Origin of the sequence: Pseudoramibacter alactolyticus ATCC 23263 (genome assembly GCF_000185505.1) — a bacterium.
GTDB classification, from domain to species: domain Bacteria; phylum Bacillota; class Clostridia; order Eubacteriales; family Eubacteriaceae; genus Pseudoramibacter; species Pseudoramibacter alactolyticus.
The window spans coordinates 1768713-1818380 of sequence record NZ_GL622359.1; the positions used below are offsets into that span (position 1 = coordinate 1768713).

Genomic DNA, 49668 nt, shown 5'->3' on the forward strand with positions numbered 1-49668 from the left:
GTGGAAGATCTGATCAAAGAAGAAGAAGTGGTGGTCACGATGACCCATGTGGGTTATGTGAAGCGCATCGCGGCCGATACCTACCGCGCTCAGAATCGCGGCGGCAAGGGTATTTCGGCCCTGTCCACCCGGGAGAACGACTTTATTGAGCACATTTTCACCACATCGACCCACGACGATCTGCTCTTCTTCACCAACAAAGGCAAATATTACCGGCTCAAGGCGTATGAAATTCCTGTAGGCGGGCGCACCTCCCGCGGCACAGCCATTGTGAATATTTTGCAGCTGGATCCGGATGAAAGCATTACGACGATGATTCAGGTCAAGACCTTTGAAGCGGATAAGTATTTTGTGATGGCGACCCGTCACGGGCTGATCAAGAAGACGGCGATGACCGATTATGAATCATCCCGGAAAAACGGAATCAACGGCATTAACCTGCGGGACGGCGACGAACTGATCAAGGTGCAGATTTCCGACGATACCGAGGATGTGGTGATGGGCACCCATTTGGGTTACGCCATTCGCTTTAAAGTCAGGGATGTGAATGCCACCGGACGGATGTCCATGGGGGTTCGCGGCATCGGCCTGCGGGCGGATGATCATGTCGTCGGCATGGATTTGCTCATCGCGGATAACAATGTGCTTTGTGTGGCTGAAAAGGGCTACGGCAAGCGCACATCCGCCGATCAATATCGGGTGCAAAAGCGCGGCGGCAAGGGCATTCAAACCTATAAATGCACCAAGAAAACCGGCAATCTCGTAGGCTTTTCGGTGCTGGAAGACGGCGGCGAAATCATGATGATTAACAACGACGGCATTGTCATTAAGCTCAAGGGCGACGATATTTCCCAGATTGGCCGGAGCACCCAGGGTGTGCGCCTGATGAAGCTCAAGGGCGACGAGCGCATTGCGACGATCTGCAAGGTGCAAAATGAAGAGCCTCTCGACGATGTGGACATCGAAGATGATCAGCTGTCGATGATGAACGATTGATGTGAGGATTGCCCGGGAAATAAAAATTCCCAGCTTGCTAAAGGAGAAAACCATGGATAAGCTCATTTCGATTTCGATGCTCAGCGCCGATTTTTCGCGCCTGGGTGAACATCTTAAACAGGCAGAAGCAGCCGGCGCCGACTGGCTGCACGTGGATATTATGGACGGGCATTTTGTGCCTAATATTACCATGGGGCCGGACCAGGTGGCCCAGCTGCGCGGCGCCGTGGCCATCCCCTTTGATGTGCATCTGATGATCACCCATCCCCTGGCTTATATCGAGCGCTTCGCCAAAGCCGGCGCTGATACCATTACTGTGCACGTGGAGTGCGACGATGACACAGATGCCTGTCTCGATTTGATCGAAAAATGTGGCGTGAAACCCGCCGTGGTGATCTCGCCGGAAACGCCGGCCTCGGCGGTGGCGCCCTATCTCGATCGGGTGCGCATGGTGCTGGTGATGGGTGTGCATCCCGGCTTCGGCGGCCAGTCCTATATTCCGGAAACGACGGCCAAGCTTGCAAAGCTGCACGAGATGATCGGCGGCCGGCCGGTGCGCCTCGAGATTGACGGCGGTGTTAATTTCGACACCCTGCCGGAAATCCTCACCACCGGGGCAGATACCATTGTCTCCGGATCCTGCCTGTTTAAAGGGGATATTGCGGCCAACATTGGGCGCTTTAAAACTTTATTCGAGCAATAAAAAAGCGCGTTCTTCTTGACTTGAGTCGGGATGAACGCGTTTTTTAACGGAAAAACAAAAATGCCGGTTAAAAGTGGGGTCTGATAGGGATTTCGTAGCTTTCTTCTGTGCTTCTGCACTTCGGCGGCTTGAATTCTTCGATGCAGTTCCAGATGATCTTGATCTTTTGAGTGCGCCTTCCGGCCGGTGACTCCTCGGCTTTGTAAATATAGATCTTCTCGACAAACTCCTGGATGATCTCGGTATTGTCGTGGGCAAATCCGCATAAGTTTCAGGGGTATTAATCCGATCAGCGTTTTTCAGAAAACCATTCCTTCATGGTACTCAAGACCTTAACCAGTTCCTTTTCTTTGATCACATAAGGCACCATCGCATACATATAATTCAGGAACGGGCGGGCTGAATACGCCGTGCTCATAGGCAAACTGCGGATAGCCCTTGATGGTGTCACTGTCGTATACTTCGATACAGACGCAGGCACCCATGATGCGTACCTCCTTGACTCTGGGATCGGAGAATCCGTTCATTTCTCTGCGGGTGATTTCTTCGATTCTGTGAATTTTGGACATATAATCCTGAATTTCAAACAGCTCAATGGATTTCAGTGTCACACTACAAGCCAGTGCATTTCCCATGAAGGTGGGACCGTGCATCAGCGCATGGGTGAAATTGTCATCATAAAAGCCTTCGTATACCTTACAATTGGCAACCGTGGCGGCGTGACCGATATAACCGCCGGTCAAAGCCTTGCCGAGAACCAGAATATCCGGCAGCACCAAATCGGCAACAAAGCGGTTGCCGGTGCGTCCAAAACCGGTAGCAATCTCGTCAAAAACAAGCAGCACGTCATACTGATCGCACAGCTCTCTGGCTCGTTTCAAGAAAGAGATGTCGTACATCCGCATACCCCCGGCCCCCTGAAGAAGTGGCTCCACAATAAAGCAGTTCAGTCGGTCGTGGTATTTGGCAAATGCCTGCTCCAACGCATCAATATGAGTAGGAATATGGATTACCCTTTTGTTTTCTCCGGATGCCTTCAGGATAAAATGGTATTCCTCATCATCGCCTACCTCCATGGTCTTGAAGGTGTCTCCGTGATAGGCGTGTTCCAGCGCCAGCACCATGGTACGCTGGGTTTCTTCCCGGTTCATGTAGTACTATAATGCCATTTTGAGGGCAACTTCCACCGCAACACTGCCGGAGTCGGAGAAAAAGCAATAGTTCAGATCACCGGGAAGAAAGCTTGCCAGCTTGTCGGAGAGCCTTTGAACCGGCTCATGGGTCAGACCGCCCAGCATCACATGGGCAAATTTTTCAAGCTGTGTTTCGATGGCCCGATTCAGTTCCGGGTAGTTTATAGCCGTGAATGACGCTCCACCAGGAGGAGATCGAATCAATCAGTTTCTGGCCTTCGGTATAGAGATAAACGCCCTCTGCATTGACAATTTTATAGGGTGCTTTCATGGTTTTCATTTGTTCGTATGGATACCAGATCATTTTCTTACCTCGCTTTTATTGATACAGTGATTCCAGCAGTTCAAACGGAATATCCAAATCGGTATCTCCGTCTTTGACGCAGGCCAGTACTTTTAATCCAGTCATGTACTCGCACATATCTTTGTTGTCCTCATGTAAACGGCTGCCGGGTTCATAGTGATTGAAAATAATGCCTTTGACATTCATGCTATGAGCTTTCATGTATTCTGCCGTCAGCACCACCGCATTGATGGTGCCTAAACCTGCGTCGGCAATAATCAGGCAAGGCAGATTTCGGGCTTTGATAAAGTCCTCCAATTGAATTTTTTGATTATCAAAGCGCAAAGGACAGAGAATTCCGCTGGAACCTTCCACGGTGACATAGTCGTAATGCCCGCAGACCTCATCAAAGCTCTGCAACACCTGCTCCATCTCCACGGGATTTCCCTCTATTTTAGAAGCCAGGTGGGGCGAAACAGCAATTTTATAAATATAGGGACACATTTCATCAAGGGGTTGTTCAATACCCGACATAGTTTTCACCTGCAAGGCATCGCCGGGAATCAGGCTGCCGTCTGTGCGGCGGTCGTTCCCGCTCATTGCCGCCTTGTAATATGCCGCTTTTTGATCGCTTTCCCGAAGTTTCTTTACAATTAATCCGGTTACATAGGTCTTGCCCACATCGGTATCAGTACCGGTAACAAAAATATTTTTACTCATTGCAGATTTTCACCTCGTATCCAAGTTCATTCAGAAGTTCCATATCGGTTTTCGTTGTTATTCCTGCCGTAGTCAGCATATAGCCGGAAATAGCGGCGTTCGCACCGGAGGTAAAGCAGCCTCTTCCCTTGTCGGGAAGCAGCCCTCTGCCGCCTGCAAGACGGATGGAAGCCGCGGGCAGAATAAAACGATATACCGCAACAATCCGGCGCATATCGTTGTCGGTAAGCCGTACATTATTTCCAAAAGGTGTGCCGGGAATGGGGTTCAGCATGTTGACAGGAACGCTTTCGACGCCCAATTCCCGAAGGGTCAAAGCCATATCAATTCTGTCCTCAACCGTTTCACCGAGGCCCATAATGCCGCCGCTGCAAACCGAAAGTCCCGCCGCCTGTGCTGCTTTTATCGCCTGCACTTTATCGTCAAAAATATGCGTGGTGCAGATATTGGGGAAGTTTCTTCGAGAGGTTTCTAAGTTGTTATGTACTCTTGTGACCCCGGCTTCTTTCAGCTTTCGAAACTGCTGCTCATTCAGCAGGCCAAAGGACACGCAGACGGAAATGCCGACTTTCTCCTTGATCTCCCGTACCGTTTCGCACATCTGATCCACTTCCGCATCGGACAAGCGCTTGCCTGAGGTAACGATGGAGTAGCGAAGAACGCCCTGGTCATGATTGGTTTGGGCCTGTTTCAGAATTTCTTCCGTTGGAAGCAGCGGGTACTGGGCAGCGCAGGCGTGATTGTGAGCGGACTGAGCGCAAAACTTACAGTTTTCCGAACAGTTTCCGCTTTTAGCATTGATAATCGTGCAAATGTCAAACTGATCGGCACAAAAATGCTGACGGATTGTATCGGCACTTTCGCACAGTTCGGAAAGCGGCTGCCCATACAGAAACAGCGCTTCTTCTCTGGTAATTTGATTTTCGCTCAACACTTTGTCAGTTATTGATGGTATATTCATAATCAAAATCTCACATTCCGACTTTTTTCATTATGGGGATCAGCCTTTTTCCAAGGAATGCTCCCAAAGTACACAGCATGATGTCCCCCGGCACCGCCAAAATAAAGCAGTACAGGAACAACGGCCATAAACCGATTGGATTTTTGAGATAGAAGTTACTCATCAGGTAGTAATAAACCATTCCGAATAAATAGACAATGCCAAGACCGATAAAGTTGGCAGCAAACAAACGCTTATAGCTGGGATTGGCAACCTCATTGGCGATGACACCAGTTATATAGGAAGCAACAACAAATCCGATAATATAGCCGAAGCTCGGTTTCAGCACATATGCTATTCCGCCGCCTTCTGCGAAGATGGGCAGTCCCAACAAGCCTGCTGCAATATATGCACTAACGGATATTGCTCCCAGCTTTCCGCCGAGCAACAATCCGGCCATCATTGTAAAGAGCAGCTGCAATGTAAACGGAACGACTGGAATTGGGATGCGAATAAAGGCACCAACGGCGATGAGCGCCACAAAAAGGGCGCAAAGAATCATGTCCCTTGTTTTCTGTGTTTTCATAAAATTCTCCTGTTTAGACGCGCACACTGATTTCGCCGGATGAGTAACATCCTTCTGTGCCGTCAGCGTATTTAACCAACAGGCGACAATGATCGTCTATGCCAAGCACAACGGCGTTTTTTGTTTCATTTGATGATAGCAAAGAAACTTCCTTGCCAATCACAAAACTGCGTTTGCGGTATTCTTCTATATATTTCGTCAGGCTGGGCGCAGTATAATACCCGTAAAACCGATTCAGAAATTCTGACACCAGGCGGTTCTTTGCATCGTTTGTATGCTCCTGAAAAACAGCTCCGGCTATGGATTCCAGTTCTTTGGGAAATCCATTATAGGGCTCATAAACATTGATGCCAACTCCCAGCACAGCAAAATCAAGCAGTCCACTTTCAAGGTCAAAAGACCCTTCTGTCAAAATACCGCAGACCTTTTTACCTCGGACAAAAATATCGTTTACCCATTTGATTTCTGCTTTTTCGCCGGATATTTCTTCGATGGCCACACATACGGCCGCCGCCGCCATTGTGGTGATCCGAACCGCCTGCTCCGACGAATAATTTTTCGGCCGAAGTAAAAGACTCAGATAGACGCCTGTATTTTTGGGTGAGAAAAAGCTGCGTCCGATCCGACCTCTGCCAGCAGTCTGCTCATTGGCAAGAATCATGTAACCTTCCGATGCACCGCTGTTTGCTTTTTCCTTCACCAGTGTGTTGGTAGAAACCGCAGATGGCAGGACAGAAATTTCCATATCCGCTATCTCGGAACGCGAGAATTTCAGGATTCCCGGCGCAGATACGATATCCGTTTGAGCAGAGAGGCTGTATCCCTTGTTGGTTACAGCATTGATCGCGTAGCCTTCGCTTTGCAGAGATTTCACCGCTTTCCAAACTGCAGCACGGGAAATGGACAGCTTCCGCGCAATATCCTCACCCGAAAAATAGGTGTCTCTATTGGCTTCAAACAATTCAAGTATTTTCTCCTTGGTAATCATTAAACATCCCCCTTTTTGAACACCGATAATTATACTATTGAAGTTTTAAATTGTCAACCTATTTTTAGTTATAGGTTTACGATAAAAGCGAACTTATTTTTAGATATATCAATTCCGTTAAAGAAGGTGAAAATCAGTCGGCTACCACTAAGAACGGCGACTTTCTCGACCGTCCATGTTCGGAATCTGTCTCCTTCCGTGCATAGAAAAACGGCCAGACATGAGGCTTTTTCACATCTGACCGTTTTTCTTTTTGCGCCGCTTAGAGGCTGTTCTTAAAAACCTTGTTTTCAATTCCTAAGTTCAACCATCTAAAACCGGCGTTTTTTGCGTTTGCGCTGACTGCGATAAATACTGATCAGGGTGGTGCTGCCCAGAATGATGGCGGCGAAAAAACCGATGAACCCCAGCAGCGGAATTCCCATAAACGTGGGCTTCATCCGGGTGGTGGCGATGAAGCTGGAGCCGATAAGCAGTGCCGCGGTGATGATGGCGGTGACCAATCGGTTGACCATGCGCTCCACTTTTTTGAGGGGTTCCTCACTGCCGATGAGCTCCAGGTTGACCTTGGACTGGCCCTTGAGGGTGGATTTGAGCAGATCTGCCAGATACACGGGGATGTCCAATACACTCTTGCCGGCCGCCGCCGAATTGTGGAGCAGATGCCGGGTGATCTGGCGGTAATCCACGTTCAGCGGGGATTTCTGGGCAACGTGTCGGGCCATCACCTCGATGATGCTGATGTCTGGATCGAGCATGGCGATCACACCTTCCATCGTCATTACCGAGCGGGCCAGCATCGTCACGCTGCGGGGCATCGCGATATGATGATAGGCGGCGATCTGCAGGGCTTTTTGCATCAGCTCGGACAGATTCATTTCCCCGATGTTGATGTTGCCGTATTCATCCATTAAGTCGGCCAGATCGGCGTAAAGCCGCGAATGGTTGATGGGCTGGCTGTGTTCGCCCAGATTGAGCAACATGGTTTTGAAGCCGTCCACATCCTTGGTGCCGACGGCGGCAATGGCGTCGCGGAACAAGTCGCAGTCCCGCCGGGACAAGGTGCCCATCATGCCCAGATCGATCCAGATGATCTTGCCTTCGTGAATGCGGATGTTCCCCGGATGGGGATCCGCGTGGAAAAAGGCGTCGTCGATCACCTGCTTGATGTAATTTTCGGCCAGTTTCTCAGCGATCTCTTTCAAGTCGTAGCCCTGCTCGGTCAGGGCGGCAATATCGTTGATGGCGATTCCTTTGACATCGCTCATCATCAGTACCTTGGAGGTGGTGAAATGGTGAAAAATCTTTGGGCTGCCGACATAAGCAATGCCGGCGTTATCGGCGGCGAAGTGCTCGGCGTTTTGGGCTTCAATCAAGAAATCCATTTCCTGTTTGGCCGCGTTCCAGATTTCGGCAAGCACCGCCTTGAAATCGATGACGTCGCCGGTGGGGGAAAACCGCTGAATCAGCCCGGTGAGGCGCTCCAGAATGGCCATATCGATCGCCATGGTTTCATAGGCGTCGGGGCGCTGCACCTTGATGGCCACTTCGGTGCCGTCGCGCATGACGGCGCGGTGCACCTGGGCGATGGAGGCGGAACCCAGCGGGGTGTGATCGATGGACGCAAAAAGAACCTTCGCCCGTTCCCCATAGGCATGCTCAATTTCCGAAACAATGGTGGCAAAAGGCAAAGGTTTCACATCGGTTCTGAGTTTTTCTAATTCGTCGCAATAGCCTTTGGGCAAAATATCTTGGCGCATGGACAGAATTTGCCCGAGTTTAACAAAGGTAGGCCCGAGATCTTCAATGATCGCCCGCAATTTGACCGGTGTGATCCCTTTGGTGATCTCATGACGGGAGAGAATGGCCATGATTTCCCGCAGACGCCGGTGCCGGTAGCTACGCTGACGGCGGCCGGATACCTGCGGGACGACCGATTCTTTATTTGGCATCGCTGTCTGTGTTGGCAGCAGCCGCGTCCCCGGGGACTTCGCTGGCTGCAATTTTATCCTTTAATGCCTGGAGATCTTCCGGTGATAGGTTATCCACAGACTTCATCAAATCGTTGAGACTGACCTTGCCTTGGAAGCGATCCTTGGTGGCCTGAACCTTTTCCTTGGCGGTCTGCATGCCGTCTTTCACATTTCGCCTGAGCTCTTCGTTCATCACCTTGCCCTGTTCGACGGTGATTTCTCCTTTTTCAACACAGTAATTGATGAGCTGTTCGGCCTTTTCGGCGGTGACAGCTGCGGCACCGACACCGGCGAGCACGATTTTTTTCAGTTCTTCTCCGAAATTAATGTTAGCCATGATTTTTCCTCCTTAAATGGATGCTGTTTCTGTTGACTGGAAGCGTCAATCCAATCCAAGCATTAAAAGTTGCGCAAATTTTTTCGTTCAAGATCCAATAAATCTTTTTTGATCTCAACGCCGCCGGCATAGCCAGTGAGCAGGCCACTGGTGGCGATCACCCGGTGGCAGGGAATGATAATCTGCAGCGGATTTTTGTTGTTGGCACGCCCGACTGCCCGCGGCGCCGTCGGATTGTCGATGGCGTTGGCAATATCCTGATACGTTTGAATTTCACCGTACGGGATGGTTCTGAGGACCTTCCACACCTTTTTTTGAAATGCCGTTCCCAAGGCGTTGATCGACAGATTGAATGTTTGGCGCTTGCCGTCAAAATATTCTGCCAGCTGACTTTTGGCTTCTTCCAAAATAGGACGGGTCTCCGTCTCCGGCTTTGTTTTGTCTTCTACCCATTTGCAACGAAGCAGCACATCCTCTGTGGATTCCAGCAGCAAAAGACCAAAAGGTGCTTCGTAATAGGCAATGTAGCGATCGGCCATTTCCCCATAACCTCCTTAGTTCTGATCAAGACGTTTCCATATTTATTGTAATTGTTCTGGTAAAAAATAGCAAGCGGTTGCATTAGAATAACAATATAAATTTGATTTGCAGGGTAAAAAGATCGAAAAAGGCGGATTAAAAAACTGAATTTAAAATGAAAAAGACAAAAAATAAAACAGACACCGGATCTCGGTGCCTGGTTCACACCCGACTGGGCGTTGCGATTGAAATGGCGGGGGTAGCAGGATTCGAACCTGCGCATGATGGAGTCAGAGTCCATTGCCTTACCGCTTGGCGATACCCCTGCGAAGAACAGATATTATTTTACCTGTCTCCCGGGCCTTTGTCAAGGCCATCTTGATGAAAAATGCTCCCTTCGGATCAAGTTTTTACGAAACTTTTTTTGGGGATTTAAAGATCACGCGGGCGTATTTCTTGAGCGCAAAATATAAAATTAATCCGAGCATCCCGCAGGAGAGCGCTTCCCCAATGCCTACGGTGAGCATCATGAGCGGAATGGGCAGCGGTGTGCCGTAAGCGTATTTAAGGACCGGCGGCACGACGATCATATTGGCAAGAATTGGCGGCAGCGGCCCGAGAATCGGCTTGTGCCTGCGCAGCCGGTAGGTGCCGACGGCGCCGATCAGTGTGGCCAGGCTGCCGAAGAGGATGTCCGGCAGCATCGCGCCGCCTAAAATATTGCCGATCAGACAGCCGACGAAAAGGCCGGGTACCGCCGCCGGGGTGAACAGTGGCAGAATGGTCAGCGCTTCGGAAACGCGCACCTGGATTTCCCCGAAGGATACGGCCTGAAAGATTAGGGTCAGGGCGACATAAATCGCAGCGATCATTGCCGCCTGCACGAGAAGGGACAGTTTTTGGGTTTGCATATTTTTTTGTCTCCTTTAGTTTTGTTTTATGTGAGGAAGGTCTCGAACTCACAACGCACCTCATTATAGCAAGACATTATTCACAACGCAAGCTTTTGTACATAAGCTTTGTGGCGGATCTCCTTTCTTTTAAAAGGATTCAAAATAAATTGGGTTTCTCATTTTCAAAGATTTATGGGTGTGATAGAATGAGGCTGAATTTTTTGAAATTTTAAAAAGGAGTTTTAAATGAAGAAAACAAAAGGCTTTTTCTCGGAGTTCAAAGAATTTTTATCCCGCGGCAATGTGATGGATCTGGCCATTGGTTTGATCATCGGTTCGGCTTTTACGGCCATTGTGACCTCTTTAAATAACGATATCATCTCCCCTCTCCTCGGGTTGTTTGGCGGCGTGGATTTCTCTAATTTGATGGTGAAGATCGGGGGGAATGCCAATTCTCCGGTCATCAAATACGGCAATTTCATCACGGCGGTGATTAATTTTCTCATCACCGGCCTTGTGCTGTTCGTCATCATTAAAATTGTCAGCCATGCGGCCAATAAGCTGCCCCTCATCGGCGATGACGAAGTGGCAGAACCCACCACTAAAACCTGTCCCTATTGTAAAAGCGAAATTGATGTCACGGCGACCCGTTGTCCCCACTGCACCTCTCAGCTGGGGGAACACACAGCAGCGTAAAATAAAAAGCTTCGCCTGAAGAGAATCTCTTCGAGCGAAGCTTTTTTGCGTTTTAACGAGTTAAAAGACATTTAATTGGCGTCTGAATTTTCTATTTTTTCTCTGAGATAGCGGCTGTAGAGAGCCATCGCCGGACGATAGGCCAAAACAGCTGCGATTAAAATGATCGTAAACCAGAAATAGCCCCCGAAGACCCACCAGTCAGCGGCCAAAATAAGAGCCAGTGCCAGCGCATATTCCCGGCGGAAGAAAACCGTGCGGCGGCGCAGGGCCTTTGCGGCCGGATCGTAACGCTTTTCTTCCAGTAAAGTTTTAAAAGCGGCGTGGATGACTGTCACCTCGGTGATCAGTCCCGCGCCGACGGCCAAACCACCGACGATGACAAGGGTGATGAGATCGAACTGCGACAGCAGGATGGTGAACCATCCGTTTAGATGGCCGCTTATGGCGAGGATTAAAAAGGCCGCGGCGCAGATCACGACGCCGGCGGTCAGTTTGGCGTTGCGTCCCGGCAGTCCCTGCTGCTGGCGTTCTTTGACCATGCCGGCGACGCCATAGGCCGGCTCGATGGGCTGCCGGAGCAGGTGATCATAATTTTTTAGGTTCAAATGGGCGATGACGAACAGCCCGATGGCCCAGGCCACGCAGATCACAATCCCGAGGTTAAAAGCAGGGCTGATCGAGCTGAGAGAACCGAAAATAAAGGCGGCGATCAGCAGGCCGACGCCCCAGGCATGCTGGCGGGCGCGGCGCTGACTGAGGGATAAAAAGGCATTGGCCTCCTCCATACTGACGACGTGTGCCGGTTCCCCCTGCTGCACGCTTTCAGCCGGGACGGGCTTCACGAGATTCGGATCTTCGATTTCCTCCCGCAGCAGAAAATCGGTGGAGACGGCGAAAACCTCGGCGAGTTTGATAATTTTGTCGAGACTGGGCACCATCTGCATGCTTTCCCATTTGGAGATGGACTGACGCGACACGCCGAGTTGTTCGGCCAGCTCATCCTGGGATCAGCCCTTCTGTTTGCGCAGGGCGATGATTTTATCGGCAAGTAACATGGCTTTTCTCCTAAAGTTGTTTTTGATCATCGATCGATACCTTTATTCTAAAAGGTGCATTGAAACGAAGCCGGATAGCACACGCGTCAATTTGACAACTTAGGGTTGCAATCGGCGGTTGCGGCGTTGTTTTGGACCGATTGCCGCTTTTTAATCAGGCGGATATCGTCTCCCCAGAAGGGAACGATCTGAAAGTAGCCGCTGATACGGGAGGCAAGGCGCTTGCTGTATTGCTGCTGGATGGCCTTTACCCCCAGATTGGAGGAAATGATCATTTTCTGGCCGGCGAGCATCCGCCCGTTGATGATCTCGAACAATTGATCGTCGCTGAAGGCCGTGCGGTACTCGGCGCCGAGATCGTCGATGATGAGCAAATCGCAGTCGAAAAGGCCGTCATAAATGCGGGAGATCCCGCCTTGCTCCGATTTTAAATTCTCCCGGACCAAATCGATGAGGTGCTGGGCCGTGGTGTAAATAACCCGATAACCCTTGGCGATGAGTGCGCCGGCCACACAATTGGACAAAAAGGTTTTGCCGAGCCCCGGTGCGCCGGTGAATAAAAGGCTTTGATGGATCACATCGAAGCGCGTACAGTAATTCTTGATGATTTGATAAACGACGGCCATGTTTTCCCGGGGGCTGGGTCGGTCACCGACGCGCGCGTCGGGATAAAAATCGAGGCGGAAGGTGTCGAAGTTTTCAGACAGGGCCCGGGGCGTTAAATCATAGCGGGAAAAGGCGGCGGCTGTGAGTGCTTTTCGCAGACAGGCGCAGGGCTTTCCCCCGACATAGCCAGTGTCGCGGCAGCGCTCGCACAGATAATGGACGGCAAGGTCCCGCGGGTCGATGGCGTTGGCGGCGAGAAAAGCATCGCGTTCTTCGGCGATGGCCGCCAGGGCCTCGGCGTAATGGGCGTCGGCTTCGGGATTTTGTTCAAGGCGCTCGCGCACCAGACGGGTGCCGGCCGCGCTTTGCGCCCGTTTAAAATCGGCCAGAGCGGGATAGCGGGCCTCAAGCCCTGCGATGCGCTGATGCTCTTCAAAAAGATGGCGGGCCCGATGGTTCAGAAAATCCTGGATCAGGCTGTCAATGCGCCGGTTTGGTGTCGTTTTGGTTGTCATTGTAGAGCCTCCTCAAGTTTTCGATATCGTGTTCGGTGATTTCATCCATCAGGGCTTCTCGGCGCTTGGTATCGGCGGCCTCCTCGGGAGCCATCGGCACCGGCTGGCGCCGTTTATGATGATGGGCGGCCGCCTCGGCTTCAACCGCTTCGAGGGTGGTGATCTGCTGTTCGTGCCAGCGTTTTAAAATCCCGTCGATGTATTTCAGATTGGGGGTGTTGGTGCGGTCCATGGCGGCCTGGACCAGCTCGATGCCGTTGCCGTAATCGTCAAACCATTTGTCGATCATCTTTTTCTCCCATTGCATAGGTCCGCGGTGAATGCCCAGGTACTTCAGCACATCGTAGTAGCGCTTTTGCCGGTCGCTGGATTCGCGTTTGACGCGTTCGGCGTCCTCGAAGGTGATGACCCCGGCGCGGTGCCAGTTGTCGGCGACGGCATCCATGTAGTGAAACATTTGTTTCTGAGAGAAGGGAGTGTCCTTGCTGGCGATGATGGTGAGGGTGTATTCGGCCAGAACCACCACGGCTTCGGGATCAAAATGGTAATCCTTCACGTAGGTGCTTAAGGTCATTGTGCCGGAACGGGACAAGGGCTCGCTGCCCAACATGGCCTGCACCTTGGCGTACATATCGGCGATGCGGGCCTCGTCCGGATTCTTGGGCGCCGGGTCTGCCGGCCAGTCGGCCATTGAGAGCTGGCCCTTGGGCACGGCGCCTTTCACCGCTTGTTTTTTGGCGGGCCTCGGCTTCGGCCCGTTGAGGATCAGCGCCGGAATATTAAAGAATTGCACGTCGGCCTGGCCGTCGGCGCCGTAGGTCACAGAGAGGATGCCCTGCTCCTGCCAGTAGGCCCAGGCCTTGCGCACATCGCCTTCTGTCATGTGCAGCTCCTGGGAGAGGGAGCTGTCGTCCACCGGGATAGCGCTTTGGCCAAAGCAAAGCTTAAGTCCGTACAGATAAACCTTGACGTAATCGCCGTGGGCCTGGGGCATATAAAGATTGATGAAGGCATTCTCCACCGGGGTGATGCCGAGATTGTCATTGCCGCTTTCAAAACTGAAGCGCGTGGCTTTGGTATGGTTCGATTGCATGGTGTTTCCTCGTCGTGTGTCGCGTTTTCGTCCTCCGCGCGGCGAAGGTCTGATTCAAAAAAGACCGCCGCGGATTCTTTTCGTATTATATCATAGCCGACCGGCCTTCGGCAGCGCATTCGAAAAAAGCGCCGCGATCAGGGAATCTTTAACTTTGTAACGAACTCGTAAAACCTGAAGGCAAAGCGGCCGGATTCTTGCCATCGGTCAATCTTGTGATATAATAATCCAAATTGAGCCCGGATCGAAAGGCGCATCAACCGGCTCGCAAAATCAATCAAAAACCAATCTGAAAAGCAGGCGGCCCGGATGCTGCCATGATCATGAAGAGAAGATAAATCGAGAGGATACGATGGATAAATTAATCATCAACGGGGGCGTTCCCCTTCAGGGCGAAGTGAAGATTACCGGTGCGAAAAATGCCGTGCTGGGACTCATTCCGGCGGCGATCCTCAGCCGCAACGTCATCGTGATGGACAATGTGCCCCAGATCAACGACGTCCAGAAAATGGTCAATATCTTAAGAAAGCTCGGTGTGCGCATCGACAGCGAAGGCGATGTGCTCACCATTGACGCCAGGGAAAAAATCTCCCATGACTGCTCTCCCTATCAGGACCAGACCGGCAGGATGCGCGCGTCCTATTATTTGCTCGGCGCACTGCTCGGGCGCTATCATGAAGCGATCGTTCCCCTGCCCGGCGGCTGCAACATCGGCGACCGCCCCATCGACCAGCACATCAAGGGGTTCGAAGCCCTGGGCGCCAAGGTCGTGATTGAGCACGGCCAGGTGAAAATGAAAGCCGACCGTCTGGTGGGCACGGATATTTATCTGGACGTGGTTTCCGTCGGGGCGACCATCAATATCATGCTGGCGGCGGTGCTGGCCGAGGGCAAAACGGTGATTGAAAACGTGGCGAAGGAGCCCCACATTGTGGACGTGGCCAACTTTCTCAACAAAATGGGCGCCAATATCAAAGGTGCCGGCACAGATACCATCCGCATCCGCGGCGTTGAAAAGCTGGGCAGCTGCTCCTATTCGGTGGTACCGGATCAGATTACGGCAGGTACCTACATGATGGCCGCGGCGGCCACCGGCGGGAATGTGCTGGTTTCCGGCGTTATTCCCAAACACATGGAATCGGTCACGGCCAAATTAAGGGAAATGGGTGCCGAAGTCACGGTGGAGGGCGACGGCCTGCGGGTGAAAAACAACAAGGAACGGCTCAAGGCCTGCCGCATTAAAACCCTGCCCTATCCCGGCTTTCCCACGGATCTGCAGCAACCGATGGCCGTGCTGATGGCCATCGCCGAGGGCAACAGCATGATTCAGGAAAGCATCTTCGAAAATCGCTTTAAATACGTGGATGAGCTGCGCAAGATGGGCGCGAACATCACCATCAGCGGGCGCATTGCGAATATCACCGGCGTGCCGAAGCTTTCCGGCACCAAAATCGTATCGACCGATCTGCGGGCCGGGGCGGCCATGGTGATTGCCGCGTTGGTGGCGGAGGGCGAATCCGAGGTGACCGGCCTCCAATACATCGACCGTGGCTACGAAAATCTCGAGGGGAATTTCCGAGATCTCGGTGCCCGCATTCGCCGGGTGCCCATGGATCTTGCGGAATTGGATATTTAAACCATGGCTATTTTAAGAAACATCGGGCGGTTGTGGGTGTCCCTTTTGTTTGCCGGAATCCTGATATTTGGCACGACAGCACCAGTTTCGGCGGCAGACACCCAGTCGCTCACCAATCAGATTACGGACATTCAAAAGCAGATCGACGCGCAGGCCAAGCGCCTTGATGCCCTTAAAGCTCAGACTGCAAACAAAAATGCGGAGCTGGCCAAACAAAAGCAGGCCCTTTCCCAGGCCCGACAGGGAATGAGCGAACGGGTGCGCGCTTTTTATATGTTTGGCAGCGACGGCGTTTTGCAGTACTTGTTTACGTCCGACAGCATTTCGGAATTTTTGGCCAAGGCGGACCAAATGCGCACCGTGATGAACGCAGATAACGTCCGGGTGGCTAAGGTGGAACGCCTGCAGCGCCGGGTTGTCCGGGAAAAAGCGGCGTTGGAGCAGGAGCAACGAAAGGCCGAGCAATCTCAGAAGCAGCTGAACGCTCAGCTTAAAACCGTGCAGCAAAAGCTGATGGCCTATGAAAAAGAGCACCCAGACACATCCGACAACAGCAGCACCAGCGGGGTTAGCCCCACCACCGGCCACCGCACGGAAACCAGCAATCAGATGGATTTTATCTGCGCGGTCGTGGCGCAGGAATGCAATTCTGATTATCAGGGATCGCTGGCGGTCATCAGCTGTGTGATGAATCGCGGAGATACCGGCCGATGGGGCGGCCGCAATTGCGTCGCGGTATTAAAAGCACCGGGACAATTTGAGGCCTATTTGTCGGGAGCCTATAAAAAATACCTGCACGGCAGGTATCCGGCTCACGTTAAGCAGGCGGTGGAAGACTGCATGCTCAAAGGCATCCGCAATCACAGCTATCAAAGTTTCCACGCCGGTTCGTCTCTGCCTTCCTTCGGCGGCAATCATTATTATTGATGGCAGGTTGGCACGGCAGACCATAGAAAAGGGTTTTGACTTTATGCAATTTTGTTCTTTATACAGCGGTTCGTCGGGCAACTGTCTGTACGTGGCCCATGGACGCACCAGGCTCTTGGTGGATGCGGGGCTGTCCGGCAGGAAAATCGAGCAGGGGCTCGTTTCGGCGGATGTGCTGCCGACAGAGCTTGACGGCATCCTGATCACCCACGAGCACCGGGACCATATCCACGGGGCCGGAGTGCTCTCCCGGCGTTATCATTTGCCGATTTATGCCAATGCGGCGACCTGGGAAGCCATGGCGCCGGAGCTCGGCAAAATCGACGGGGCCAACGTTCGGTTTTTTGTGACCGGGGTGCCTTTTGACATCGGGGATCTGCAGATTGATAGTTTCCCCATCTCCCACGACGCGGCGGAGCCGGTGGGATTTGCCATCGACAGCGGCAATCACTCCCTGGGCATCGCAACGGATACCGGCGTGATGACGGATACCATCCTCGGATCGCTCAAAGGCCGGGAGCTGGTGGTGCTCGAGAGCAATCACGACGCGGCCATGCTGGAGACCGGGCCCTATCCCTATCCGCTCAAGCGGCGCATCGCCGGCGAGCACGGCCATCTCTCCAACGATACGGCGGGCGATACCGCGGTAACTTTGGCGGAGAGCGGTGTGAAGCAGATCGTCCTCGCCCATCTGAGCCACGAGAACAACCTGCCGATTCTTGCTTATCAAACGAGCAAGGGCTTTTTTGAGGCGTCGGGCATCAGCGAAAGGGACACGCGCCTCGCGGTGGCGCGCCGCCACGAGCGCTCGTCGATTTTCGACGTTTGTTAGATCATCCATGAAGCAGTGAACGGCCTTCGGGCCGTTTTTTAATTGCAGCAGAAAACCGCCCCTTGCGGAGCGGCTGAAAGTTTATGGTGGATTTGGAGGTTGATCCGAGCATTAAGAAAAACGACGCCGTTTGACGATACGCGAACGATCAATGTGCCTTGAATCATGGCTCTTTAAAATATTCTTTATCAATGAAAATTAATTTTTTACTTTTGAGATTTTATAATATTACTTATATATAGCTAATTGCAAAAGGCGGTGTTTTTTGGTAGAATTTAGTATTATTTGTTTGACGATAAAGGTCGAAATAGGATTCAAAAACGCTGGCTAAATCATTATCCTGGCGCGCACTCCTTAGCCTTTAAACAGCAGAAGGCTATCTGTTTTGGGAACATGGCACATACACTGCCGTCAATGCGAACGGAAAAATGCCCTTATTCTTGAGAGCAAAGGCGAGACGGCAAAGAAAGAAAAAGCCATGGGTATGTGAGGTATCTTTATGAAATTCAAAAGACGGCTTTTTTTGTTAAGCATTGTTTTGTGTGTTCTGATTTGTCTTCTGTCCATGGTCTTTGGTTACGCGTTAAAGCCATCAATGGCATACGGAGTATTTCTCGGCATCAATCGGCAACAAATGTATCGTCTGCAGGATTACCGCTTTGTGATTATTGAACCGTCAGAATTTCAAGCAAAACAGATCCGGGAGCTTCACGCGGCGGGAAAGACGGTCTACGGTTATTTGAATATTGGCGCCATTGAGCAATATCGTCCTTATTATGAGCGCTTCAGGAAGGCAACGCTCGGCGTCTATGGGGATTGGCCAAATGAGCGCTGGATCGACGTTTCAAATCCCCGGTGGCAGGCCTTTGTTGTTAAGATTCTTGGAAAGCAGTATGCCGATATGGGCTTGGATGGCTTCTTTTTGGATAATGCAGACGTCTATTATCACTATCCGACAGAAGAGACCTTCCAAGGTCTCTGTGCGATCCTGAAAGGACTGAAGGCCTACGGTGTCCCGCTTTTGATAAACGGCGGCGATGATTTTGTCACAAGATGTATGAATGAAGGGATCGCATCTTCCCTGTTTGATGGGATCAATCAGGAAACGGTCTTTACGACCATCTATTTTAAAAGCAAAAATTACGGAAGACAGCGAAAAATAGAAACGTTATACTTTAAGGCCTACCTTGCAAGAGCAAAAAACTGTGGCTTAGCCGTTTATCTTTTAGAATACGGTGCAGATCCGGCGCTTTCAAGAAAAATCGACAGCTATTGCAGAGAAAATGGCTTTCTTTGGTACAATGCGAAGAGTTTGGAGCTTCGATAAAAGCGGTGGCAAGTCTGCATTGTGCAAGAATTTAGTCTGATTACCCATCTGAGCCATGAGAACAATCTGCCGATTCTTGCCTATCAAACGAGCAAGGGTTTTTTTGAGGCGTCGGGCATCAGCGAAAGGGACACGCGCCTCGCGGTGGCGCGCCGCCACGAGCGTTCGTCGATTTTCGATGTTTGTTAGATCATCCATGGAGCAGTGAACGGCCTTCAGGCCGTTTTTTGATTGCAGCAGAAAACCGCCCTGAAGGGCGGTCCATGTGGAGGCTGCAGCCGATTAATCTTTCTGCATATCGTCGGAAATGGCGTCGGCCAGACGGTCGAGGTCGATCGCCTGGGTGTTGTCCAGGGCGGAGGCCAGGGAGACCCGGTCTTCGAGGACGGTTATGTTCTTCATTTCGTCGTTCAAGAAGGCCTCGATCAGATCGCCGGAGCGCACGGCCCAGGAGCCGTTTTCAATCAGGCCGACGGTGCGGTTCTGCACGTTCAGCGCCTTCATGTCCTCGAGGAAGTTGAGCATCTTCGGGTAAATGCCGAGGTTATAAGTTACCGAAGCGAGCACGAGATGGCTCAGGCGGAAGGTTTCGGCGATCAGCTGGGACACGTCGGTGGTGGAAACGTCGTAAACCGCGACATTGGTGACGCCGCGCTCACAGAGCTTTGCGGCCAGCGCCTGGGCGGCGCCTTCCGTGTTGCCGTACATCGAGGCGTAGGCGATCATCACGCCCGATTCTTCCGGGGCGTAGCGGCTCCAGGTGTCGTATTTGCCGATGAAATACATCAGATCCCTGCGCCAGACCGGCCCGTGAAGCGGACAGATGAATTGGATCTGATCGAGAATCGTGCCGGCTTTTTTGAGGATGGCCTGGATGTGCGGGCCGTATTTGCCCACGATATTGGCCAGATAGCGGCGGGCGTCGTCGAGCCAGTCGCGGTCGAAATCGACCTCGTCGGCGAAGAGCTTGCCATCCAGCGCCCCGAAGGTGCCGAAGGCGTCGGCGGAGAAGAGGGCGCCGCTTGTCGTGTCGAAGGTCACCATCACCTCCGGCCAGTGCACCATCGGCGCAAAGACAAAAGTCACCGCATGGGTCCCGAAGGAGAAGGTGTCCCCTTCCGCCACTTCGATGCATTCGTGGTCGTCCACGGTGAAGTGAAACTGGCGCATCAGCATGAAGGCCTTTTTGTTGGAGATGATTTTCACGTCCGGATAGCGGATGAGCACCTCCTCGATGGAGCCGGCGTGATCCGGCTCCAAATGGTTGATCACCAGATAATCCAATGGGCGGCCTGCCAGCAGATGGTCGAGGTTTTCGAGGAGCTGGCGGCAGCCCGACCAGTCCACCGTGTCGAAGAGCACGGTTTTTTCGTCCAGGAGCAGATACGCGTTGTAGGAGACGCCCCGGGGGATGGGATAGGCGTTTTCAAACAGGGCGAGGCGATGGTCGTTGGCCCCGACCCAATACAGGTCGTCGGTTACTTTTCGGGTAATATGCATGGTTTTCCTCTCAGTCTTGGTGTGCAGCGGGGCACTACATTTCGATAAAGCCGGCTTTTTCTTCGGCGCATTCCGGACAGACCCAGTCGCCGGGCAGATCGGCAAATTGGGTGCCGGGCAGCACATCCGCTTCCTCGTCGCCGATCTCCGGCACGTATTCGTAACCGCAGCCGTTGCAGACATAGCGCGGGCCGACGGGTTCCGGTTTGGGGATGCGCGGCCGTTTGATTTTGATCATCGGGGGCGCCGGTTGTTTTTCGCCGGTATCCAGGGCCTGGGTGAGCAGCGGCAGAATGACGTTGACGTCGCCGACGATGCCGTAATCGCAGTTTTTAAAGATCGGGGCGTTGGGGTTTTTGTTGATGGCGACGATGATGGACGCTGTCTTGATGCCTTTCAGGTGCTGCTTCGCGCCGGAAATGCCGCAGGCGATATAAAGATTGCCGACGAATTTTTGGCCGGACATGCCGACATAACGATCCAAGGGAACGTATTTTAAGGTCTCCGCCACGGGACGGGAGGAGCCGATGGCCGCGCCGGCGGCGCGGGCCAGGTCTTCGATGAGGCGCATGTTTTCTTTGGGGCCGATGCCCTTGCCGGCGGCAACAACTCGTTCGGCTTGGGCGATGGGCGTGTCGGCGGGAATGCCGACGCTGAAGTCGATTTGTTTTTTTAGCTTGCCGACCAGCGCGTTCACCTGATCGGCCGGTTCCCCTTCGCTGAAGATCTGCTGCTTGCGCAGGCCGGTGATGGGCGCGGCCTTTTGGGCGCCTCCGCTTTTTTTGCCGCCCTTCTCCCGGCGGCCGCGGGGCATCTTGCCGAGGAGCTTGGACGAGATCACCACCCGCATGATTTCGTTGGTGCCTTCGTAAATCGTCGTGATCTTGGCGTCCCGGTACATTCGCTCGATGTCCATGCCCTTCAGGTAGCCGGTGCCGCCGAAGATCTGCAGCGCGTCGTTGACCACTTCCAGGGCCATGTCGGAGGCGTAGCCCTTGGCCATAGCCGCTTCGACGCTGTAGGGCTCGTGGTGGGTCTTGAGCTCGGCTGCGGAATAAACGAGGAAGCGGGCCATGCGCAGCTTGGTGGCCATGTCGGCGATCTTGAAGGAAATGGACTGTTGGAAGCCGATGGGCTTGCCAAACTGCACCCGTTCCCTGGCGTAGGCCAGGGCGGCTTCGTAAGCGCCCTGCGCGATGCCCAGCGCCTGGGAGGCGATGCCGATGCGGCCGCCGTCGAGGGTCATCATCGCGATTTTAAAGCCGTCGCCCTCCTGGCCCAGCAGGTTTTCCTTGGGGACCTTCACATTGTTGAAGATCAGCTCCGCCGTGGAAGACGAGCGGATCCCCAGCTTGTCGTAGTGGTCGCCGAAGTCGAAGCCGGCCCAGCCCTTTTCAACGATAAAGGCCGAGATGCCGTGGGTGCCGATATCCGGCGTGGTCACGGCGAAGACCACATAGGTATCGGCCTTCGGAGCGTTGGTGATAAAGACTTTGCCTCCGTTGAGCAGATAATGATCGCCCTTGTCCACCGCGGTGGTTTCGGTGCCGCCGGCATCGGAGCCGGCGTTGGGCTCCGTCAGGCCGAAGGCACCGAGTTTTTTGCCGTTTAGCAGATCGGGCAGGTATTTTTCCTTTTGCGCCTGGCTGCCGAAGGCCGCGATGGGATAGGTCCCCAGAGAAGTGTGCGCCGAGAGGATGACCCCGGTGCCCCCGTCCACCCGGGAGAGTTCTTCCACGGCGATGGCGTAGCTGATAACATCCAGGCCAGCGCCGCCGTATTTGGCGTCGTAGGGGATGCCCATCCAGCCGTTCTCGCCCATTTTGCGGACGATTTCCGTGGGAAAGGCATTTTGCTGGTCGAGGCTGAAGGCAATGGGCTTGACTTCCTTCTCCGCGAAGGTGCGGATTTGCTGGCGCAGGGCTTCATGGGCTTCGGTGATTTGAAATAACATGTTTTCTCCTTCTTTTTATAAAATTAGTGAATGGTTTGCACGAAAAAGGGCGGATGGCTCCGCTGACCGATTATGGGGCTTCTCGCGGCGCAGGGACGCGCATCGGCGGATCGTCGTGATCAGGCGGATCAAAGATGACCGCCTGAAGCGTGTGCGCTGCCAGTTCTGCTTCAAGACGCCGCTGAATCTGGGACATGTGCTGATGCGCGCAGCAGGCCATCCGATGGTGTTCGCACCAGTCGCAATGGTAAGGCGCCCGGGTGCAGGCGGTCACCGTGGGATAATCGTCCAGAGCGCGCAGCAGGTCCAGCAGGGTGAATGCCGCCAGCGGGCGATTGAGGGAAGTCCCGCCGGCTGCGCCGCGGCCCACGGCGACGATGCCTGCTTGCTGCAGTTTTTTTGTAATCTTATAGGCAAAGGGCCGGGGGACCTGTTCATTTTCCGCAAGGACAGGGATCTTTTTTTTTCCGCCGTCGGCGATGCCGCGAAGCAGCCGGATGGCATAGTCTGTTTTTCTTGTGATGAGCAACCGATTTCATCCTCCTTTTCGTTTAGTGTATCAGTTTGGATTAAAAAAGTCCAGTATAATTTAAAATAATTATAAATTAAAATCTTACATAGATTGAAATGATTGTAAATAAATTAAAAAGCGCATAAAAAAATCTCCGGGGATCGGCGAGGATCTCTGGAGATGACGGGCGAGGAACGATTCAGCAAAAATCGGCAACCACGTCTTTGACGGTACGAATGCCTTGCAGACCAGCGATTTGGCTGCCGCAGAAGAAAAGCCCGGCGTCGCGGTTGCCGCGGGCGGCCTGAATGAGCGCCTCGGTGATGCAATAGGGCACCTTGGCAGGGTCGCAGGATTTAATGCAGTGGGAGCATCGGCGCGGCGGGATCCGACCGATATCATCCAAATGTTGCATCAGCGGGGTGTTCAGCGCCCGGCCCGGCATGCCCACCGGGCTTTGGACGATGCGAATGTCCTCGGGATCTGCATCGATGAGCACTTGTTTGTAATCCTGGCTGGCATCGCATTCCTTCGTGGCGATAAAAGGGGTAGCGACCTGGACGCCGGCGGCGCCCAGGGCCATCATCGCGTTCAGGTCGGACCGGCTGCGGATCCCCCCGGCGGCAAAGATGGGGATGTCCCGGCCGGCGAGATCGCGATAGGGCGCCAGGGCGTCGATCACTTCGGGAATTAAAGCGCTCAGCGGGGCACAGGTGCCGGTGAGCAGGGCCCTTTTTTTAAAGCCGAGGTGACCGCCGGCTTCGCAGCCCTCAAGCACGACAAAATCCGGCAGTCGATGGTAGCGTTGATGCCAGGTTTTGCAGATGAGGGCGGCGGCTCTCCCGCTGGAGACGATGGGCGCGATCATCGCAGGGCCGTCCTCGGCGTATTCCGGTAGCGATAGGGGTATCCCCGCTCCGGAGACCACCGCGTCCACCCCGGCGTCCACCGCGGCGCGAACAGCGTCAGCATATTGAGTAGAAGCGACCATGGCGTTGACAGCGATGAGGCCGTTCCCTCGGGACAGCGCGAAGGCCCTGTGAATCTCTTCGCGCAGAGCCCGCAGGTTGGCCGCATCGGGACGCTGATAAAAATCAGGCTCCCGATAGCCGCAGTCGGCGGTGCTGAGGGTGCCCATGCAGCCTTCCCGGGCGACGGCGCCGGCCAGTCTACCCAGAGAGATGCCGACCCCCATCCCGCCTTGCAGCAGCGGAAAAGTGAGACGGCGGCCGTCGGGAGTTGTTAAATTCTGATAGGACATAGATTTCTCCTGATAAGAAGCACTGAATGGCGAAGGACCGTTTCGTTCAGTAGCTTAAGATAGGTCAAACTATATAAGTTTTAAATATTCTTGTCAAGCGTTTTTTAAAACCCTGTATAAATTTTAAGTTAGTCATTAAAACGGCGAAGGTTGCACTTTCCTAACAATTAGGGATGACTGAATGCTTAACCAAAACGCGAAAAGCAAAAGTTTGAATTGATTTCGATGATGTAATTTGATATCATTACAAAGTAATTTACAGAACACCTGTGAATGACTGAATTTAAATGCACAATTAAGAGGAGGAAAACATCATGGCAGATTTTTTGAAATGCAGAGCTGAAGCTTTAAAAGGAACTAAGACCGAAAAGAATTTACAGGATGCTTTTGCCGGCGAATCCCAGGCCCGCAATAAATATACCTATTTTGCAGCGAAAGCGAAAAAAGACGGCTTTGTTCAGATTGCCAATATCTTTGAAGAAACAGCGAATAACGAAAAAGAACACGCCAAAATGTGGTATAAGATTCTTTATGGGATCGACGAAACCGTCGAAAACCTGAAGACAGCTGCCGGCGGCGAAGCCTATGAATGGCAGGAAATGTATCCGCAGATGGCCAAAGACGCCGAAGAAGAAGGCTTTGACGATATCGCCCGCCTTTTCCGCGCCGTGGCCGACATCGAACAGGAACACGAAGCCCGCTATAAAAAGCTGGTGAAAAACATCGAAGACGGCGTTGTCTTCTCCAGGGACGGGGATCGCATTTGGCAGTGCTCGAACTGCGGCCACATTGTCGTCGGTCCGAAGGCGCCGAATGTCTGTCCGGTATGCGCCCATCCTCAGGCTTATTTTGAAATCAAGAAAGAAAACTATTAATCCCATCCCATCCACACATCGGAAAACCGTCTGCTTCGGCAGGCGGTTTTTTAGTATCATCAAGGTGTGGTGGATAGAGAAGAATCTCTATTGGTTGCGCACTTATTTGATGGCAGAAAACTTAAGAATTAAAAGCTTTTTTTCTTAATGTATAGTGTTATTTGTCAGGCGAAAAAGCGGCCGCGGCGCTCTTAGCTATAAGACGTCTGTCGGGTTGGAGAGGGAGTCTTGTCAACCTAAGCTTTCTCTTGGTCAATACCGGGTGGAAGAGAAAAGTTCGTTTTTTATGTTCAAGGTATTGCTATAGATTTGTTTTAGAGCACTGGCAGCATATTATATAGGCGCAGAAGCTTTATATCCTCCTTGGATATTTTTAAATCATTGATAATATCTTCTTTTCCTCTGAGCCTATTTTTGGTAAAGAGCATTTTTGTTGCGATCGGCATCAGCGGCCTGGAGGACAGACCGTTCCATAGTCCCCATTTCATGTCGGAATCCAGATAGGAAGCCAAAATCTGGGCACTGGCTTTCTCCATGGGGGAGTGCTGGTTGGTCAGCATAATATTGGTTACAGCGTCATAGTGCTCGATATAACCGATGTAAGTTGTTTCGCAGTCTTGATAATGATCATAGGTTTTATAATTCATATACATCATGATCTTGAACTGATTTTTGTCCGTCTCGGAGAGAATATCGAAAACGGAAGGGAGAAGTTGATGGCTTCGTCCATCAAAAACATAACTGTAAAATCGGGATACGCCGTTGAAAAAAGAAGGCTGTGCGTCGGATGTGGTAATCTTCGTATTCGATTTCCTTACATACAGCAGTTGCTCCACATGAATATGTAGTGCCTCTGCCAGTTCATAAAGTGTTTCGATATCGATGGATATGTCCCCGTTTTCATATTTAGAAAGCGCTGATTTACTCTTAAAGACAAGGTCTGACAGCGCATCCAGCGTCAAGCCGTTTTTTTTTCGATAGATACGGATATTGTGTCCAATTCCAACCGTAATTTCCGACATGTGCTTCCTCCTGCAGTTTCCTTCAAATACATAATTTCGTGAATGGAGATGATATTTCATCATTTTAACTCAATTTTAGCACAGGAATGCTCAAAATTACATTTTTACGAAACTTTTGCGCAATATAATCTATTTTGGCGACACAAGTGCTCCTTTGAAGACAATCCAAAATGCCTTCATAATTATTTTATCAAAAGGAAATAATCCTCAGTAAGAAAGGAGCGCACACAGCAATGTATAATTTTGATGAAATGATCGACAGAAAAAATACGAACGCATTAAACACAGACGGCTTTCGCGGCTATATCTTCCACGCAGGGCCGGAGAAGGTTTTCCCCTATAAGGACGAGGAGTTTGTCCGCATGTGGGTGGCAGATATGGAATTCGGGATTGCACCAGAGATTCTGGATGCGCTGCGCGCCAGAATTGACCGTCAGATCTTCGGCTACACTGGTATCTTTGACAGCAGCTACTATGAATCGGTTGCCAAATGGTGCAAAGACCATTATAGATGGGTTTTTCCGCAGGAGGAACTCTGCTGTTCTCCTGGCATCATTCCCGCGTTGTATCAGCTGGCCGAAACACTCTGCACACAAGAAGAAAAGGTTTTGATAAATACGCCGGCCTACGGTTACTTTCTCCACGCGGCGGAGTATTCGAATCTTGGCGTTTTGAAATCGCCCCTCCTAAAGAATGAAAAGGGAGAATTCTTTATCGACTACGATCATTTTGAAAAACAATGCGCCGATCCTCATTGCAAGCTGGTGTTCTGGTGCAATCCGCAAAATCCGACCGGTCGCGTGTGGAAAGAAGATGAGTTGAAGAGGATTGCGGAAGTTGTAGAGAAATATAATCTCTGGATCATCTCGGATGAAATTCATTGCGATCTGATTAGACAAGGGCAGGTGCACACGCCCATGGCAAAGATTATGCCGGATTATCCTAAATTGATTACCTGCATGGCGCCGACCAAAACTTTCAATATGGCGGGGCTCTCTTTTTCCAATATCATCATCCGCGATCCCGAGCTGCGGGAGACCTTTCGGAAACGCGATAAACTATTTGGCATGGTTAATACGATGTCGCTCACCGCGGCCAAAGCGGCTTATGATTTCGGCGATCCCTGGCTGCAGGAATTGCGCGTTTATTTGGACGAGAACTTCGCGTTTGTCAAAGCGTTTCTCACCGAACACATGCCGGAGGCGGTGATGAACATCTCTGAAGCAACCTACCTGTCCTGGGTCGATCTGTCTAAGGTGCTTCCAGATGTGGCAGATCTGCCGGGTTTCTTTGCTAATCGCGCAGGCGTCCTGCTCGAGGGCGGCAATGCGCTGTTTGTCGGTAACGCGGAAGGTTATATTAGACTGAATCTGGCGATGCCGAGAGCCGTCATTAAGACAGGACTCGAGCGCATGCGGAACGCCATCAATGCGCATAAAGCGCAAAGAGACAATCACTGAGCACAACAAAGATCGGGAGTTGTCGACTGGTGCACCGTCGCACTTGTGATGCGAGTAAGGGAGACGAAGATGGATAAAAAAGCGTTTTTAAAGGCATATTTGGCAGATCGTCACGGGACAGATTGTTTGAAATGGGATGGCCTCGAGGAAAAATTTGGATCTCGTGATCTGATTGGTATGTGGATTGCGGATATGGAGTTTAAAACCAGCCGGTATATTCGTGAGGCATTGGTTCAGCGCGCGGAGCATGGGATTTTTGGTTACACCAAGGCGCCGGAAGCATACTATCAGGCGTTGTCGGATTGGATGGCATCCCGCTATGGAATAAAGATCGAAAAGGAATGGGTCCGCTTCACGACAGGTTGCGTCACGGGCCTGGCCTATGCGATCAATTGTTACACTGAGCCGGGAGACGCCTGCCTGATCATGACGCCGGTCTATTATCCATTCTTCAATGTGGTCACGAACAACCACAGAAAATTGGTCAGTGTCGATCTCGATTATGCGAATGGAAACTGGTCCATGAACACTGCGGCGATCGAAGACGCTATTGTGCAGCATAATGTGAAGCTGATTCTGTTGTGTTCTCCGCATAATCCCGTCGGGGCCATTTGGAGCGAGGCAGAACTGGCACGCCTGTTTGAGCTTTGCCGAAAACACGATGTGTTGGTGGCGAGTGATGAGATTCATCAGGATCTCGTGATCAACTCGGAGAAGACGTTTGTCCCGGCCCTGACGGTCAGCGGCGGGAAATATTCGGATCGCCTGATCACGATCAATTCTGCGTCCAAGACATTTAACCTGGCAACGCTGCTCCATGCCCACATGATTATTAAGGATGAAAAGCTCCGGGCAAAATATGATGATTACGCGTCCGGGAACAATAGGACAGAGATCAGCGTTATGGGGATGTATGCTACGATGGCTGGCTATCAGCATGGCGGCGAATGGCTGGACCATGTGTTGGAAATTATCCGGGACAATTATACTTATTTAAAAACGGAACTGATTTCGCGGCTACCCCAGGCGGTGGTTTGTTGTTTGGACGCAACCTATCTGGTCATGGTTGATTTGCGTAAAATCTGCGATCCGGAACAGTGTCAGGCGTTTGTGCAGGAGAAGGCTCGATTAGGTGTGGACTACGGGGAATGGTTCGGAGATCAATACAAAGGATTTATTCGGATGAATCTCGCAACGGATCCTGCCCTGATCCGCCAGGCGGTGGACAATCTCGTGCGGGCAGCGGCGGATATAACATGAAGGCGTTGAGACTTGGTGGGAGAATCATTGAAGCGATCTCGCTTTTACAGCTACGATAATGTATGAGAGGGGAGACTCACACATGGAAGAAAAAAGAAGTGAAAGGGACTATGGCGCGCTGGCGTTGATCCCGTTTATTGTGTTCTTGGGGTTGTATGTCGGATGCGGCATGGTTTTGATGCTGATGGGCGTCAAGGATGCTTTTTATCAAATGCCCAGATATGTGGCAGCGATGGTTGCAATCTTAATCGGCATTTATTGTTTTGACCGCAAGAAAAAGATCGGTGACAAAATCAATGTTTACTGCGCCGGTGCCGGTCGGTCGGGTGTCATGCAGATGGGGCTGATTCTTCTTTTGGCCGGCGGATTTGCGAATGCCGTGGCGGAGATCGGCGGGAAAACATCCATGGTGAACCTGGGGATTTCCATTATTCCCTCTCATCTGCTGATCCCGGGTATTTTCCTGATCTGCTGCATCATATCCACCTGTATCGGGACGTCTATGGGGACACAGGTCACGATGATCCCGGTTGCAATCGCTTTGGCAAAGGGCGCCGGTCTAAATACGGGCATGGCAGGAGCGGCAGCCATTGCCGGAGCCTATTTCGGAGACAATCTTTCGATGATTTCCGATACGACCATTGCGGCGACTAAGGGTGTCGATGCAGAGATGAAGGATAAATTCCGGATGAATTTTCTCATTGCGCTGCCAGGCGCGATTGTCACGATGGTGATTTATGCCGTCTTGGGTCACGCTTCCGGTGGCGGTGGTCAGGTACAAACCAGAAACTACATTCTGCCAACGGTGATTCCTTATTTTGCCGTTTTGATTCTTGCGGTGGCCGGGATGGATGTTACGGTCGTCCTTGTGATCGGAACCGTTTTGGCAGGCGTCATCGGGATGGCTTGCGGGACAATCTCGTTCTTTGGCTGGACGAAAGCCATCGGTGCCGGCATGGAGGATATGTTCTGGCTTGCCGTTTTCGCGATGATGATTTCCGGTATGGTGGAGCTTGTTCGCTATTATGGCGGCATTGCGTATTTGCTGAAGGTTTCGATGAAAAAGATTAGGAACAGAAAGAGCTGTGAATACATCATCGGGTTTGTGTCTATGATCATCTCCGGCATCACCCTCAACAACACCGTAGCGATTATGATCAGCGCGCCGTTTGCCAAGGATCTGGGCGACAAGTATAAGATCGCACCCAAGCGTTTGGCATCCCTTCTGGATATTTTCGGAGCGGCGGCCCTGATGCTGGTGCCCCACGACAGCGGCGTGCTTCTGGTGCAGACCTATGCGAAAGGCGTCAACTATCTGGATATTGTCCGTTATCAGTTTTATCCGATCCTGCTGCTTTTGTTCACTTGTTTGACGGTGCAATTTGGTCTCATGCGCACCAAAGAGGAAAAGGAAGCCGCGTGATCGTTGATGCCAGCGATTGGTTAAAGTCGGCAGATATTTCAATGAGTTCACATCAATGGTTTCAATGAATTCAATCATTTTTTATAAGGAGATAACGATGAAGAAAATTCAATCTTCTGGCGCCCCCGACGCCATCGGCCCCTATTCTCAGGGCTTTGTGACAAATGGACTGATCTTTACATCCGGACAACTTCCGGTGAATTCTGAAACAGGTGAGATCCCGGAAGGAATTGCGGCACAAACCGAGCAGAGCTGCAAAAATGTCCTTGCCATTTTGGAAGCTGCGGGATCTGGCGCGGAGAAAGTCGTTAAGACAACGTGCTTTTTGGCTGAAATCACAGACTTCAGCGCTTTTAATGAGGTGTACGCAAAGTACTTTGTATCAAAGCCAGCCAGAAGCTGCTTCGCCGTGAAGGCTCTGCCTAAAGAAGCATTGTGCGAAATCGAGTGTGTCGCAAAAGCATGATGTGAGTAAATCGATGATGGATCGGGGGAAGCCCCCGTTCAGTCTTCACAGGGCTGTTTGTTCGGGGTGCCGCAAACAGCCTGCCGTAAAGAGCGTTCTGGAATGGAGATTATTATGAATAAAAATGTAAAAAATATTCTTAAAAAAGCATGTGGGATCTGGCAACCTGCGCTGACGGCGAACTCAATGTGGTTCCCGTCGCTTTCAAGGATGTTACGGATGACGGTAAACTGATCGTGGGCGGGGTGGCAGCGTATGTGACCGAAGGAGCTGTCGTGGAAAGCTTCAAGGCGATGGTGGAAAAGATGTTTGATGGTGATGTGACGGCTAAGGGAGCGCTGATCATAACGGCGGAAAAGATTATTGTCACCACGCCCGGTGCGGAGAGTAAGAAAGTCCTTTAATGCGTCTCCGTCGATTTTGAAAAAAGCATGGGCTGCAGCGGCCAGACCAATTGTTCTGCGGCAAGCACCTTCCCGCAAAGTGCGTGCTGCGTGCTTTTTTAGCAGCAACATTGCAGGCGGCCCCCAAAAGAGCTTTAGCCGAAGGAAGATCAGCCAATTTTAACGAATGAATTATGAGCACGTAAAAAGCCGCCGGCCGTTTAAAACGGCCGGCGGCTTTAGTGTGTGGGTTCAGCGCTTAAAGCGGCTTAATGTCGAGCACCGGGGTGCCGTCCATCATATCTGCACCGCGAAAGGCAATTTGCGTATCGGTGATGCTTTCGACGGTGATGGCGGTCAGGCCGATGGGATTCGGACGATTGGGCGCCCGGGTGGAGAAGAGTCCCGTCATCGGGCCGTCGCCGTGGATCGGGACGGTTTGGGCAAAACCCTTCGCGCGGTCGAAGTAGAAAAGCACCAGATAGCGCTCGCCGGGGTGCATGTCAGCCATGGCCTCGCGATATTGGGGATCCATTTGGATCACGCCGCAGGCATTTTGGGCGGCGACGCCCCGCGGCGTGTTTTCCCGGGATGTGAAGGCGGTGCGGATAATGCCGATGGGCTGGCAGGTGATGGTTGTCATGATGCGGCTCCTTTGATTTTAAAGATTGAAATGATAAAAATGCCTGTAAAGCGTTATTTCGCTCGGCTGTTTAAGGCTGGACTGAAAGAGGACGCCGCCGGGGGTGGCCGCGCGGGTGAGCAGCTGTTTTTGGGTGAGCACATTTTTAAGTTCGCCCGCGGTGCCTGCGCCGCCGTCATAAAGGGTGACATGACTGCCGAGAACGCCGCGGATTTGATCGCTGACAAAGGGATAATGGGTGCAGCCCAGAACCACGCTGTCCACCCGGCCGCGATAGCAGCCGATGAGCTTTTCAATCAGGGCGGTGAGATCCGGTGCGTCCAGCCGGCCGCGCTCGATGCGCTTGGCCAGCCCCGGACAGGAGCAGGAGACGCACTCGGCATAGCCGGCGTAGCGATCCCAAAGATCGCGGTATTTTTGAAGGCTCAGGGTGACCGGAGTCGCCATCACGAGAACGCGGTGCCGGCCGGAGGCGGTGGCTGCGGGCTTAAGCGCCGGTTCCACGCCGATGATCGGCAGCTCAAAGGCGCAGCGCAGTTCTTTTGCCGCGGCGCTGGTGGCGGTATTGCAGGCGATGACGATGGCCTTCACGCCGTCTTCGACCATCCGTCGGACGATGTCGAAAGCAAGGGCGCGCACCTGTTCAACCGATTTCTCGCCATAGGGCGCGTTGGCAGAGTCGCCGTAAAACAGAAAATTTTCGTTGGGCAGCTGCTCGGTGAGATGTTTAAGCACCGAGATGCCCCCGACGCCGGAATCAAAGACGCCGATGTAATCATTAAAGGCTTTTCGCATGGTTATTCCTCGACAATGCTTCTCGATCTGCCGACGCAGACCGGACGCCGGACCGCGTTCGGCGCGCTTTCATTATAAACGAAGACCGCCCGGAATAAAAGCGTCAATCTTGCAGCATGCTTTAAAACTTTGAATCAAAGGCTTTCACCGGTCAGACCGCTGTGTTATAATGAAAAACAATCTAATTTGGGAGGTTTGCGATGGAGATACGAAAGCAGTGGCTGGCATGGGTCGGATTTTTGGGCATCATTGGCGTGGCAGCATGGCTGCTTTGGGCGGCGTCTCCCAGGGTTTTGGCGGCGGGCCATTGGGAAGCCTTTGCCAAGGCTTCGGGCCTCCTGTCGGATTCGCTGACAGCTGGCGAAATCCTGCAGGACAGCCGGGATTTTCATCTGCGGCCCAGCGATTTGCCGGGGAGAATGCGGATGTCCAAGGAGAAGGTGCTTTATCTCACATTTGATGATGGTCCATCCAAAAATACCCAGCCGATTCTCGATATTCTCAATCGCTACCATGCTAAGGCCACTTTCTTTGTAACCAATCAGCAGCCAAAGTATCGCCACATGATCGGCAAGGCTTACCGAGAAGGCCACACCATCGGCCTGCACACCAGCACCCATGCCTACAGCATTTATCGCTCGCCTCATGCTTATTTTGCCGATCTGGATGCCATTGCAAAAACGGTGAAATCTGAAATCGGCTATGTGCCCTGCTTCGTGCGTTTTCCCGGCGGATCTTCCAATACGATTTCCCGGAATTATAGCCATGGCATCATGCATGTGCTTACGATGGAACTGAATAAAAAAGGCTATCAATATTACGATTGGAACGGTGACAGCACCGATGCCACGATGATCAACGGCGATCCCAACAAGATTGCCGCGATGGCGAAGCGCAGCAACGATTCCAATATCGTTATGCTCTGCCACGACACGGATACCAAGTCAACGACCGTGAAGGCGCTGCCTAAAATCATCGAGTATTACCAGGCCAAGGGCTATGCTTTAAAGGCGATCGACCGCAAGAGTTTCGCCCCGCATCACGCCATCAATAATTAAAATAAAAATGACCGCAGCGGTTGAAAAAGCGGCGGACCGGCGGTATAATAGCATTAATAAAAGAATTAAGCAGAGTAGATGTCGAAGCGTTAAGTGTCTGACGAACGGGGAGTTGTCGCCAGAACGAAAAGCAAAGCTTACGGTTTCGACCATCGCATCCCGCTGCTACTTTTGAGGATATCCTCCTTTGTAGCGAAAGGAAACTGCAAAGGAGGTTTTTATATGTCTATTTTTAATAAGACCAAGACGTTGACTTTGGCAGCGCTCTTCGTGGCGATTGCAGTGGTTTTAAGCTTTTTCAAGGTTCCCCTGACTCCCTTGATCGAGCTGCGATTCGGCGCTTTGCCCATTGCGGCCGCTGGGGCCCTGTTGGGACCGGTGGTGGGACCGGTGGTTGGCGCTGTCTCGGATATTCTGGGGTATATGGTTCGGCCGACGGGGCCTTTCTTCCCGGGGTTTACCCTCAGCGCGGCCCTTTCCGGCTTGCTCTACGGCCTGATGCTGCACCGGGAGACGACCCTCAAACGCGTGGTGGCCGCCCAGGCAATCAAGACGGTCATTGTGAATTTTTTGCTCAACAGCCTGTGGCTGTCGATGCTTTACGGCAACGCCTTTACGGCGGTTATTGCCGCCAGGACCGTGAAGGAATTGGTGATGTTTCCTATCAATACCATGCTTTTGGTGCTGGTGCTGCGGGCGGTTACGGCAGTGCGGCTGACCGGCGGAGAACAGCGCGCGCGTTGATCGGCGTTCATCAAAAAAGACCTTCTTAATGAAGGTCTTTTTTTAATGGGGAATGTTGGGCCGGTGTTTGCATCATGCCCCGGGCAGCCACTCCAATGGCATCGGCGGCCATATCGGCCAAGCGGCTGCCGCGGTCGTCGATGCACCACATAACCTCGACACCGATGAGGGTCGACAGCAGGAGACTGACGTAATGGGCGGTGGATACCTGGGCCGAGAGGCGGTTTTGCAGCTTGCCCTTGGTCACAATGTGGGTCAGGCACTTGAGCAGATCGCGGTCTTCCCCGTAAAAATTATTGTCCGGGAAGGTGAAATAATTGGCAACGATGGCCTTGATGATGCCCTTGCCGCGCTTTTCGTATTCGGTGTAGGAAATTTTGACGAAGCGGGTAACCATGGGCAGAAAATCTTCGTCCTGCACCTGGGCAAAGGCCTGGGCATAAACCGCGTCGGACTGTCGGAAAGTGTCGAACAGCAGGTCTTCCTTGGATGTAAAATAGGTATAAAAGCTGCCTTTGGCCACGTTGGCCCGGGTAGTGATGTCTTCGATGCTGACATTGCCGAAGCCTTTCTCGTTGATCACTTGGACAGCGGCGTCGTAAATCTTCTTTTTGGTTTCGATGGCCTGCAGCTGGCGCTTGGTGAGACGGGTGTTGTTTTTATTGATTGGACGCATGCAGGTACCTCATGACTGCGCTGATTTCAGCGCGGGAATATCAGCGGATGCAGATTGCTCGGAACGGGTATAGCACTTCATGATATAAGAATCCAGGTGATAAAAATCTTTGATGTGGTCAAAGATCAGTGCGGAGGCTTCGTCCAGATCGGCGTTGCGGATGCTTTGGATCAGCGGCAGATGGTGGTGGATCTGCACGAGACTGGTTTTGATGTCCTTGTATTTGGAAATTTGCACCAAGTGCACCTGCTGATAAAGGGCGTATTGTTGGCGGTACAAATAGGCGTTGCCGGAAATTTTGGCAATGGCCAGATGAAAATCGTTGTCGGCCTTGATGCGCAGATAAATGTCTCCCCGGGCGGCGGCTTCCTCGCAGGCCTCAGCCAGCTGCCGGAGCCATTCGAAGTCGGCGGCGCTGCCATAATAAGAAGCAAGGTTGGCACAGAGAATATCCTGGGACAAACGCACTGTGCCGATTTCTTTAATCTCTTTATCCGAGAGATCGTTCACAGAAGCACCGCGGTTGCGCCCGATGGTGACGAGGCCTTCGGCCGCAAGCCGGCGCAGCGCATCGTGAACCGGGGTGCGGCTGATGTCGAGCTTGGCCGAGATCTGCGGCTCGGAAATCTTGCTGCCCGGCAGCAGTTCCATGTGAAAAATCATTTCCTTTATTTTTTGATAGGCTGTCATCGATTGAGAACCCATAGATAATACCTCCTGCAAAAGAGATGACGCCGCTGATTGTGCAGCCGCCATCAAATTTCTTAATATTTAACAGTATATAACAACCAAATGTGCGATTCAAATGTTTTTAGTGCAATTCATCATTTATAAAAACAATAAAAAGTTTTATCATTCATTATTGACAAAGGATTTCAATCGTAGTATTCTGTGTGTATATTAAAAATATGCATGCATTCTTACGGTAATGCATGGCAGAATGTTGCGGAGAGGATGAGCGAATCGTTATTCGCGACGTGAGAAGGAGGTAAAGAATCGTGTCCAAAAAAATCGCATTAATGGACGGAAATGAAGCGGCGGCTTATATTTCGTATGCCTTTACGGAAGTGGCGGGGATTTTTCCAATCACGCCGTCTTCGCCCATGGCGGAACATGTGGACGAATGGGCAGCGAACGGCAAGAAGAATCTCTTTGGCCAGCCGGTTGAAGTGGTTGAAATGCAGTCGGAAGGCGGAGCGGCCGGGACGGTTCACGGCTCGCTGCAATGCGGGGCACTGACGACAACTTACACCGCGTCCCAAGGACTTTTACTGATGATCCCGAACATGTATAAAATCGCCGGAGAAATGCTGCCGGGGGTCTTTCATGTGTCGGCCAGAACGTTGTCGGCCCACGCGCTGTCCATCTTTGGCGACCATTCCGACGTGATGGGCGTCCGCAGCACAGGCTTTGGCATGATCGCGTCTTCCTCTCCGCAGGAAGTCATGGATCTGGGGGCTGTGTCGCACTTAGCGGCGATTCATTGCCGGATGCCGATCCTGCACTTCTTCGACGGCTTCCGCACTTCCCACGAAATTCAGAAGATCGACGCGCTGGATTATGAAGATCTGCGTCCGCTGGTCGATATGGATGCAATCAAGGCGTTCAGAAAGCATGCGCTGAATCCGGAACACCCGGCGACCCGCGGAACCACGGTCAATCCGGATATCTTCTTCCAGTGCCGCGAAGCCTTGAATACCAACTTTGACAAATTGCCCGACGCGGTCGAGCACTATATGCAGGAAATCAACAGGCTGACCGGCCGCGATTATCATCTGTTCAATTATTATGGCGCGGAAGATGCCGAATGCGTGATCGTGCTGATGGGCTCTGGTGCGGAAACCACCCGCGAAGCCATCGATTATCTGGTGGCCAAAGGCGAAAAGGTCGGGATGATTAACGTTCATCTGTATCGCCCCTTTGCGGCGGATTATTTCCTGAATGCGATTCCGAAGACGGTCACCAAGATGGCCGTGCTCGACCGCACCAAGGAGCCAGGGGCCATGGGCGAACCGCTCTATCAAGACATCTGCGCGGTCTATAAAGAGCGGGAATGGCCGATGACCATCGTCGGCGGCCGCTACGGCCTGAGCTCCAAGGACACCACGCCGGCGCAGATCGTCGCCGTGTTCGACAGCCTGAAGGCCGACAAACCGAAAAACAACTTCACCATCGGGATTGTCGACGATGTGACGCACACCTCACTGCCGGTCGGCGGGGAAATCAATACCACGCCGGAAGGCGAAACCAGTGCCGAATTCTGGGGGATGGGCTCAGACGGCACCGTCGGCGCCAACAAGAACTCCATCAAGATCATCGGGAACGCCACCGACCTTTACTGCCAGGCTTACTTCGTGTACGACTCAAAGAAATCCGGCGGGCTGACCCAGTCTCACCTGCGTTTTGGGAAGAATCCGATCCATTCGCCTTATCTGATCCAGGCGGCGGATTTCGTAGCCTGCCACAATCCTTCTTATGTTCACCACTACGACATGGTGAAAAACCTGAAGGCCGGCGGCACCTTCCTGCTCAATTGCCAGTGGGATATGGACGGGCTTGAAGCCCATCTGCCGGGGAGCATGAAACGCCAGCTGGCCGAAAAGAATGCCCAATTCTACACCATCGACGCCATCGACATCGCCCGCGAGCTGGGACTCGGCGGCCGAACCAATACCATTTTGCAGTCGGCCTTCTTCAAACTTTCCGGCGTGATTCCCATCGAGCAGGCCGTGCGGGAAATGAAGGACGCCAACTATCAATCCTATTTCAAGAAAAAGGGCCAGAAGGTGGTCGATATGAACAACGCGGCCGTTGAAAAGGGCGTCGATGCCTTTGTGAAGATCGACATTCCCGAAAGCTGGCGGACTGCGGAAGATCCCATCGCCGAAAAAGACGTGCCGGACTTTATCAAAGAAGTGGTGGCGCCGATGAACCGCCAGGAAGGCGACGCGCTGACGGTGGCCCAGATGACCAAATATGGTCTCGAGGACGGGACCTGGCCGGCCGGGACCACCAAATACGAAAAACGCGGTGCGGCTGTGGAAGTGCCGGAATGGGACCTCACCAAGTGCATCCAGTGCAATCACTGCTCGCTGGTCTGCCCCCACGCGGCCATTCGGCCGATTTTGCTCGACGAGGCCGAAGCCGAAGCGGCACCGGCCGGCTTTGAAACGAAGAAGGCCACCGGCAAGAACATGAGCAGTTATCAATTCCGCATTCAGGTTTCTCCCTACGACTGCACCGGCTGCGGCAGCTGTGTCAACGTCTGCCCGTCGAAGGAGAAATCGCTGGCCATGAAGCCCTTCGCCTCTCAGGTGAAGGAAGCCGACAATTGGACCTTCGGCGTCGAAAAGGTGGCCATTAAGACGGCGGTTGCCAACAGCAAGACCATCAAGAACTCCCAGTTTGCAAAACCCTATTTTGAATTTTCCGGTGCCTGTGCCGGCTGCGGTGAAACCCCCTATATCAAGCTCATCACCCAGCTCTTCGGCGACCGGATGTACATCACCAACGCCTCCGGCTGCTCTTCGGCCTACGGCGGCTCCACACCGGCCTCGCCCTATTGCACCGACCAAAAAGGGTATGGCCCTACCTGGGCCATGTCCCTCTTTGAAGATAACGCGGAATACGCCTACGGCTATGTGCTCGGCCAGGATGCCGTCAAGCGGCAGCTGAAAGATAAAGTGCAACAGCTCAAAGAAGCGGGAATTGCCGAAGCGGCCTGCACCGATTATCTCGAAAGAGGCAATGATGCCGCGGTCTCTCGTGAAGTGAGCGATGCCCTGCTGGCTGCCATAGCAGAAGACACCAGCGAGGCGGCTGAATTTATCCGCGGCAACAAAGAGTATTTGTCTAAGAAGAGCGTTTGGGCCTTCGGCGGCGACGGCTGGGCTTATGACATCGGCTATGGCGGTCTCGACCATGTGCTCGCGTCCGGCAGGGACATCAACGTGCTTGTGCTCGATACCGAAGTGTATTCCAACACCGGCGGCCAAGCGTCCAAATCGACGGTGACCTCGGCCATTGCGAAATTTGCCGCCAGCGGGAAAAATACCAGGAAGAAAGACCTCGGCATGATGGCTATGAGCTATGGCTATGTCTATGTGGCGCAGGTGGCTCTGGGTTCGGATTATAACCAGACCCTCAAAGCCATTCGGGAAGCCGAAGCTTATGACGGCCCGTCGCTGATCATCTGCTATTGCCCCTGCATTGAGCATCACATGAAGAAAGCCATGGGTCAGTCCATCACCGAGGAAAAGAACGCGGTGGAAGCCGGCTACTGGCACCTGTATCGCTACAATCCGGATCTGAAGAAGGCAGGCAAGAATCCCTTCACTCTTGATTCCAAAGAGCCCAAGGGCGACTTTCAGGCATTCCTCATGGGCGAAAACCGCTACGCGTCGCTCAAACTTTCCTTTCCCGAAAAGGCCCAGGAACTTTACGACAAGGCTGAACGGGACGCCGAAGAGAGATATCAGAGCTATCTGACGTTGGCCAACAGAGAACAATAAAACCATAACGCAAAGTTTGTTTGGAAATAAAACCGGCTCGGCGGGGGGACTTGCCGAGATTCGGTTTTCAGATTGAAAAAAGAAGGAGAAAACCATGGCTTTAATGACAGGCGACCAATACGTTGAAAGTTTGCGCAAATTAAAAACGCGGGTGTATATTTTCGGTGAGCGCGTCGAAAACTGGGTGGATCATCCCATCGTTCGTCCCTCCATTAACAGCATTAAAATGACCTACGACCTCGCCCAGGATCCGGCCTATCAGGATCTGATGACGGCGACCTCCAACCTAACCGGCGAAACCGTCAACCGCTTCAATCACCTGCACCAGTCCGCCGATGATCTGGTGCGAAAGGTTAAAATGCAGCGGCTGCTCGGCCAGAAAACGGCGTCCTGCTTCCAGCGCTGTGTGGGAATGGATTCCTTCAACGCGGTGTATTCCACCACCTATGAATGCGATCAGGCCCACGGAACCCATTATCACGACAACTTCAAGAACTTTCTGAAAATGGTGCAGGAAAACGACTATGTGGTCGACGGTGCGATGACCGACCCGAAGGGCGACCGCGGTCTCGCCCCCCACGCCCAGCCGGATCCGGATATGTTTGTCCACGTGGTGGCACGGCGGGATGACGGGATTGTCGTCCGCGGGGCTAAAGTCCACCAGACCGGCTCCATCAACTCTCACTGGCATTTGATGATGCCGACCATTGCCATGCGCGAAGAAGACAAGGATTACGCGGTGTCTTTTGCCTGCCCCAGCGATGCGGAAGGGGTCTATATGGTTTATGGCCGCCAGTCCTGCGACACCCGCAAGCTGGAGGGCAGCGACATCGATGTCGGGAATCCGAAGTTCGGCGGCCAGGAAGCCCTGGTGGTGCTGGACGATGTTTTTATTCCCAACGCATATATCTTTATGAACGGTGAATACGACTTCTCCGGCATGATGGTCGAACGCTTTGCCGGTTATCATCGCCAAAGCTACGGCGGCTGCAAAGTCGGCGTGGGCGATGTGGTTATCGGGGCGGCAGCCCTCGCGGCGGAATGCAACGGCGTCGAACGCGCGTCCCACATTAAGGATAAGCTCATCGAAATGACTCACCTGAACGAAACGCTTTATTCCTGCGGGATCGCCTGCTCCGCCGAAGGGCATGCGACCCCAGCCGGCAATTATCAGATCAATCTTCTGCTCGCCAATGTGTGCAAGCAAAACATCACTCGCTTCCCATATGAAATCGTTCGTTTGGCGGAAGACATCGCCGGCGGCCTGATGGTTACCCTGCCGGCCGACAAGGATTTTAAGTCGGCGACGGTGGCGGGCCGAAACGGCGAAACCATTGGCGATATCTGCACCAAATACTTCGCTGCCCACGAAGACATTCCGACGGAGGACCGTGTGAAGGTCATGCGCTTCCTCGAAAACATCTGCCTCGGGACCGCGGCCGTCGGTTATCGGACCGAATCCATGCATGGGGCCGGTTCTCCTCAGGCACAGCGCATCATGATTGCGCGCCAGGGCAATATCGATGGCAAAAAGCAGCTGGTTAAGGATATTGTCGGCATTGAAAAATAATTTAAACGGCGCGATAAAAGGCGTCGCCATCATCAAACCCCATATGCGCATATGGGGTTTTAGTGGACTATGGGGACTGCGGCCCTCGGCCGTTCAGGAGAATAAAAAGGTTGGCAGAAGAGCGGTCCGAAAGAAATAAATGCAGTTGTTGTTCTGAATCGGGAACTATGATATGTTTATGAAAAATTGAAGATTCGCGCAGACGGACATCCTGGGTGAGCAAGGTTTAAGTGAAGGAGTGAGGGGAGAAATGAAGTGTGCGGATTTATTGACGGTCCTTTCCGAATGCGGCTGGGGGGCGGCTATGGTGGGAAAGGATCATTGCATTTGGCAGATTAACGAGACCGGAGTCAGATTGCTCCACGGCGGCGGCTCCATGCGGGGCCTGCCCTTTCCCGATCAGGCCGATGCGCTCCTGGACCCCGATGCCAAGGAGCCGTTTATTTGCCTGCGGTTCGGCGAATATCTCACCCGCTGTGACGGGCCGGAACCGGAGGATTTGCCGCCGGATGCCCGTTGGGTGATCTTTCGCGACGCTACGGATGATTATTTTCTGGCGATGATGCGCAGCGTCGTTGAGCACATTAAGGAAGGGGTGGTGATGTGCGACGGGGAAAGCCGGCTGAATTTCTTTAACGGGCCGGCGATTAAGCAGGATTCGCTGGTGGCTAAGGATGTGCTCGGCGAAAATGTCAACGATGTGTATCGGATGAACGACGGAAAAAACTGCCTGCTGCCGGAAACGGTCAAATCCCGCAAGCCGACGCTGAACGAGCGCCACCGTTACACCACGCGTTTCGGCAAGTCGGTGGACACCATGGCCAACACCTACCCGGTGTTGAAAAGCGGTCAGGTGCTGGGTGCCTTTAACATTGTGGAGGACTGGAGCACCGTCTCGGACCTGCACAGGCAGATTATTGATCTGCAGGAACGGCTGGTGGCCAGCCGGGGATCGGAAAAAGCCAAACGGCCTAAGGCGCTCGGCGCGCGCTTTACCTTTGACGATATTGTTTATAACAGCGCGGCGATGCGCCGGGTGGTGAGCCAGAGCCGGCAGATCGCCCGCACCGATGCCGCGGTGATGATCTACGGCGAAACGGGAACGGGCAAGGAACTCATCGCTCAGAGCATTCACAACGCGAGCCTGCGGGCCGAGGGGCCCTTTCTCGCCATCAACTGCGCGGCGCTGCCGGAAAATCTGTTGGAAAGTCTGCTCTTCGGCAGCGTGAAAGGGGCCTATACCGGGGCGGAAAACCGGCCCGGCCTCTTCGAGCAGGCCAATCACGGCACCCTGCTTTTGGATGAGATTAATTCCATGGACATTTCCCTTCAGGCCAAGCTTTTGCGCGTGCTGCAGGACGGTGTGCTGCGGCGGGTCGGCAGCGAAACCGAAACCCACATCGATGTGCGGGTGCTGACCTGCATCAACGTGCCGCCGCTTCAGGCCATTGCGGAAAACAGATTGCGGCGGGATCTATTTTACCGCCTCGGGGTGGTGAATATCGAACTGCCGCCGCTGCGCGATCGGGAGGACGATATCGCCCTGCTGACCCAGTACTTCATCCTGCGGTTTAATGCCAAAAATCATCGGGAGATCCGCGGACTCGACACGGCGACGGCGGAAATCTTCAACCAATACGACTGGCCGGGCAATGTGCGGGAGCTGCAGCATGCCATCGAGCAGGCGATGATCCTCCTGCCCCAGGACCAGATGATGATTACCGTGGATTATATCTCGCCGCACATCCTGTCAGACAGTCGTCCGCACCCCGAGGCGGCGCCGCGGCCGGCGGCGGTGACGGCGGAATCTCTTTCCGACAGGCTCAAGGATATCGAGCGGGACACCCTGGTGCGGGTGCTGACCGAAAACCGCGGTAATATCACCCGGGCGGCCAAGGCGCTCGACATGAGCCGGCAGAATCTGCAGTACCGCATCAAGCGCTACCAGATTGACATCCGATCCTTGAGAAGCAAACGGTCGTCAGAAAGATGAGTTTTGGCAAAGAAAGTGAGACAAACAGCAAAAACTTTTTGCATCCGCGGTTTTATAATAAAGGTATCCACATGGTATTGAAATTTCAGGAGGGTAATCATGGATAATTTTCAATTTTATAGTCCGACATTCTTTGAATTCGGCAAAGGCGCGGAAGCCAAAACCGGGGAATTGGTCAAGCGCTTCGGCGGCCATAAAGCGCTCGTTCACTATGGCGGCGGTTCCGTCAAACGTTCCGGTCTTTTGGACCGCGTGATCAAATCTTTGGACGAAGCCGGCGTCGCACACGTTGAACTCGGCGGCGTGCAGTCCAACCCGTTCAGCGATCTGGTTTACGAAGGCATCGAACTGGCCAAAAAAGAAAAGGTCGACTTTGTGCTGCCGGTCGGCGGCGGTTCGGCCATCGATTCGGGCAAAGGGATTGCCCTAGGCGTGGTTTACGACGGCGATTTCTGGGATTTCTACGACGGCACCTGCCCGGTCGTCACCAAGGCGTTGCCGGTTGGCGTCGTGCTGACCAGCGCGGCCACCGGCTCCGAAGCATCCACCGACTCGGTGGTCACCCGCAAGGAAACCAACCTGAAACGCTGCGCGGAAGGCGACATCCTGCGCCCGGTCTTCTCCGTAATGAATCCGGAAGTCACGATGACCCTGCCGCCGTATCAGACCTACAGCGGCATCATCGACATGTTTTCTCACTGCATGGAACGTTACTTCACCACCACCAAGGAAGTCGCGCTCACCGATCGGCTGCTCGAAGCGCTGATGATCGTGATCTACCGCGAATCCAAGCGCATCAAAGCGGATCCGAATAACTACGAAGCCCGGGCCAACGTTATGTGGTGCGGCACCCAGGCCCACAACAACATCACCAGCGTCGGCCGCGCTCAGGACTGGGGCACCCATCATCTGGAAAATCAGCTGTCCACCTTCTATAAGTGTTCCCACGGCGCGGGTCTCGGCATCCTGCATCCGTCTTGGATGAAATACTGCTATAAGAAGGACATCATGCGCTTTGCGCAATTTGCCGTTCGCGTTTTCGGCTGCGAAATGAACTTCGAAAATCCGGAAGAAACGGCGCTGAATGGGATCGACAAATATGAAGAATGGATCAAGTTCATGGATATGCCCACGACCATCACGGAAATCGGCGGCAAGGAAGAAGATATTCCGGCCATGGTCGACGATATGTTCAACGGGGCGCCGAATCACGGCAACTTCCTGAAGATTACCAAAGAAGACGCGGCCGCGATTTACAAAATGGCCCTTTGATTTCTTGCCGCCACCTTCTTCAGACTTCAATCAAACACACACGAAACGGCTGCCCTTTGGGGCAGCCGTTTTTTAATGGCGCAGCCGGTCATTTAGCGAGCAAAGGTGCAGGAATCGTTTAGGGGAAGAAAGGGCTTTTTGCTGTTAATCATTTACAGTGGGATTATCTTGAGAAATCAGGTTTGCGGGAACAGGCGGGCGGTTGCATAAGCGATTGAAGTCCTGAAAAATGGCAAAGAAAATCTGAAAACGAGATCATTTTTTGATAAGGGGAGGGTGTAAAATGGTTGTAAAGCATTGCAATGCGTTCGGTCAGAATTGTTAACGGAGAGGAGGAGAAACAAATGGATTCAAAACAAGCTAAAGGCAAGAATCGCGGGTATACGATGCGCCCGGCGGTTATGTCGGTCACGCTGGTATTGTTTGTGGCGATGCTGATCGCCGTTGCGGTCAACGCTAAGCAATTTTACCATGTGCTGAACGAGCTGATCATGAACAACGCCATGTGGCACTTCGGCTGGTGTTTGAGCTTGATCTGCCTGGCAATGGTGGTTTTTTGCATTGTGGCCATGGTCACGCCCATCGGTAATATCCGCCTCGGCGGGCCTAACGCCAAGCCGAAATTCAGCTATATGCAGTGGTTCGGCATCTCGCTGTGCACGGGCATCGGCGCCGGCGTGGTGTTCTGGGGCTCGGCGGAGCCGCTGATGTTTGCCATGCAGCCGGCCGTCAGCGAAGGGATAAAATCCGGGAGCAACGGAGCGGTCATCTGGAGCATGGTGCATTGCTTTCTGCAATGGGGATTCACCCCCTATGCCACCTGTGTGGTGATGGGGATCATCCTGTCGTATGTTATTTTGAACAAGAAAGCGCCTTTCCGGACGAGCTCCCTGTTGATTCCGATTTTTGGCGACAGCGTGGTCAACAGCCGCGGTGCGGATATCTTCGACGCTTTGACGACCTTTGCGCTCACTGGGGCAGTGGCCGGCGGACTGGGCTACGGCGCGATGCAGCTTTCCGCCGCGGTGAAGGCTTTTGCCGGCATCAATCCGACGATGTGGGTCTATGTGGGAGTGATTGCCTTCATGTTCGCGTGCTACAACGCGTCGGCTCTCAGCGGGCTGCGCAGCGGCATCACCTGGCTGTCCAACAAAAATGTGCAATTTTTCTTCATCTTATTGATTTTTGCCTTCTGCTTCGGTCCGACTTCGTATATCTGCAATCTGTTCACGGCCAGCATCGGCGAATATATCACGAAATTTTTCTCCATCAGCCTGAACACCATGCCCTTCCAGAATTCCGGCATGTGGGCCCAGAACTGGGATATGTATTGGTGGGCAGACTGGATGGCCTATGCGCCGCTGCTCGGGCTCTTCATGGTCCGCGTGGCCTACGGGCGCACGATCCGCGAATTCATCGCCGTGGAATGGGTCTTTCCGGCACTCTTCGGGATTATCTGGTTTGCCGTGTTCGGCGGGACCATTCTCCACGCCCAGCTTTGGGATCACATCAACTTCTGGCACATCTATCAAACCCAGGGCGCCGAAGCGTTAACCCTCTCGACCTTCAACGTGCTGCCGCTGTCTACCATCGCCAAAATTTTCATGCTCATTATTATCACGATTTCGCTGGTGACCCAGTGCGACTCGATGACGGTGACCCTTGCCAGCATGAGCATCAAGCAAAGCGATGCCAACACGGAAGCGCCCTGGCCGCTGAAGATTTTCTGGGGCCTGGTGTTTGCCGTCATCGCGGCGGTGTTCGTGGTGCTCGGCGGGATCGACGGGGTGAAAACCGTCAAATCCTTCTGCGGGATTCCGCTGGCCTTTGTCTGCGGCTGGCTGACCTACGGCTTTATCCGCTATCTGGGCAGGCGGCCGCGAGGCGCCGACGGCTCCTATGTTGACGAGGAGGCCTGCGCCAATGACCCGGACAACGGCGAGCCGATGGCGCCGCGCAGCAAGTACAAATGGCTTCGAAAAATTGGTTGGTAGCCTCTTGAAAATTCCCCTTTAAGTTGCCGCATCGTGGCTTTGCTTCGATGCGGCTTTTTGGGTGCAGCGGGAAGGTGCGGACAATCTAATAAAATGCAAGAGATTCTCACTCAAGCGCAAAAATATCTTTTTTACGCTGCCAAATTCATTTTCACAGATTTGCGGCAAATTGAATGTGATTTTTGGCAAAGTATGCATCATGAAAACCTTTATAATAGGAAGTGTAAAGGTTCTATGATCAGGCAGTGTGAGCGCCTGGTTCAAATTTTTTATCTTTTGAGGGGGGAGAGGAAAGTTGAATATTGCAACAGTGATTCAAAACATCGATAATATGCTGTGGGCGACGCCTTTGATTGTCTTGACATTCTTTGGCGCACTCATTTATTGCTTTGTTATCAAATTTGCCAACGTCAGCAAAATTGGCCTGCAATGGAAGCTGCTCACGAGCGGCGCAGGCTCCGAAGAAGGGATTTCTCCGTTTGAAACCTTTTGTTCGGTCGTGGCCTACCGCGTGGCGGTCGGGAATATCGGCGGGGTTATGGTTGCGGTCATGTGGGGCGGTCCGGGCGCCATTTTCTGGATGATCATTACCGCTTTGGTCACCTCCGCCATTGCCTACGCTGAAAACAGTTTGGGCCAGATCTACAAGGTTCGGATGGACGGCCAGTACCGCGGCGGCCCGTATTTCTATATGGAGCACGGGATTCCATGGAAACGCTTAGGAAAGGTTTTCGCGGCGCTTTTCGCAGTCCTTGCCGCCGTGGGTGTGCCGTTTATGGTCACCGGTCCAAGCGCTAACAACATCGCCATGGCCTTCAAGAACAGTTTTAACGTTCCGGCCTGGGTTTCCGGTGCGGTGATCGCGGTGCTGTTGCTGCTGGTTGTTGCCGGCGGCATCCGAAGAATCGCTTCTTTTTCGACCATTATCGTGCCGTTTATGACCATTGGCTACGCGATTATTACCATCATCGTTTTGGCAACCCACGCGTCCAGCATTCCTGGGACCATCGGCCTGATTATTTCTTCCGCATTCACGAAGAGCGCCATTTCCGGCGGTATTTTGGGCGGCGCATTCTCCTATGGGGTGAAGCGGGCGGTTAATTCTTCCGGTTCCGGTTTTGGGGAAACACCGGCTTCGGCCGCGGCGGCGGAATGTGTCCATCCGGCATCCCAGGGGCTTGTCAACGCCTTCTCCGTTTACATTGATGTGCTGGTCTGCTTTTGCTCCGGGATCATGGCGGTGATTTCCAATTGCTACAACGTGGCCATTCCGGGGTCAAAGGTCTTAAACCCTAATAACTTAGCACAGTTCGCCCATATCGGCACCGGTTCTGCCGTGATGAAACAGCAGGCGCTGGGCGCGACCGCCGGTGTGGTTTGGGTGCAGGAAGGCGCCAACACTTCCTGGCCGGTCATCGGCGGCACCGTCATCGCGATCGCACTGACCTGTTTCGCGTTTTCCACCTGCATCGCCTACTACTATGAAGGCGAATCCGGCATCGCCTATCTTTTCAGACATCTGCCGGAAAAGAAGCGGATGAAATTCATCTGGGGCGTCCGCATTATCATGCCGATCATGTTCTTCCTCTGGGCCAACCTTGAAGCCAGCACCGTCTGGGCGATTTCGGAAATCATGTTCGGATGCATGGCATGGCTCAACCTGATTACGCTGATGATCGAAATTCCGGTCGTCAAAAAGGTCTACGACGATTACATGGCGCAACGGAAAGCCGGCGTCGCGGATCCGTATTTCAATCCGCAGAAGCTCGGCATCAAAAACTGCGATGTCTGGATGGACATCAATAAGGAACAAATCGAAGCCGATGCGGCCAGGGAAGCGGCGTTGCCCGCCGGACAGGCGGCTGAGTAGCTTTCGCGCACCGATTGGTTAGCGATGCTGCGAAACCGCACCGGCAGCCGGCGCGGATCGTTTTTGAACAGCGGGCCGGGCGGCGCCCGGCTCATTTTGAAATTTTAAGACAAAGGAGATAAACATGTTGAAAAACGCGGACCGGAAATTCAAATTGGGCATGCACAGCTACACGCTGCATCTGAGCGGCTTTGGCGAAAGCTGGGGGTTTCAGAGCGAAGGGAAAACCTATGCCTTTGAAAAAACCATGAATCTGGACGATTTGATGGATTTGGCCGTGAAAGAAGGGATTGAAGTGCTGCACATCACCCTGGTCGATCTGGATAACGACACCTCGGCCGAACATCTGGCGGCGGTCAAGGCCAATGCGGAAAAGCACGGCCTGGATCTGGAACTCAATATTTCCTTTAACGCGCCCAGCGATCCCCGGGTCAACGCCACCATCAAAGAAGCCCTGGAAGTGGGTCATGCCGTCGGCGCCAAGCTCGTGAAGTTCTCCACCGATGTGGCGCATCCCCACCCGATTTCTCACGCTTGCATGTGCCCGGAGGCCATGGAACAAATCGCGAAGATCGTGATGGACTTTAAGCGCAATATCCCCACCATCGAAAAGTACGGCATGAAGATCGCCATCGAAAATCATTGCGACCTCTTTTCCGACGAAGTGATCTACATGGTCGAGCAGCTGCATCATCCGCTGATCGGCGCTTGCTGCGACACGATCAACTCTCTGGTGATGGCCGAAGGCATTGAAGCGTGCGTGCGCAAAATGGCGCCTTATAGTTACTGCGTGCACTTTTGCGACAATAGAATTTTCGCCGATCCCGACGGCACCCATTCCCTGGGGTGCGCCATTGGCGACGGGGATGTGGATGTGGCGGAAATCATGAAGATTTTGCGCGAACAGGCACCGCCGGAACTCGACACCATCGACCTCGAAATTGAACTGCCGCTGTCCGGCTATTCCATCGAAGAAGGCCGCCGGCTGGAAATCGACGAAATGCGCAAATCCGTTAAATTCATGAAAGAAAAACTGGGCATCGGCATTAAATAAGCCGGCCGGCCCATGATTAGCCTCTTTAAGCCCCGTCACCGGGGCTTTTTTAGACGATCGGATTCAGAAAAGAAAGGCGAGCGTATGCGCATTTTGGCGATCGCCGTCAGACCGAAAAGCGGGAGCATGTCAAAACGGCCGTCAGATCGGTTGGAGAGGCGCGCTGTGTGATGGATGATGATATCCGCGCGCTGTATCCGAATATCAACGCGACGGAGGGCATCGCCTTTGTCACGCCGCGGAACGGTCATGATTTTTGACACAGCTTAAGATGACGACGGTATCGGCCGCAAAAAGGCCGCTCCGCCGGCGACGGCACCGGGATGATGCGGAGGTCGGCGTCTATTTGGATCAGACGGACGCGCTGAGGGATGGCGCGTCGGAACGATCCGGAGAGCGGAAGGACTGCCGAATGAAATGCCGCGGATTTTGAAAAAGCGATAACCCGGTATCGAGGGCTTTAAACGCCAATTAAAAAGGGCTGAACCCAATTGTATTTTGGGTTCAGCCCTCGTTTGTTCAGGGACGAAAGTTTCTGAAGCGGCTGGCTTC

At 52.9% G+C, this 49668-nt stretch carries 44 protein-coding genes, 1 pseudogene and 1 riboswitch (1 of these 46 cut by a window edge); of the genes and pseudogenes, 23 read left to right on the top strand and 22 right to left on the bottom strand.

The annotated features are described in order from the left end of the window. Positions 1-996: the end of a DNA gyrase subunit A gene (gene gyrA / locus HMPREF0721_RS08490; RefSeq protein WP_006599289.1), read on the top strand. 1503 nt of this gene lie to the left of the window's left edge; only the last 996 of its 2499 coding nucleotides appear in the window; its start codon lies beyond the left edge, outside the window; it ends in the stop codon at positions 994-996. Positions 997-1048: 52 nt separating this feature from the next. Continuing rightward, positions 1049-1699 carry a ribulose-phosphate 3-epimerase gene (gene rpe / locus HMPREF0721_RS08495; protein ID WP_040640009.1) on the top strand — a complete coding sequence of 217 codons (651 nt, stop codon included), beginning with the start codon at positions 1049-1051 and terminating at the stop codon, positions 1697-1699. Between the two features lie 67 nt (positions 1700-1766). Here the strand turns inward: rpe and HMPREF0721_RS11550 are convergent, their stop codons facing one another. The 10 genes and pseudogenes from HMPREF0721_RS11550 to HMPREF0721_RS08545 all read right to left on the bottom strand — a co-directional run bounded on the left by HMPREF0721_RS11550 (position 1767) and on the right by HMPREF0721_RS08545 (position 10149). Next, positions 1767-1937 (bottom strand): DUF4368 domain-containing protein, encoded by a 171-nt coding sequence (locus tag HMPREF0721_RS11550; protein WP_083798190.1) that lies wholly within the window; start codon positions 1935-1937, stop codon positions 1767-1769. A 51-nt stretch (positions 1938-1988) separates the two neighbouring features. Beyond that, positions 1989-3196 (bottom strand): annotated as a pseudogene (gene bioA, locus HMPREF0721_RS08500) (adenosylmethionine--8-amino-7-oxononanoate transaminase). Positions 3197-3211: 15 nt separating this feature from the next. Beyond that, positions 3212-3895: a dethiobiotin synthase gene (gene bioD, locus HMPREF0721_RS08505; protein WP_006599294.1), complete on the bottom strand. Its 684-nt coding sequence runs from the start codon at positions 3893-3895 to the stop codon at positions 3212-3214. Beyond that, positions 3888-4856 (bottom strand): biotin synthase BioB, encoded by a 969-nt coding sequence (gene bioB / locus HMPREF0721_RS08510; protein ID WP_006599295.1) that lies wholly within the window; start codon positions 4854-4856, stop codon positions 3888-3890. Before bioB ends, bioD begins: the two co-directional genes overlap by 8 nt. A 10-nt stretch (positions 4857-4866) precedes the next feature. Then, on the bottom strand, positions 4867-5421 hold the full coding sequence (locus HMPREF0721_RS08515) for a biotin transporter BioY (RefSeq protein ID WP_006599296.1): 555 nt from the start codon (positions 5419-5421) through the stop codon (positions 4867-4869). 13 nt (positions 5422-5434) lie between these two features. Then, complete coding sequence (locus HMPREF0721_RS08520; protein ID WP_006599297.1) at positions 5435-6409, bottom strand: biotin--[acetyl-CoA-carboxylase] ligase; 975 nt, start codon at positions 6407-6409, stop codon at positions 5435-5437. Between the two features lie 311 nt (positions 6410-6720). Continuing rightward, positions 6721-8361 carry an ABC1 kinase family protein gene (locus HMPREF0721_RS08525; RefSeq protein WP_006599298.1) on the bottom strand — a complete coding sequence of 547 codons (1641 nt, stop codon included), beginning with the start codon at positions 8359-8361 and terminating at the stop codon, positions 6721-6723. Next, a complete protein-coding gene (locus HMPREF0721_RS08530; protein WP_006599299.1) occupies positions 8351-8719 on the bottom strand; it encodes a phasin family protein in 369 nt (122 codons plus the stop codon). The genes HMPREF0721_RS08525 and HMPREF0721_RS08530 overlap by 11 nt, the downstream gene beginning before the upstream one ends. A 62-nt stretch (positions 8720-8781) precedes the next feature. Continuing rightward, positions 8782-9258 (bottom strand): methylated-DNA--[protein]-cysteine S-methyltransferase, encoded by a 477-nt coding sequence (locus tag HMPREF0721_RS08535; protein ID WP_006599300.1) that lies wholly within the window; start codon positions 9256-9258, stop codon positions 8782-8784. Positions 9259-9648: 390 nt separating this feature from the next. Next, positions 9649-10149: a QueT transporter family protein gene (locus HMPREF0721_RS08545; protein WP_006599301.1), complete on the bottom strand. Its 501-nt coding sequence runs from the start codon at positions 10147-10149 to the stop codon at positions 9649-9651. Between the two features lie 228 nt (positions 10150-10377). Here HMPREF0721_RS08545 and mscL point away from each other — a divergent pair, with 228 nt between their 5' ends. Then, complete coding sequence (gene mscL, locus HMPREF0721_RS08550; protein WP_006599302.1) at positions 10378-10827, top strand: large conductance mechanosensitive channel protein MscL; 450 nt, start codon at positions 10378-10380, stop codon at positions 10825-10827. Between the two features lie 71 nt (positions 10828-10898). Here mscL and HMPREF0721_RS08555 read toward each other — a convergent pair whose 3' ends face one another. The 3 genes from HMPREF0721_RS08555 to HMPREF0721_RS08565 all read right to left on the bottom strand — a co-directional run bounded on the left by HMPREF0721_RS08555 (position 10899) and on the right by HMPREF0721_RS08565 (position 14099). After that, the gene (locus HMPREF0721_RS08555; protein ID WP_169310228.1) at positions 10899-11807 is read right to left on the bottom strand and encodes a helix-turn-helix domain-containing protein; all 909 of its coding nucleotides are present in this window, start codon (positions 11805-11807) and stop codon (positions 10899-10901) included. A 164-nt stretch (positions 11808-11971) separates the two neighbouring features. Beyond that, positions 11972-13006 (bottom strand): ATP-binding protein, encoded by a 1035-nt coding sequence (locus HMPREF0721_RS08560; RefSeq protein WP_006599304.1) that lies wholly within the window; start codon positions 13004-13006, stop codon positions 11972-11974. Then, a complete protein-coding gene (locus HMPREF0721_RS08565) occupies positions 12972-14099 on the bottom strand; it encodes a DnaD domain protein (protein ID WP_006599305.1) in 1128 nt (375 codons plus the stop codon). The genes HMPREF0721_RS08560 and HMPREF0721_RS08565 overlap by 35 nt, the downstream gene beginning before the upstream one ends. 352 nt (positions 14100-14451) lie before the next feature. On the opposite strand from HMPREF0721_RS08565, the gene HMPREF0721_RS08570 reads away from it, so the two are divergent. The 5 genes from HMPREF0721_RS08570 to HMPREF0721_RS11880 all read left to right on the top strand — a co-directional run bounded on the left by HMPREF0721_RS08570 (position 14452) and on the right by HMPREF0721_RS11880 (position 19010). Then, positions 14452-15735: a UDP-N-acetylglucosamine 1-carboxyvinyltransferase gene (locus HMPREF0721_RS08570; protein WP_006599307.1), complete on the top strand. Its 1284-nt coding sequence runs from the start codon at positions 14452-14454 to the stop codon at positions 15733-15735. Between the two features lie 3 nt (positions 15736-15738). Then, positions 15739-16662: a cell wall hydrolase gene (locus HMPREF0721_RS08575; protein WP_006599308.1), complete on the top strand. Its 924-nt coding sequence runs from the start codon at positions 15739-15741 to the stop codon at positions 16660-16662. Between the two features lie 43 nt (positions 16663-16705). Further along, positions 16706-17494, top strand: coding sequence for an MBL fold metallo-hydrolase (locus HMPREF0721_RS08580; protein WP_040640011.1), 789 nt, complete (start codon positions 16706-16708; stop codon positions 17492-17494). Between the two features lie 595 nt (positions 17495-18089). Further along, entirely contained in the window at positions 18090-18821 is a 732-nt protein-coding gene (locus HMPREF0721_RS08585; RefSeq protein ID WP_242821867.1) for a glycoside hydrolase family 191 protein, read from the top strand. A 21-nt stretch (positions 18822-18842) separates the two neighbouring features. Then, a complete protein-coding gene (locus HMPREF0721_RS11880) occupies positions 18843-19010 on the top strand; it encodes a hypothetical protein (protein ID WP_006599311.1) in 168 nt (55 codons plus the stop codon). 93 nt (positions 19011-19103) lie between these two features. Here HMPREF0721_RS11880 and HMPREF0721_RS08590 read toward each other — a convergent pair whose 3' ends face one another. From HMPREF0721_RS08590 to HMPREF0721_RS08605, 4 genes are all read right to left on the bottom strand, one after another. Further along, entirely contained in the window at positions 19104-20321 is a 1218-nt protein-coding gene (locus HMPREF0721_RS08590) for an FprA family A-type flavoprotein (protein ID WP_006599312.1), read from the bottom strand. A gap of 34 nt (positions 20322-20355) precedes the next feature. After that, positions 20356-22275: an acyl-CoA dehydrogenase family protein gene (locus tag HMPREF0721_RS11555; protein WP_006599313.1), complete on the bottom strand. Its 1920-nt coding sequence runs from the start codon at positions 22273-22275 to the stop codon at positions 20356-20358. Positions 22276-22345: 70 nt separating this feature from the next. Then, complete coding sequence (locus HMPREF0721_RS08600; protein ID WP_006599314.1) at positions 22346-22804, bottom strand: RrF2 family transcriptional regulator; 459 nt, start codon at positions 22802-22804, stop codon at positions 22346-22348. Between the two features lie 181 nt (positions 22805-22985). Then, positions 22986-24047, bottom strand: coding sequence for an NAD(P)H-dependent flavin oxidoreductase (locus HMPREF0721_RS08605; protein WP_006599315.1), 1062 nt, complete (start codon positions 24045-24047; stop codon positions 22986-22988). A 314-nt stretch (positions 24048-24361) separates the two neighbouring features. Here HMPREF0721_RS08605 and rbr point away from each other — a divergent pair, with 314 nt between their 5' ends. Next, positions 24362-24922: a rubrerythrin gene (gene rbr, locus HMPREF0721_RS08610; RefSeq protein ID WP_006599316.1), complete on the top strand. Its 561-nt coding sequence runs from the start codon at positions 24362-24364 to the stop codon at positions 24920-24922. 314 nt (positions 24923-25236) lie between these two features. Here the strand turns inward: rbr and HMPREF0721_RS08615 are convergent, their stop codons facing one another. Continuing rightward, positions 25237-25944 (bottom strand): helix-turn-helix domain-containing protein, encoded by a 708-nt coding sequence (locus HMPREF0721_RS08615; RefSeq protein WP_006599317.1) that lies wholly within the window; start codon positions 25942-25944, stop codon positions 25237-25239. A 233-nt stretch (positions 25945-26177) separates the two neighbouring features. Between HMPREF0721_RS08615 and HMPREF0721_RS08620 the strand changes: the two genes are divergently transcribed. The 5 genes from HMPREF0721_RS08620 to HMPREF0721_RS08640 all read left to right on the top strand — a co-directional run bounded on the left by HMPREF0721_RS08620 (position 26178) and on the right by HMPREF0721_RS08640 (position 30957). Further along, positions 26178-27404 carry a MalY/PatB family protein gene (locus HMPREF0721_RS08620; RefSeq protein WP_006599319.1) on the top strand — a complete coding sequence of 409 codons (1227 nt, stop codon included), beginning with the start codon at positions 26178-26180 and terminating at the stop codon, positions 27402-27404. A 69-nt stretch (positions 27405-27473) separates the two neighbouring features. Further along, on the top strand, positions 27474-28664 hold the full coding sequence (locus HMPREF0721_RS08625; protein ID WP_040640012.1) for a MalY/PatB family protein: 1191 nt from the start codon (positions 27474-27476) through the stop codon (positions 28662-28664). A gap of 82 nt (positions 28665-28746) precedes the next feature. After that, positions 28747-30087: a Na+/H+ antiporter NhaC family protein gene (locus tag HMPREF0721_RS08630; RefSeq protein WP_040640013.1), complete on the top strand. Its 1341-nt coding sequence runs from the start codon at positions 28747-28749 to the stop codon at positions 30085-30087. 97 nt (positions 30088-30184) lie between these two features. Continuing rightward, entirely contained in the window at positions 30185-30553 is a 369-nt protein-coding gene (locus HMPREF0721_RS08635) for a Rid family detoxifying hydrolase (RefSeq protein ID WP_040640014.1), read from the top strand. Positions 30554-30702: 149 nt separating this feature from the next. Beyond that, complete coding sequence (locus tag HMPREF0721_RS08640) at positions 30703-30957, top strand: hypothetical protein (RefSeq protein WP_006599323.1); 255 nt, start codon at positions 30703-30705, stop codon at positions 30955-30957. Positions 30958-31195: 238 nt separating this feature from the next. Here HMPREF0721_RS08640 and HMPREF0721_RS08645 read toward each other — a convergent pair whose 3' ends face one another. Together HMPREF0721_RS08645 and murI are read right to left on the bottom strand one after the other, a co-directional pair. Continuing rightward, a complete protein-coding gene (locus tag HMPREF0721_RS08645) occupies positions 31196-31579 on the bottom strand; it encodes an SAM-dependent methyltransferase (RefSeq protein WP_006599324.1) in 384 nt (127 codons plus the stop codon). A gap of 18 nt (positions 31580-31597) precedes the next feature. Further along, entirely contained in the window at positions 31598-32374 is a 777-nt protein-coding gene (murI, locus tag HMPREF0721_RS08650; protein WP_006599325.1) for a glutamate racemase, read from the bottom strand. 200 nt (positions 32375-32574) lie between these two features. Between murI and HMPREF0721_RS08655 the strand changes: the two genes are divergently transcribed. Together HMPREF0721_RS08655 and HMPREF0721_RS08660 are read left to right on the top strand one after the other, a co-directional pair. After that, positions 32575-33432 (top strand): polysaccharide deacetylase family protein, encoded by an 858-nt coding sequence (locus HMPREF0721_RS08655; protein ID WP_006599326.1) that lies wholly within the window; start codon positions 32575-32577, stop codon positions 33430-33432. Between the two features lie 68 nt (positions 33433-33500). Beyond that, positions 33501-33599, top strand: a riboswitch (THF riboswitch). Between the two features lie 55 nt (positions 33600-33654). Next, a complete protein-coding gene (locus HMPREF0721_RS08660) occupies positions 33655-34176 on the top strand; it encodes a folate family ECF transporter S component (protein WP_040640015.1) in 522 nt (173 codons plus the stop codon). Positions 34177-34201: 25 nt separating this feature from the next. Here HMPREF0721_RS08660 and HMPREF0721_RS08665 read toward each other — a convergent pair whose 3' ends face one another. Next, positions 34202-34852 carry a TetR/AcrR family transcriptional regulator gene (locus HMPREF0721_RS08665; protein WP_006599328.1) on the bottom strand — a complete coding sequence of 217 codons (651 nt, stop codon included), beginning with the start codon at positions 34850-34852 and terminating at the stop codon, positions 34202-34204. A gap of 9 nt (positions 34853-34861) precedes the next feature. Next, a complete protein-coding gene (locus HMPREF0721_RS08670; protein ID WP_006599329.1) occupies positions 34862-35557 on the bottom strand; it encodes a GntR family transcriptional regulator in 696 nt (231 codons plus the stop codon). Positions 35558-35871: 314 nt separating this feature from the next. Here HMPREF0721_RS08670 and nifJ point away from each other — a divergent pair, with 314 nt between their 5' ends. From nifJ to HMPREF0721_RS08705, 7 genes are all read left to right on the top strand, one after another. Beyond that, the gene (nifJ, locus tag HMPREF0721_RS08675; RefSeq protein ID WP_207635262.1) at positions 35872-39363 is read left to right on the top strand and encodes a pyruvate:ferredoxin (flavodoxin) oxidoreductase; all 3492 of its coding nucleotides are present in this window, start codon (positions 35872-35874) and stop codon (positions 39361-39363) included. A gap of 94 nt (positions 39364-39457) precedes the next feature. Further along, positions 39458-40933 (top strand): 4-hydroxyphenylacetate 3-hydroxylase family protein, encoded by a 1476-nt coding sequence (locus HMPREF0721_RS08680; protein WP_006599331.1) that lies wholly within the window; start codon positions 39458-39460, stop codon positions 40931-40933. A gap of 250 nt (positions 40934-41183) precedes the next feature. Then, on the top strand, positions 41184-42926 hold the full coding sequence (locus tag HMPREF0721_RS08685; protein WP_006599333.1) for a sigma-54 interaction domain-containing protein: 1743 nt from the start codon (positions 41184-41186) through the stop codon (positions 42924-42926). 99 nt (positions 42927-43025) lie between these two features. Next, a complete protein-coding gene (locus HMPREF0721_RS08690; RefSeq protein WP_006599334.1) occupies positions 43026-44198 on the top strand; it encodes an iron-containing alcohol dehydrogenase in 1173 nt (390 codons plus the stop codon). A gap of 344 nt (positions 44199-44542) precedes the next feature. Continuing rightward, positions 44543-46192 (top strand): BCCT family transporter, encoded by a 1650-nt coding sequence (locus HMPREF0721_RS08695; protein WP_050786988.1) that lies wholly within the window; start codon positions 44543-44545, stop codon positions 46190-46192. Between the two features lie 295 nt (positions 46193-46487). Then, entirely contained in the window at positions 46488-48062 is a 1575-nt protein-coding gene (locus tag HMPREF0721_RS08700; RefSeq protein ID WP_006599337.1) for an alanine/glycine:cation symporter family protein, read from the top strand. A gap of 124 nt (positions 48063-48186) precedes the next feature. Then, the gene (locus tag HMPREF0721_RS08705; RefSeq protein WP_006599338.1) at positions 48187-49116 is read left to right on the top strand and encodes a sugar phosphate isomerase/epimerase family protein; all 930 of its coding nucleotides are present in this window, start codon (positions 48187-48189) and stop codon (positions 49114-49116) included. The last annotated feature ends 552 nt before the right edge of the window (positions 49117-49668 follow it).

Coding starts and splice junctions, on each gene's coding strand:
- bioD (WP_006599294.1), bottom strand. CDS start 3,895: ATGAGTAAAAATATTTTTGTTACCGGTACTGATACCGATGTGGGCAAG.
- HMPREF0721_RS11555 (WP_006599313.1), bottom strand. CDS start 22,275: ATGTTATTTCAAATCACCGAAGCCCATGAAGCCCTGCGCCAGCAAATC.
- HMPREF0721_RS08570 (WP_006599307.1), top strand. CDS start 14,452: ATGGATAAATTAATCATCAACGGGGGCGTTCCCCTTCAGGGCGAAGTG.
- HMPREF0721_RS08665 (WP_006599328.1), bottom strand. CDS start 34,852: ATGCGTCCAATCAATAAAAACAACACCCGTCTCACCAAGCGCCAGCTG.
- HMPREF0721_RS08530 (WP_006599299.1), bottom strand. CDS start 8,719: ATGGCTAACATTAATTTCGGAGAAGAACTGAAAAAAATCGTGCTCGCC.
- HMPREF0721_RS08535 (WP_006599300.1), bottom strand. CDS start 9,258: ATGGCCGATCGCTACATTGCCTATTACGAAGCACCTTTTGGTCTTTTG.
- HMPREF0721_RS08590 (WP_006599312.1), bottom strand. CDS start 20,321: ATGCATATTACCCGAAAAGTAACCGACGACCTGTATTGGGTCGGGGCC.
- HMPREF0721_RS08670 (WP_006599329.1), bottom strand. CDS start 35,557: ATGGGTTCTCAATCGATGACAGCCTATCAAAAAATAAAGGAAATGATT.
- HMPREF0721_RS08525 (WP_006599298.1), bottom strand. CDS start 8,361: ATGCCAAATAAAGAATCGGTCGTCCCGCAGGTATCCGGCCGCCGTCAG.
- HMPREF0721_RS08685 (WP_006599333.1), top strand. CDS start 41,184: ATGAAGTGTGCGGATTTATTGACGGTCCTTTCCGAATGCGGCTGGGGG.
- HMPREF0721_RS08695 (WP_050786988.1), top strand. CDS start 44,543: ATGGATTCAAAACAAGCTAAAGGCAAGAATCGCGGGTATACGATGCGC.
- HMPREF0721_RS08585 (WP_242821867.1), top strand. CDS start 18,090: ATGGCATACGGAGTATTTCTCGGCATCAATCGGCAACAAATGTATCGT.
- rpe (WP_040640009.1), top strand. CDS start 1,049: ATGGATAAGCTCATTTCGATTTCGATGCTCAGCGCCGATTTTTCGCGC.
- HMPREF0721_RS08605 (WP_006599315.1), bottom strand. CDS start 24,047: ATGTCCTATCAGAATTTAACAACTCCCGACGGCCGCCGTCTCACTTTT.
- mscL (WP_006599302.1), top strand. CDS start 10,378: ATGAAGAAAACAAAAGGCTTTTTCTCGGAGTTCAAAGAATTTTTATCC.
- HMPREF0721_RS08640 (WP_006599323.1), top strand. CDS start 30,703: ATGTGGGATCTGGCAACCTGCGCTGACGGCGAACTCAATGTGGTTCCC.
- HMPREF0721_RS08655 (WP_006599326.1), top strand. CDS start 32,575: ATGGAGATACGAAAGCAGTGGCTGGCATGGGTCGGATTTTTGGGCATC.
- HMPREF0721_RS08680 (WP_006599331.1), top strand. CDS start 39,458: ATGGCTTTAATGACAGGCGACCAATACGTTGAAAGTTTGCGCAAATTA.
- nifJ (WP_207635262.1), top strand. CDS start 35,872: ATGGACGGAAATGAAGCGGCGGCTTATATTTCGTATGCCTTTACGGAA.
- HMPREF0721_RS08515 (WP_006599296.1), bottom strand. CDS start 5,421: ATGAAAACACAGAAAACAAGGGACATGATTCTTTGCGCCCTTTTTGTG.
- HMPREF0721_RS08580 (WP_040640011.1), top strand. CDS start 16,706: ATGCAATTTTGTTCTTTATACAGCGGTTCGTCGGGCAACTGTCTGTAC.
- HMPREF0721_RS08520 (WP_006599297.1), bottom strand. CDS start 6,409: ATGATTACCAAGGAGAAAATACTTGAATTGTTTGAAGCCAATAGAGAC.
- rbr (WP_006599316.1), top strand. CDS start 24,362: ATGGCAGATTTTTTGAAATGCAGAGCTGAAGCTTTAAAAGGAACTAAG.
- HMPREF0721_RS08575 (WP_006599308.1), top strand. CDS start 15,739: ATGGCTATTTTAAGAAACATCGGGCGGTTGTGGGTGTCCCTTTTGTTT.
- HMPREF0721_RS08620 (WP_006599319.1), top strand. CDS start 26,178: ATGTATAATTTTGATGAAATGATCGACAGAAAAAATACGAACGCATTA.
- HMPREF0721_RS08545 (WP_006599301.1), bottom strand. CDS start 10,149: ATGCAAACCCAAAAACTGTCCCTTCTCGTGCAGGCGGCAATGATCGCT.
- HMPREF0721_RS08615 (WP_006599317.1), bottom strand. CDS start 25,944: ATGTCGGAAATTACGGTTGGAATTGGACACAATATCCGTATCTATCGA.
- HMPREF0721_RS08660 (WP_040640015.1), top strand. CDS start 33,655: ATGTCTATTTTTAATAAGACCAAGACGTTGACTTTGGCAGCGCTCTTC.
- bioB (WP_006599295.1), bottom strand. CDS start 4,856: ATGAATATACCATCAATAACTGACAAAGTGTTGAGCGAAAATCAAATT.
- HMPREF0721_RS08560 (WP_006599304.1), bottom strand. CDS start 13,006: ATGACAACCAAAACGACACCAAACCGGCGCATTGACAGCCTGATCCAG.
- HMPREF0721_RS08565 (WP_006599305.1), bottom strand. CDS start 14,099: ATGCAATCGAACCATACCAAAGCCACGCGCTTCAGTTTTGAAAGCGGC.
- HMPREF0721_RS08635 (WP_040640014.1), top strand. CDS start 30,185: ATGAAGAAAATTCAATCTTCTGGCGCCCCCGACGCCATCGGCCCCTAT.
- HMPREF0721_RS08625 (WP_040640012.1), top strand. CDS start 27,474: ATGGATAAAAAAGCGTTTTTAAAGGCATATTTGGCAGATCGTCACGGG.
- HMPREF0721_RS08690 (WP_006599334.1), top strand. CDS start 43,026: ATGGATAATTTTCAATTTTATAGTCCGACATTCTTTGAATTCGGCAAA.
- HMPREF0721_RS08705 (WP_006599338.1), top strand. CDS start 48,187: ATGTTGAAAAACGCGGACCGGAAATTCAAATTGGGCATGCACAGCTAC.
- HMPREF0721_RS08645 (WP_006599324.1), bottom strand. CDS start 31,579: ATGACAACCATCACCTGCCAGCCCATCGGCATTATCCGCACCGCCTTC.
- HMPREF0721_RS08630 (WP_040640013.1), top strand. CDS start 28,747: ATGGAAGAAAAAAGAAGTGAAAGGGACTATGGCGCGCTGGCGTTGATC.
- murI (WP_006599325.1), bottom strand. CDS start 32,374: ATGCGAAAAGCCTTTAATGATTACATCGGCGTCTTTGATTCCGGCGTC.